The following is a 57,671-nucleotide window of genomic DNA, read 5'->3' as shown; positions in this document are numbered from 1 at the left end:
AGCGTGCGCAGGGCGTGACCATAGAAGGCTCCGGGATCGCGGGCATACGGCAGAGCATCTGTGCGAACTGTGGCTGGGATTATGAATTCACTACTTTTTATCACCTGCCCACCCGCAGCAGGGGAATGGCAAGGATCGGCATCGATCCCAACGGCGGCACCAATCCCGTCTCGGAAGACATTGTATGGGTGGAAGCCGCCGCTGTTGACGAATGGGTGCATATGTCCGTACGGGTGACCGCGTTAAAATCCAGGATCACCTGTTTTATCGCCGTGTACCAGGAAAATGGAGAAAGCGAATTGTACATAGACCGGGCCGCGCTCTTTATGATACAGGCCTGCGATCCGTACCCGCTCATTATGCGTCCGAAAGACCGGCAGGACTGCTGCCCGGTGGACGAACTGGAACGGCATGATTTTGACAAACTGGAAAAATATATGAGCGACGATATCGCGATGTATTACCCCGGCACGGCCGCCTATCGCGCCAGCATGAGCGGAGTGAGAATGGTGGATGAAAACAATCCGCCGCCCGCCTTCCGGCTGGACAAACAATCCGGCGAGCAATTAATGAATATGGCGGTGAGCGGGGCTATACAGCTTACGACGGGTATTGCGAAAACCTTGATCAAAGGGACGATAGGGAGGATATTGCCTTTTGGAAAGAGAGGCTAGGTATTGGTTTTACATTATGGTTTATTGACTGATATCCAATGGATTAATATTATTGTGTATTTAAGGATACTATTTGCTATTAGGGAATTTGGTAAATTGCATTATTGATATTACTGAAAATTGTATGCAATGTCAGCTAAGAAACAAGTTTCCCCTGAGATAACGCCGAAGGCTGAGTTATCTGCCATTAGTGAACACGAACGGTTGAAGCGTGATATTTATCGTCCGGATATTGAAAAACTGCATCTTTTTACCCAAATGCTGCGGGTAAATGCTTTATTTAAAAAGGCTAAAGTCACTCATAAATAAAAAGAATGGACCTCCTGGATGAAGAACTGATCAGGTTTTGGCGGACGTTGAATGAGAAGAAGGTCAGATATATTATGGTTGGTGGCTTTGCAACTCGTTTCCATGGATTTAACCGGAGTACGGAGGATCTTGATATGTGGTTGGAAGATACACTGGAAAATAGAAAAAGACTGAGAGCAGCTTTTGTGCAATTAGGATATGGTGATCTTGAACCTTTAGAAACAATTCCCTTTATACCTGGATTTTCAAACATTACTATCTGTAAGGGAATCGAATTGGATATTCTTGGTAATATGAAAGGCTTGGAGCAGTTATCTTTTGATGAATGTTTGCAAATGGCTTCAATTGCTGACATTGAGGGGGTTGCTATCCCATTCCTACATATTAATCACCTCATTGAGAATAAAAAGGTAGTAAATCGTCCGAAAGATCAGATTGATGTTATCGAATTAGAAAAAATCCGGAAGATCAGGGATGAAGAAGCATAATCCTGTAATGCCAGAACTACATAATCCTATACCGTTTTATCCCCGATCATCTCTCCCACAATAATCTCCGCAATATCCAGCACTTTCACGGTATCTTCCTTCCCTTGTTCTTTCACGCCGTCCGTGAGCATGGTCATGCAGAAGGGGCAGTTGGCGGCTATCACGGATGCGCCGGTGTCCACGGCTTCGCGGCCTCTTTCGAAGTTCACACGGGTAGCGCCTTTTTCTTCTTCCTTAAACATCTGCGCGCCGCCGGCGCCGCAGCAGAGGCCCTTGCTTTTGCATCGTTTCATTTCCACGAGGTCCGCATCCAGCGTTTCCAGCACCGCGCGGGGCGCTTCGTAGATATCGTTTGCCCGGCCGAGGTAACAGCTGTCGTGATAGGTGATCTTTTTGCCTTTGAATGATCCGCCTTCCTTTATTTTGATGCGGCCGCCGTCTATCAGCTGTTGCAGGAAAGTGGTGTGGTGGATCACTTCATAACTGCCGCCCAGCTCGGGATATTCATTTTTGATGGTGTTAAAGCAGTGCGGGCAGGCCGTCACGATCTTTTTTACCCCATAATTATTCAGTACCTGGATATTGTTATACGCCATCATCTGGAACAGGAATTCGTTGCCGGCCCTGCGCGCGGGATCGCCGGTGCAGGCTTCTTCCTTGCCCAGCACGGCAAACTGTATCCCCGTTTTTGTAAGTATCTCCGCAAATGCCCGGGTGATCTTCTGCGCGCGCTGGTCAAAGCTGCCTGCGCACCCCACCCAGAAGAGCACTTCCGGTGTTTCCCCATTGGCAAAATATTCGGCCATTGTTTTGATCTGCATACGTTTGTTTTTAACTGTTGATCCAGGCATCACGGTCATCCGGGCTGAATTTCCAGGGCGCCATGTTATTTTCTATGTTGGAGAACATCATGTTCCATTCCTGCGGTGCGCTGCTTTCTTCCATGATCAGGTGCCTGCGCATCTGTAAAATGATATCCAGCGGGTTGATGCTCACGGGGCATTCTTCCACGCAGGCGTTGCAACTGGTGCAGGCGCGCAGCTCTTCTTCGGTGATATAATCCCTCAAAAGGCTTTTGTTGTCTGTTTCCCCGTTCAGCTTGCCGGTCTCTTCCGCGCGGTCCCTCGTTTTCATCATGATGAGGCGGGGAGAAAGGGCTTTGCCTGTTTGTGTGGCGGGGCAGGCTGCGGAGCAGCGGCCGCATTCCGTGCAGGCAAACGCGTCCAGCAGGTTTTTCCAGGTGAGGTCGTGTACGTCTTTTGCACCGAACTTCGGCGGCGTATCGCCGGGAGCGGCGTTGGCGGCCAGCTCCGGCTGCATGGCGTACAATACTTCCTGCTGTATCTCGGGCATATTGTCCATTTTGCCTTTAGGCTTCAGGCTGGCGTAATAGGCATTCGGGAAAGCCAGTATGATATGCAGGTGTTTGGACCAGGGCAGGTAGTTCAGAAAAGCCAGTACACCGAGTATGTGCAGCCACCAGGCCGCTCTTTCCACACCGGTGAGCGCGGAATCGGAGAGGTCGTTGAAGATGCCGGCAAAGTGCTGTGTGATCCAGAAAGGATCGGTGACCGGGTAATGCGGCACGCCGCGGCTTTGCAGGATGCCGTCCGCCGTGTTCATGGTGAGGAACAGCAGCATGAGCACGATCTCGGTGACCAGGATATAATTGGCGTCGGACCGTGGCCAGCCGTCCAGGTCTTTGCTGATGAAACGTTTGAGTTTTAGGATGTTGCGGCGCACCAGGAAGATCGCGCAGGATACGGCCACCAGTACCGCCAGTATCTCGAAGCAGCCGATCAGTACGCCGTATACCGGCCCCAGTACGGGCGCGAATATACGATGGGTGCCCGCCAGGCCGTCTATGATGATCTCCAGGATCTCCAGGTTGATGATCACAAAGCCGGCGTACACAAAAAAGTGGAGCACCGCCACCAGCGGGTTGCGGAACATCTTTTTCTGGCCGAATGCAAGCAGGAAAAGATTCTTCCAGCGCAATGCGGGCTGATCGTTCAGGTCTATGTCCCTGCCCAGCAGTATGTTCCGCCGTATACCCGCCGCCCTGCGCGAGAAGAAGTAAACGGCAGCCCCTAGTGCTACCAGGAAAAGTAGTTGAGAAACAATTTGCATATCCTTGATTTGACCGGTTGTTAGTTGCAATTTATGTATTTTTACGGCTGTACAAAATTGCGATATGGAAAATAAGAACGTTATCCTGACGCAGGAGGCGATTGAAAAGAAGATTGAACGGATTGCGTATGAAATATACGAACACAATTACGACGAGCCATCCATCATACTGGCGGGCATCTGGGACCGTGGTTCCATCCTCACCCAGAAGATCGCCGCGCATCTTCACCGTATCGCGCCCTTTACCGTGGAAGTAATGGAAATAAAGCTGGATAAACAGAAACCCGCTGAAGTGGAGCTTTCCCGCCAGCTGGATTTCACCGGCAAAGTGATCGTTCTCATAGACGATGTGGCAAACTCCGGCCGCACCATGCTCTACGCCCTCAAACCTTTCCTCCAGTTCCTCCCCAAAAAGATACAAACAGCCGTATTGGTGGACAGGAGGCATAAATCCTTCCCGCTGTCCGTGGATTTTGTAGGCTACAGCCTTGCCACCACCCTGCAGGACATGGTGATGGTGGACGTTTCAGGCGAAAACATCTCTTCCGCCTATCTTACCAATTAAAAATAAAGGGCGTGCATCTTCAGCCGCCCGTTCAGGTCCAGCTCCAGCGCGGGCGCCGGTATTTTGATCATGTTCAGTACCTGGAACAGTACTTTTACGCCTTTGTGCCTTGTCCTGATCTTTGTGAGGTCGATGTCCGGGGAGAGGAACAGCTGCCGTTTGCGCAGGGTATGGGTATAGTCATGGAATACGCCTTCCGCGTCCGTCCACTGATTGGAATAATCGTCGTACATATTGTCCGCGCTGTAACCCACGGCAATGTTCAGCCACCGGGGCAGGTTGCTTTCGGGCATCACGCTTTTGAGGTTGAGGCTCAGCCAGTAGGTCTGGGAGTTGTAATCCTTGAGCGTCCTTTCCGCGAGCGAACGCCCGAACTGGTCGGTGGCCCGCGCCTTTAAAGCGGGGTCTGTATACCGTACGGGAAAGGACGAAAACTTCAGCTGGAAACGCTGCTCGTTCCAGGCCAGTTCCTGGCTCATCATAATGGCCGTTCCGAGTGTATTGGCGGCCATATCGCTCCAGGACCAGCCCCAATGCTCGGAATGCGCATCCAGCAGCTCTATTACGCTCTGGTAGGCCAGGCCGCTCATCCCCCCGATCCATATCTGCTGCCTGCGCGGCAGCCCCGTCCAGCGCCATATTTCGCGGCTGTATTTGGATAACATATAGGCGCTGAATATATGTCCCGCTTTATCCATCTGGAGCCATTCCCCGGCATCGTTGAAAGTATGGAAGCTGCGCTGTGCGTAGCCGCTGTACCAGAATTGGTTCAATACCAGCAGGGAATTTGTATATACCGCCGCGGTAACCCCGCTGAGCGCCCATATCCTGCCTTTCATCGGCGCGTCCGGGATGTCGAAGAAGCCGATGTAACGCGCGCTGTCTTGTACGATGGGAATGCTGTCACGGACAGGTACAGGATGGAAGGATGTGTCCGTGGCGGTTGTATGCCCGGCAAATGATGCGGAGGCCCTGACCGTGCCGGTATCCGGCGAATGAAGGCGCATTCCGTCTTCCGCATACGCGGACACCGGCCACCAGCAGACAGCAAAAAGGCTGTAAGCGAAGCAGATGCCTCCTACAGCCTTTTTATTAAAAACTTTGATGCCTCGGATCATCCGAGCTGCATATCGTGAATAATATTGGTCACTTTTGCGTCCAGCTGCTGCTCCACTCTTTCGAGGTCCGCAATACTCTCCAGCGGCTCATGCACGCTGAAATAGAACTTGATCTTCGGCTCCGTACCGGAAGGGCGCGCCGAAATACGGCTGCCATCCGCAGTCAGGAATTGCAGCACGTTGGATTTGGGAAGATCTATCGGTGTTTGTTCACCGGTAGCCAGCGTAGTGACATGAGACAGTTGGTAGTCAAATATTTTTACCACGGGAGAGCCGTTGATGGACGCCGGCGGGTGCTGCCGGTAGCTGCTCATCATGTCCGCGATCTCTTCCGCTCCTTTCATGCCTTTTTTGGTAATGGAAATGAGGGATTCCTTGTAGAAACCGTAACGCACGTAGATGTCGATCAGCTGCTCATACAGCGATCTGCCTTCGTTTTTCGCGTAAGCGGCCATCTCGCAGATCATGGCTACGGATGCAATGGCGTCTTTGTCGCGCACATTGTCCCCGATCATGTAACCGTAGGATTCCTCGCCGCCGCAGATGAATTTCTCAGTGGCTTCCTTGCGGCGTATCAGGTCCGCGATCCATTTAAAACCGGTGAGGGTATTGTAACAGGTGATATTGTTGCTGGCGGCGAACACGTCTATCAGGTCGCTCGTCACCACGGTTTTGCAGATGTAATCGTTCGGCTGCGCGAGGCCTTTGCGTTTGCGCGCTTCCACGATATAGTTGAAGAGCAGCACGGCCGTCTGGTTGCCGTTCAGCAGAATCCATTTGCCGGTATGATTTTTCACGGCAATGCCTACACGGTCGGAATCGGGGTCCGTGCCGAGAAGGATGTCCGCATCCAGCGCCGCCGCCTTTTTCAACCCGATGCTCATGGCTTCGGCTTCTTCGGGGTTGGGATATACCACCGTGGGGAAGTTGCCGTCCGGTTTGGACTGTTCTTCCACCACATGCACATTGGTAAAACCAAAACGCTGCAATATTTCGGGCACCAGGGTGATGCCTGTGCCATGTATGGGTGTATATACGATCTTGAGGTCATGCTGCCGGGCCACGATCTCGGGGTACACGCTCAGGCTTTTGAGCATGGTGAGATAGGCCTCGTCCAGCTCTTTGCCGATGAGGGTGATGTTTTCTTCCCAGCCGGTCCATTTCACTTCGCCGATGCCGGCGATCTTTTCCACTTCCAGTATCACGTTTTTATCGTGCGGAGGCACCAGTTGTGCACCATCGTTCCAGTAGGCTTTGTACCCGTTGTATTCACGGGGGTTGTGGCTGGCGGTCACCACTACGCCGGCCTGGCAGCCCAGGTGACGGATGGCGAAAGACAACTCGGGGGTGGGGCGGAGGGCCTCAAAAAGGAATACTTTGATGCCGTTGGCGGCCATTACATTGGCGGTCACTTCGGCAAAAAAGCGGCTGTTGTTCCGGCTGTCGTGCGCGATGGCCATTTTGATCTCGCCCTGGAAGGATTTTTTCAGGTAATTGGCGAAGCCCTGCGTGGCTACTCCCACCGTGTATTTGTTCATCCGGTTCGTACCCACGCCCATCACACCGCGGAGGCCGCCGGTGCCGAATTCAAGGTTGCGGTAAAATGCGTCCGTGATCTCGTCAGGGTTTTCTTTCAGGAGTTTCTGCACTGTTGCTACCGTTTCAGGGTCATAGCCTCCGTTGAGCCATTGCTCTGCTTTGCTGAGAATGTTTGCGTCCATGTGTTGAATTACTTTTTACAGGGCCAGTGTTGTGATCAAATGGACTGTAAAATAATGAGAAAAAGGTTTTCAGTCAAAATGGTTTGTTATATAGTCCAGCGCTTCGGCCGGCGTTTTTACCGCAAATTGGGCGTACCGTTCGTGCACGCTCACGATTTCGTCCAGGGCTTCTTTCACCAGCGCCTTGTTTTTCCAGCCTTTCAGATGGGCAACTACCGTTTCCAGGCAGCCCTTTTTGTAGGCGATCTGGCCGATCACATGCACGAGTGTGTTGCGCACGCGGGCGGTCTTGTCCATTTCCAGGGCCTGGAGCAGCGGCAGGATGTCCTGCGGGTGCGTTCTTCCCCGGAGCTCGATGCCATGGCAAATTTCACGCCGTATTTCCTTGTCCGGATGTGTAAGATACGTTTTTGCCCAGGCCAGCACAGGCACGGGATTTTTTTCTCCCATCTTTTTCACCGAGCCGATCACCGCGTTCCGTACCATATGGTGTTCGTCCGTCAGCCCTTTGTCCATCATGGCCTGTACGGCCTCAAAGTCCTTCCGGCCAATTTCACCGGCGGCGTTGATGGCGGTCTGCCGCACTTTCGGCATGTCCGATCCCAGCATGGCGGCGATCGTTTTTAATACATTCCCCGGGTCTTGTGCATACAGCCTGCCAAGGGCGAGGTATACATTTTTGCGGATGTAAGTGTCCTCATCTCCCGCATATTGCAGCAAAAGGTTTTGTGTGCCGTTGCCGGTCTCCCGGGCTATTTCCGCTTCCATCCGCTGCGCCAGCGCCGCGCGTTCTGTTTTCGGAAGATCGTAATAAGCCATATGCCCGCTGTTTTGACTTTAAAAATCGCCTGTAATGGTTATTTTTGCGCCCATGAGGCGGTACGAAGATAATTACAAACAAAAAGGATTACGCAAACAATTGGTAGACAACATCAGGCAGAAAGGTATTACGGACGAAAACGTACTGGCAGCCATCAACAACATCCCCCGGCATTATTTCCTGGACACGGCTTTTGAAGGGATTGCTTATGAAGACAGGGCTTTCCCGATCGGGGAGGGGCAAACCATTTCGCAGCCCTATACGGTGGCATACCAAACGCAGTTGCTGGAAGTAAAACCATTTGAAAAGGTCCTTGAGATCGGCACGGGAAGCGCCTACCAGGCGTGTGTACTGGGCGAGCTGAAAGCAAATGTCTATACCATCGAACGGCAGAAAAAACTGTTCGACCTGGTAAAATTATTCCCATTCAAGGCAAAGTATCCCACCCTCCGCTTTTTTTATGGGGACGGGTATGAAGGTTTGCCTACCTATGCTCCTTTTGACAAAGTGCTGGTCACCGCGGCGGCGCCGCAGATCCCTGAAAAGCTGCTCAAACAGCTGAAAGTAGGCGGGAAAATGGTGATCCCTGTAGGCGGCGGCGATGTACAGCGGATGCTGCGCATTACCAAAACCGGCGATGAAGAATTTGAACAGGAGATCTTCGACGATTTTTCATTTGTGCCCATGCTTGCAGGCAAAAAAGGATAACAGAAAATCATTACAGGAAAAACGGCCGCCTTATTACAGGGCGGCCGTTTTTCTTTTTCCCGGAAACCTTTGTTTTTTCCCGCTCCTTTATTTTCAGTTCTTCATAACTAATTTAAAATCAATAGGTATTTGCTATTTTCTTCCCACAGGGCTACTGACATCCTACTGACATCCTCCGACCATCCTCCGACCGTGTTCGGTCGTAGCAAGGGTTTGAGGTACTTTGGTCGGAGGATAGCCGGAGGATGGTCGGAGGATCGCCGGAGGATGGGCGGTGAAAGACCGCCGGTGGGCCGAATGAAAAAAGCCGCCCCGGTATACCCGGGAACGGCTTCTTATCACTAAGATAGGGAAATGTTATGTTTAGAATCCGCCCTGTCCTTCCATCTGCATGCCTTCTGAACCGGAGCGGTTGTTCCTGCGTTTGAACAGCTGCGTGTCGAACTTGCCGAAACGGTAGCTGAGGTTCAGGCGCAGGATGCGGCTTTCACGTTTGCGCACCATGTCCTGCGAAAAGTACATGGATTCCTGCTCCATGCCGTACTCGCGGGTGTTGAACACGTCGCTGAGGCCGAGGGTGGCGGTGAGCGTTTTGCTTTTCAGGAAGTCTTTTCTCAGCGCAATGTCCACCGAGCTCATGCCCCTGATACGGCCCTGCGCGGAAGTGGGGATCATCATGCCCATGCCGCCGCCGCCACGGCCTCCTCCACCACCGCCGGTGGGGATGGTGATCGTGGGCGCCTGGTAGTTCGCTGTCAGCTGGAACGTGAGGTTCCAGGGCAGTTTGGTTTCAGAGTTGATCTTGGCCAGCCAGCTGAAACCGCGGTTTGTATAATTCTCTTTTTCGTTGCGCACCTGCAGTTCCTGCTGGTACAGGTTCACGTTGGTGGTGATGTCCCATCCCTGGATGATCTGGTTCTTCATCGTAAGCTCGGCTCCGTAAGAGAAACTTTTGTTCGCATTGATGAAGGTGGTGAGCAGGGTATCGCTGCCGGGGGCTATAGGCTCGTTCAGCGTGCTGATCAGGTTGTTTGTATTACGGTAGTACAATGAACCGAGGAAGTTGTGTTTTTTCCAGGTCTTCATGTAGGAGAACTCAAGGCTGTTCGTGTATTCCGGCTTCAGGTTGGGGTTACCTTCGCGGTGGTTCAGCGGGTCGCTGAAGTCGCGGTAGGGTACCAGCTGGAAGAAGTTCGGGCGGTTCACACGGCGGGAGTAGTTCAGTTGCAGCTCCTGCTCTTTTTGCAGCTTGTAGCTCAGGTATACGCTGGGGAACAGCCCGGGCACGGCCTTGGTAGGCTTGAAGGTTTTGCCTTCGCTTGGGATCTCGCCGGAGTAGATGTATTGCTCCGCGCGTAAGCCCAGCTGGTAACCGAAGTTTTTGATGGCGTTCGAATAATTGGCGTATACCGCGTATATCTGTTCGTTGTATTTATAATCGTTGCTGAGGCTGTCTATGGGTACATTCACGTTCGGGCCTTCGCCTACTTCGTAAGTGCTGCCGAATTTACGGATGGTGCCTTTGATACCGGTTTCAAATTTTCCGGTCTTGCCCATCGGGTCCACGTAATCCGCCTGGAAGGAATAGAAGTCCGTATTGCCGTCGCCACGGTTGCTTTGCATGTAAGGATCGCCCACGGGCGCGCCTGCCAGCGACTGCTGCTGTGTGCTGAAGCCGCCGCTGCGGTCGTTGCTGTTTAAGTTGATAGACGCATCCGCTGTCAGTTCTTTATTCGGTTCTGCAAACAGGTGTTTGAAGCCCAGCGTGGTGGAGTAGTTCCGGAAGCCGAACTGGCTGTTCGTATACCGGGTGTTCCTGCGGGTCATGTCCATTTTGGAATCGCTGTAAATGCTTCCCAGTTCTTCGTAGTTTTTGAACGTACCGTTCACGATGTTCTGCGAAAGAGAAATGGTATTCCGGTTGTCCATAAAATAATCCACGCCGATGCGGCCGAACTGGAAGTTGCCGCCGTTGCGGCTGTCGCTTTCCTGTTTGATATAGTTCAGGTCGGATGCGCCGGTGGCGAAGTTTGTACGATCTGTCGTACCGTTGCCCCAGTTGCGGTTTGCGTTGTAGTTATAGTTTGCGCTTACGTTCCATTTGCCCTGGCGCACGGCGATGTTGCCGCCGGCGTTGTATTTGTCGCCCGTGCCGATGCCGCCCTGGATCATACCGTTGAAGCCGGCTTTTTTATTCTTTTTCAGCACGATGTTGATGATGCCGCTCATCCCTTCCGCGTCGTATTTGGCCGAGGGGTTGGTGATCAGCTCCACGCTTTCGATTGCGTCCGCCGGTATCTGGTCGATGGTAAGGGTGCTGGGTTTGCCGTCCACAAAAATATTGGGGGAGGAGTTGCGCACTTTTACGTTCCCGTCTATATCCACGTTCACGGAGGGCACGCTTTTCAGCACGTCCGCCGCGGTACCGCCCACGCTGGTCAGGTTGCGGTCAACGTTAAACACTTTTTTATCGATGTTCATCTGGAAAGCGCTGCGCTGGCCGGTCACTTCTACTTCTGAAAGCGCTTTGGCATTGGGCTCCAGGCGGATGTTGCCAAGGTCCTGGTCCATCGCCTGCGGCGTTACCGTTACTTTTTTGAAGATGGTTTTATAACCCATGAAGTTGATACGAATGAGGAAGGGGCCGAAGGGAAGTTGTTCCAGGCTGAAGTCCCCGTTGCCTTTGCTGAGCATGCCGGTTACCACGCTGGAATCTTTCTGGCGGAGCAGCGCAACGGAAGCGTATTCCACCGGCTGGCGCGTTTGTGCGTCCACGAGTTTACCATATATATGACCGATCTGCGGCATTTGCCCGCCGCCGGGACGTTGCTGGCCTTGTTGGTTATTCGGTGCTCCCGCCGGACGGTTGCCTCCCTGGGGAGCCTGCGCTGCCACATAGGTTTGCATGACGATCAGTCCCAGGAATAATGCGTACAATTTTTTCATCTTAATGAACTTTGACTTGACTCAGATTTTAGACGTTGTTTTTGTAATTGGCATTTACGGTATCGGGAAATAAAGCCTTCGCAAAATTAACCGCAATTCGAAGCATGATCGGCGGAATGGTATGAAGGGAGGGAATTATATTACGAGTGACGGGAAAACGGTGTCGGAAGGTATTCGTCATTGCGAGGAGCAGCCGGGCTAAAGTGGGTGGGGTGACGAAGCAGGGAAAACCGTCAAGGAGGAGCAGTGGAGCTAATTCGGGAGGGGCGCGACGAAGCAATCTCCTTCATTGAAGTGAGGTATCCCAATCTTTGGAGATTGCTTCGTCGCGCCTTGCACAAAATCCCCGCTGCTCCTCGCAATGACGAATGGGCCGGAAATGAAAAATGGCTCCTGATTTACAGGAGCCATTTTCAAAACGATGGGGTGGATGAGGGGGCTCGAACCCCCGACCCTCAGAACCACAATCTGATGCTCTAACCGACTGAGCTACAACCACCATGTGTGTTTTATGGAGTGCAAAGGTAATATTTTTCATGTTCAATTTCCAAATGTTGAGGCGGAAATATTTTACAAAAATGGAAAATTGTTGTTTCCCGATAACCCCCTGATGCTGTTCATCGTAACATATAGCGAATGGAAATCTGTTTGCACCCCCTGGTTATGCACAGGATTTCCACAAAAAATCGCGTATCTTTGCCATTCGCAAATCACCCGAAACTTACTAGCCCAGCATGCGAAGTGCTGGGCTTTTCGTTTTTATGAACCAAAGAAAAATTATATAAAAAGTTGACATACAACTAACTATGCATATGGATCAGCTAAAATTGAAATTACAGGAGTATTATCAGCGTTACCGGAAGCAGGACAAACTGCCGAAGAAAGAGGCTCAGGAGGCGGGGAAAGATCCGGTTCAGGATCTCGAGAATGATATCCTCACACAGTTCGGGCTACCGGTATCCAAAAGGTTTGTACAGATATTGCACGATTTTGTCAATCACAGCCAGGTAAATGACCAGTTGCTGGACTACGTGAGCAAAAAACTGCGCACCGCCGCCCGCAAGTACCTGCTTGCCCCGGTGATGAGCGATGTGGAAACGCTCAACCAGGCCCGCGACCAGAAAAGGAATCCTTTCGATGTATTGCCGGAGCTGGGTTATCCCGCGCAGGAATACGCCGTGTTCCTCATCGGGGAACTGCTGTACCGCCGCAATATGGGCGCCCAGGACGTACTGGACGAACTGCAGCGCGCACATAAGCACAACAGTTGGGAAGACCTGCTGATGCTTAGCAAGATCAGCAACTTTTCCAGCCATGAACTGTACCAGAAACTGAAGAAATTCGACCTCCGGTTCGTGGATGATTTTGTACAGCACCAGCACCGCCAGGAAGTAACGCGCCCGAACAACAAACGCCTTACCCCCGCGGAAGAAGGGTACAAACCGAATTACAAAACCATTTCCAAAGTACAGGTGGAAGACATCGTGTTCGACGATAAGACCACGCCCAGTCTCTTTGGTAAAATCAAATCCGGCAGCCGTTACACCCGCATCACCATCAGCCTCGAATTTTCCGAGCTGAACCAGTTGCTTATGAGCAGTGGTGAACTGGGAGTGGAGATCAGCAACGCCATCAAAAAACGCCTGTCCAACCCCGCGGTAGCCAAACCGCTGGTGATAGACATCAAGGCGGAATTCGGCGAGCCGCTGAAGCTGGACAACTGCTTCCTGGAAGTATACAAGCCGCAGCACCAGGAGAACGGAAAATGGATGGAAGACAAGGACGCGTTTTATTTTGTGGATAAGATCCTGTCTAAAAAAGAATTCGAAAAACGTTCCAAGGAAGCGGAAGTAAAAACCAAGATACAGGAATGCCTGGAACTGATAGGCGGCTCATACGTATATTATCAGCGCCTCCGCAGGCTTGGTATCACGGAAGAAGAAGCGAAGCTGCGCGCCGGCCTGCAGGACGAGCTGCTGTATAAGCTGAGCTACTACCTGAACAAACTGAAGGATTAAATACAATCATAGCATAAAAAAAGCCCCGGCATATCGCCGGGGCTTTTTTGTGTCATCTGTAGTTATTTCTTTTTCGGGCGCGTCAGGGCCAATAATAATGCCCTAAAAGTTCTTTTCTATCCGGCCCACTCTTCCGAACTGGTCCATGCCTTCCACTACCACCCTGAAGTTCTTCGTGTTGTCATTGTTGTAGAAGATGAGGCGGGCCGTATGATTGGTGCTGTCCACTACCAGGTTCGGGCTCCAGAAGAGGGTGAGGCGTTTGTCCGGCAGCTCGTGTACGGCTTTGCGCACGGAATAATCAGGGCTGTAGAATTCCTTGATGATCTTGTAACCGCCTTTTTTTAGCAGCTCGAGGCCTTTCACATTCGGGTCCGGTTTATTGTCCCCGCCGCGGCGCGTCCAGATCGCAATGGCGCCGTTGCCGCCGCCGATGCCGCCCATAAACGGAGGGCGGAATACTTTGATCAGCGCTACGTCCTGCATGGGGATGCTGGACACGGTGCCGATATCCACCGGCATCTGGTCCAGGTATATGCCTGGTGCGCCGCCGCGCCATGAAAGCACGGGATTGCTGATATCCCCGGTGATCTGCAGGCCCGGTACGCGTGCCTGGAGGTATTGGAATACGTTGAAGGAGGTCGGGTTTTCGTTCGTAAGGTCAAACGTCATCGCGTTGCCGCCGGAGAACATCCCGTTCGCATACCGTTTTTCGGTGGTTTCGGCTTCGGTCGGTTTTTTCGCCGTTACGTCCACACCCTGCAACTGTATCGTGCGGTTGTTGATCCTGCGGTTCACGCTATTGCTTTCCACCACGGTGGCCAGGTAGTTTTTCAGTATCCTGTTGTCCAGCGGGGGAGGAGGCAATAAGGGAATGGGCGTTTTTACGTTGGCGTATACGTCAAAGAAGTGACGGTCGAAAGTAACGTCTACCGTTCTGCCGGCTTTACCGGCCGCGCTGCCCTGGAAGTATACGTTGGCGGTATCGTTGTAAAACAGGTTGTTCAGCTGGAACGAACCGTCCGGGCTCACGGGCGCGGACGCGAAGGCGGATGAACTGTCCACCGGTATTTTGATCAGGAAGTTCACATTGCCGTCCGTGATAAGCCTGCCGCCGGCGCCGGTGGCCTTGCCGCTGATATTGATGCCTTGTTCGTAAGGGTATTTGATCTGCGGGTATTTATCCTGTAATATCTGCTGCCAGCTGAACCTTCTCCAGCCATTGGTGAGCATCACGAGGTCCAGCGCCTGGAGGGTGCTGGCGCTGTCGTTCCTGAAATACCAGGCCGGGTTGTGCACATATCCATGAATGTCCGACGTAAGCAGGGTATTGCTCACGATATTGTTGCCCAGCGGGTCGAAGCCTACCTGGTCCGCGTCGGTTACGGAAGCGCTGATGCGGCCGCGCATGGAATCGGGCACCTGCAATACCAGCTCGGTGCGCTGGCGCGGGCCTTTGTTCAGTTCCTGCGGGTCCAGGAAATATTCTATCTGGTCGTTCTTTTGTGTTACATACACCAGGCGCTCCGACAGCGGCGTGCCTTTCTGATCGAACAGGGTGAGGGTGATAATGCCGGTGGGTATCTGTGCGGCGGGAATGAGACCGCTCACTTTACCTTCGGAAATATTCAGGTTGGCTTTGTAGATCACCTGGTTCTGCATCGTGGCGATCAGCAGCAGTTCGTTGATATCCGGGGCCAGGCCGTTGAAACCGGTGAGGTAAAATATCCTGGCGCCGCGGTTGTATACTTTCAGCGCGATGCCGGAAGATTTTACGGCGGGCAGGCCGATCGTTTTCTGCTGGCCGCCCGCGGTGGCTACTACGGCTTTATAACTTTCGCCCGCTACGGGTTTCAGTTCAAATGTGCCCATACCGTCGTGTTGGGTTTCTATCACGGCCACCTGTTCGTCTTTGCTGTTGCGCACGGCGCCGGCCACTTTGAGAGGATAACCGTTCTGGTCGATGGCTTTGAAGGCCACGAGGCTGTTCACATCAGCGATCAGATCCCCGCCTTCGGGGAAGAACTGTACGGCGTAATCTTTGGCGGCGGTGGACTCATCGCCTCCTTTGCCGGTTTTCGGGTCCAGCACCTGGATGTTTTTATAAAAAAGGAAAGTGCTGTCGTAGTTGAGCATCCATGCGGTGTAGGCCCTGATCTGGTAAAGGCCGGGCTTCATGTTTTCGGGTAGGGCAAACTGGCCGGCGGCCCCGCCTTCATTCACGAGCAGCAGTTCTTTCTGCACGATGGCGCCTTTCCCGTCCCGCAGTTCCGCATAGAGGTTGCGGGCGCCGAGGGCGGGGAGGTCGTTCAGCGTGAGGTAGGCGGAAAACCAGATGTTCTCGCCGGAAGCGTAGTAGTCTTTATCGAGATGCAGGTATACTTTTTCCTGCGGGTAGTTGTTGGTGAATTTCTCTAAAGCCTTGATGATCCTTTCGGTCCAGTCATCGGGTCGGGAAAAGCCCAGCGAACCCCAGATTGCCGTGGCCATAAGACCGGCGGTAAGCAGAATTCTCAGCTTTTTCAGGGAGTGTCGTTGCATGGAGTGCTAATCGTTTAATGATCCAAGATAGTGATTTACGAATAATTAGTAGATAAGGATATTGATATTTTAACATTTCGTTTTTAGCGCTTTATTGCGAAATTCGCCCCACCGGGCCAGCGTGGTGTCAACTGGCACTAAAGGCGCCGCCGGACCCCGGGTTATAACGTGCCGCGCCCATAAAGGATTGTTGGGCAATAATTTTTATAAAAGGGAACAGAGGAGAACATTCATGGCAAATAAACACCAGGATACAAACAGGCTGATCGTGATCGGCGGCGGCGCAGCCGGTTTCTTTTGCGCGGTGAACGCGGCCCGGCTGCATCCGGGGCTGGAGGTGACCCTATTGGAGAAAACGGGCAAACTGCTCTCCAAGGTGAAGGTTTCCGGCGGCGGGCGCTGTAATGTGACACACAATCTGGAGTCCATCGCTGAAATGACCAGGCGGTATCCCCGGGGCGAACGTTTCCTGAAAAAGTCCTTCTCCCGTTTCTTCGTGCCCGATACCATTGAATGGTACGCGGCCAGGGGCGTGGAACTGAAGGCGGAGGACGATGGCCGGATGTTTCCCGTCACCGATAATTCCCAGACTATTATAGACTGCCTGCTGCGCGAAGCGGACCGCCATCGCGTGAACGTGCGCACCCATACGGACGTGACGGCGCTGGAACGGACAGGGGATGACTGGACGGTACACCTCGCAGGCGGCGCCACCCTCAAAGCCAGGTATGTATGCGTGGCGGCCGGCGGTTTTGCCCAGGCGCAGAAGTTCGGCTGGCTCACCGCTTTAGGCCACAGCATCGAAGAGCCTGCCCCATCGTTGTTCACTTTCAACATGCCGAAAAATCCCGTTACAGAGCTGATGGGCGTATCCGTACCGCTGGCGCAGGTAAAGATTGCCGGCAGCAAACTCCTGGAAAACGGTCCCCTGCTCATTACCCACTGGGGCATGAGCGGCCCGGTGATCCTCCGGCTGTCCGCCTGGGGCGCCAGGTATCTGCAGGAACAGCAATACACGTTTACTTTGCTGGTGAACTGGCTGCCCGCTTACAACGAAAGCTCCCTCCGCGATGCCTGGCCGCAATGGCGGCTGGATATGGGGGGCCAGGTTATCTGGACTAAAAATCCTTTCGGCCTGCCGCAACGCCTCTGGCATTTCCTGCTGCAACAGGCAGGCATACACGAAAGTGCAAGGTGGGCGGAGCTACCCGCCAAAGAACAGAATAAACTCATCCGCAGCCTGACGGCCATGGAGTTTCCTGTGCAGGGCAAAACCACTTTCAAAGAGGAATTTGTGACCTGCGGCGGTATAAAATTGTCGGAGATAGACCCGCAGACCATGCAGAGCCGCATTGCACCCGGATTATATTTTGCGGGAGAGGTGATGGACGTGGACGGTATCACCGGTGGCTTCAACTTCCAGCACGCCTGGACAAGCGGATGGGTAGCTGCGCAGCTCGAGGGTTAAAAGAAACTGATCCCCGCCTGCCAGCCGAGCCAGCTGCCGTTGTTCCCTCCTGAAGAAATGGAAGGATACCCTTTCCCGGGGATCTGTTTGATCCCATTCTCATATTCCCCATAAGATACCACCGGCCCCGCCTGGATAGAAAACCATTTCGTGGCTTTGAAATGCAGCTGGGGGATGAACCGGTACACCTGGCCCATGCTTTTCCAGTCCTTGTCAAACAGGTTTTGCTGCAGGATATCCGTGGTGATGGCAAACCGGCTGTTGCGCAGCGAAAACTCCCGCCCGAAGCCCAGCCCCACGCTGTAAAGGTCGTTGCCCGCGCCGCCGGCAAGGATGGAGTAAAACTGTTTCCTGCCGCTTTTAAAGGAAAGACCGACCGGCATCAGGTCACTGGAATATATACTGAGTTTGTAATAGCCGTTTTTCCGCACGATGTTCAGCAAACCAATGCTGATGCCGCCCGAGCTGTCCGCCACATTCACGAGGCCAAACTGCACCCCGCGTACCAGCGTCTTTGCATAATTGCCGAACAAACCGATCTGTACGCCGCCTACCCTGCCGCCAGCATAGTTATACAGGCCGGCGAACTGCATGCCATGGAAGTTGTGCCCGGTAACATTGGTGATACCGGACAACTGTACGCCCGAAGCATCGTCTCCCACAAAATTGGTAATGCCCGCGATCTGTACGCCTACAGCCGTATCGATGTTCACATTGGCGATGCCGCCGATCTGGATACCGTTCACACTACCGCGGTAAAGATTGGTAATGCCCGCGATCTGCCCGCCTTTGGCGCTTCCTTTGGCCATGTTGGCGATGCCGCCGATCTGGATGCCGTTCACATTTCCTTTGCTGCCGTTATATATACCGCCGATCTGCACACCGGTCACTGAATCGCCCATCAGGTTGTAAATGCCGCCTACCTGCACTCCTTTCATCCAGCCTTCTGAGAAATTGCCGATGCCGGCTACCTGCACGCCTTCCACATTTTTCAGGTTGTGGTTGAAGATGCCGCCTACCTGCGCGCCCCTGATGTTGCCGCCCACCATATTAAAGATGCCCGCCACCTGTACGTATTGCGCGTCTTTTTTGTTGATATTAAAACCACCCGCGATCTCGAACCCGTCTGTACCGGCAGAGTAACCGCCCAGGATGTTCAGCGAAAACTTGTTCACCACCTGGCCGGACATCTTGCCATGGGAGCCGATGGAGGGTAAAATGGAAGATTGTACCGGTTTGCTGGCAAAAAAGCGGGAAATGTTATCCGTTTGCCTGCGGAGCCCTTCGGACAGCAGGCGTTTGCCCAGCCAGGTTTTTTCCACCTGGTCGCTGACGGTGAATTCCTTCAGCACCACCGTCCGGGCCGGGGCGATGGTCACCGCTACTTCGCGGTCGAAGCCGGGCATTACGTACATATTCGTGTCCGTATACAGCTCTTTGCTCACGGTGAGCTGTACGGAGGGCTGGCGGCCCTTGTCCCTGAGGCGCAGCTGAAAATACCCTTCGTGATTGGTAAAGGCGGAGGCCAGCTCCGTACGGTCGTATACGCTGGCGTTCACGATGTTCTGGCCGTTTTCACGGTCGCGCACGTATCCGCTGATCACATAATGCCGTTCCCGCACGGCGTCTGTCCGCTGGAGGATGATATGTTCCCCGCTTTCCATGTACTGGATGCGGCCCTGGAACAGCTGGTCCAGCGTCTGCCGGACGGTTTTGTTGGTCACGGAGAAGGTCACCAGGCTGTCTGCCCGGAAAGGTTTGCCGATATAAGAAAAATTGCAGTTGCCGGCTTCGCTGATGCGGGCCAGCACAGTATCCACGGGTTTACGCACCACTTTGACGGAAATGGTTTTGCCCAATTGCTGGGCTAAAAGGCCTGAGGGGAGGAGGACCAGTAGCAAAATACAAGCACGTAGCAAGGCGGAGCAGGGTTTATACATGGCGAACGCCGGGTCTTCTTTTCAGAACCCGGCGGCCAAAATTAGCGTAAATAGTACAATGGTTAAAAGGAGGAATACATAAGCGGTTAAAATACGCCCGCTTTTACGCCCAGGCGGAAGCCGGGAGCGCTCATTTTGCTGTTCTCAATGGACATACCGTCCGCACCCATGACCTGGCGCCAGGTTCCACCTGCAAAAATGCGGAGGTAGCTGGTGATATTGATCTCCGCATTGATATATGGTTCTACTACAAATACCCCGTCGGATTCATATACATGGTCTTTTTTGTCTTTGTCGTAGCTGGTGCGCTGGGATACGCCGCCACCGCCGATCAGTGCGCCCGCGCTCCAATGGAACAGTTTATCCGAGTTGTGCACGTATTCCACCACACCGCCGGTATACCAGAGGTTCCACCTGCGGTCGTCATTAAAGTTGTCTACTTTAAGGCTGTTTGTAAGGTTATAGACACCTGCCCCCAGCATGATCTTTTTGTTCAGGAATACGCCGCCGTAACCGCCGGTAAGCACGGCAAAACGGTCGTCGAAGGTGGACACAGTGCCCGCGAGTGCACCATAAGCGCTGAGTTTTTTACCGCCGCCTTTGTTTCTGAAACCGGCGGAGAGAGTTTCCATTTCTTGTGCCTGGGCAAACAGTGCCGTCAGGATCAGGGCGCATACAAGCGTAAACGTTTTCATATGTCGTTATTTTATTGTTCTGGTAATATGACCGGATAAATGCCGCCTCCCCCTATAAGCCCCTGAATTTTTTTTTGTGACGCCCTGTACGGAAGGAGTGAACAAATTGAATGGGAAGAGAATAAAATGAACAAACTGAACAGGCAGGGGATTTTTAACTTTATTGGTCACTCCATTAATCACCAAACTTTGTACTATGGAAAACAAACTTTTCGGTTGTGAAGAATTAACCCCCGTAGCCATGCAGGATATTACCGGTGGCGGTTATTTCGGCAATGTCATTATTATCGGCAAAGCCCTCTACGCCCTTACAAAAGGATTTGTAGCCACAGCTCCCCTGGCTGGCCCGCTGGTAGCCGGCCTGCTCACCTCTTTCGTCGATCCCGTAATTGACGCTGCATAGTCATACAACAAATGGAAATGAATATCGCTGAAAAAGGCGGCACATGTGTGCCGCCTTTTCTTATAAGTCCCTGTGCCGGTATTTATAACTTCAGCTTCAGGCCGCCATTTACCACAAATCCATCCAGCGGCGCGTAGATGTCGCGGAACACGGGGTTGGTGACCGTGCCGGTATAGATCGTGTCAAAACGCGTCTGCCGCGCATCCAGGAAGTTCTCGAAGTTGATGAACAGGGAGAACCGTTCCCATAACTTCTCCGCCATAAAGCCGCATATCCAGTACGGTTTACCCGTGGTACCGTCGCTCAGTTGCTGTTTGCTGTAATAATACGCTTCCAGCCCGATCTTCCATTTTTCCTCGATTTCATACATCAGCACGTTATTCAGCCGGTGGCGGGCCGTCAGCGGGTTTTCCCGTTTAATGCCGTTTTCATCCAGCTGCGCATCGGTGAAAGTATACCCCACAAATAGCTTAAAATCGCCATAACCCAGCTTCAGGTTCGTTTCCCAGCCTTTTGTACTGATGTAACCATCCACGTTTTCAAGCCTGTAAAGATTGCCGGGAGCGGTATTCATCAGCAAGGGGTCGCTGATGCGGGTGTAAAAGAACATCTGGTTGATGCTGAAGCTCACTTTATCGTCAAACAGCCCGGTCTGGTAGTTCACGTCGAAGTTTACGCCGTAAGACCGCTCCAGCTCGTTATCGTCCGGGCTGATGGGCAATACGGATCTATACTGTATACGTTCTGTCTCTTCCGTAAAGATGGTCGGGGTTTTGTATCCCAAACCGCCGCCCAGCCTTGAAGATACTTTGGGCGAAAACTTAAACAGGGCAGACAACCTTGGTAAAACAACAAACCCGTAATCAACGATATAATCCCCGCGAAGCCCTGTTTCAAGCTGCAGCCATTCGTTGGCCTTCCAGGTATTCTGCACAAACGCACCAATGGTATTCTGGTCATAGTCGCGTTTGGGAATGGTATCGGTTTGTTTTTCTTTAAAGTTATCGGTGTAGACATTAAGCCCCGCTATCCATTCCATATTCTCCCGCCGGTGGCTGTAAGCGGCTTCTGTGTAGGACGACAGTTGTTTACCGTCAAAAACATAACCCGGTATGGATATTTTTCGGTTAAAAACATTGACGGAGTTTTTAACGCTCAGGCTGCTGTTTTCATTGAATGCCTGATCGAATGCGAGCTGGGTGGAGAAACGCCTGGTATTGTTTTGCTCAAAATAACTGTGCGTATCGTCTCCCCGGCCTTTGATGTATTCGATATCTCCGCCGGTGCGGTCTTCCGTGATGTAGTTCACCCCGAAGTTCAGTTTGCTTTTTTCCGTGAAATAGAGGAACAGCTTTGGATTGATGACATATCGTTCAAACTTCGGAATTGCGGTGAAACCGGTGTTAGAAGGGTCGTAGGCCCGGTTGCTGTTGCGCGAGGCGAAAACGGTGAGGCCTGCTTTTTTAAAACGCTGGCCGTAGAATCCGCTCAGGTCAAGCCCGCCGGCGGATGTGCCGTTCACCAGGAAACGAAGGTCCCGTTCTCCCGTGGGCGTCCTCGATATGAGGTTTACCAGCCCGGCAATCGCGCCGCCGCCATACAAAGTAGAGGCAGAGCCTTTTATCACCTCCACCTGCTTCAGGTCCAGCGGTGGCGTCTGCAGCAGGCCCAGGCCGCCGGAGAAACCGGCATATAAAGGGAAGCCGTCTTTCAGGATCTGCGTATAACGCCCGTCCAGCCCCTGTATCCTGATGCTGGAATTGGCGGACGTGGCGGACACCTGTTGCGTCTGGATGCCCGTGCTTTCATTGAGCATCATGCGGATATCGCCCGGTTTCATATTGCCTTTTTCTTCCAGTTCTTCCCCGGCTATGAATTCCACACGCGTGGGTATATCGTCTATGCTGCGGTTGCTGCGCGTGGAGGAGATCACGATCTCTTCCATTTCTTCGCCCTCATGCTCCAGTAATACGACAAGCGTATCATTAAAAGGAAACGTCAGCGTGTCCGTTTTTTCCGCGTATCCTACAAACCGGAAAACGACCGCCTGTTTACCGGCGGGGATCCCTGTAATACTCACTATGCCATGTTCATCCGCCACAGCGCCTTTGCCGGTTCCGGCCAATAATGCGGACGCGCCCGCCAGCGGTTCTTTTGTTTCCGCATCTTTGATGATGGCGGTGAGTGTATGCTGCGCCATGCCCGTCTGCGCCATGCAAAGCATGAGCAGGCCGAATAAAATTTTACCCATTCTGTTTTTTGTTGTTACCTGAATAAATACAATATGCCCGCGAAACGCGGGGCATACAAACTAAAATTAATCAGGCTGCCTGGGGAGGTTGCCAGATGGCGGTGGCATATTCTGAGAGGAAATGTTCGGTATAATAAAAACGGAGGCTTTTTTCAGTGGTCAGCCCCGGTGTGACGGCGGGATCAATATCCGGTACTACCACGCCATGGCAGGTATTGCAGGAAAAAAACGGGCTGCAGGGTGCATCCGGTTTGTTGTGATCATGCTCTTCATGGCCGGCTTCGCCTGTCTCGAATGCCATCACTTCATCTTCGCAGCAGAAATCATCTCCACAGCAAGGCACCGCGGACAGTGCCAGGATATACAGTGAAAATAAGATCATCAGCCATTTCATATGGGCAAATATATAAATACCTTCCGATAAAGTTACAGGTAACTGATCCCCGGCGGATAATCCTTCTCCAGGGCGTTCAGCAGCGCCGTGAAATCCTCCGGGCGGTGCAGGAAGTCCATCCGGGTGGTGTCCACCATCAGCGTGCGCATCGGGTGCTGGCGGATGTACTGCATGTACATGTTGTGCACGTTCTGGAGATAACTGTCCTGGATCTGCTGCTCGTAAGGGCGGTTGCGTTTGCGGATGTTCTGCTGCAGTTTCGGAACGGGCGCATTCAGGAAAATGAGCAGGTCCGGCTGTGCCAGCTGGGGATTGATGATGTCGAACAGTTTCTGGTAAAGGCCGAACTCATCTGCTTTCAGGTTCATTTTGGCAAACAGCAGGCTTTTCACAAAAAGGTAGTCGCTCACCGTATATTTTGAAAAAAGATCGCGGGTGGCCAGCATTTCCTTCAGCTGTTTGTACCGTTCCGCCATAAAAAACAATTCCAGCGGGAAAGCATATTGGTCTGGCTCGGCGTAGAACTTGGGGAGGAAAGGGTTGTCCGCGAATTCTTCCAATATCAGCCGCGCCTGCAGGTGTTCTGCCAGTTTGAGCGCCAGGGTGGTCTTCCCGGCGCCGATATTGCCTTCTATGGTAATAAAACGGTATAACATGTCAATGGGTGGCGGCGATGTATTTATGCACGGGCAAGGGGTCCGGGCAAACCTCCAGCAGCTGGTTCACAGTCAGTTGCAGGATAGGATGTTCCCAATCGGGGATCACTTCCTGCAGCGGCGCCAGCACAAAACGGCGGTTCTGCATCTGCGGATGGGGTATTTTCAGGTGCGGGAGGGTGATCACTTCACGGTTAAAGAAGATAATATCGATATCTATCACCCTTGAATCCCATTTCAGCCGCCTGATGCGCCCGATCTCCCTTTCAGCCTCAAGGGTCACTTCCAGCAGCTGTACGGCGCTCAGGGGCGTCTCCAGCACCAGGGCCTGGTTCAGGTAATCCGGTTGCTGCACATCCCCCCAGGGAGCGGTTTCATACATGGCGGACTCAAGCGTTACCTTGCCGGCCCTTTCCCCCAGCAGCCTTACGGCCTCCTGGAGGTATTTCGGGCGGTCCCCCATATTGCCACCTATAAGTAATATTGCTGTATTCATGTATTTTTGACGGATCAAAAGTAGCTATATTCCCTATTTTTGAAAAAATTAATGAAGTTTTCGCAACTTGGGGCACGGCGAAGAAGGTGTTAAACAGCTTTTCTCCTATGAACCAAAGTCTAAACTAATCAAATCCTCATGCGCAGTTTCTTAAAATTTTTCCTGGCGTCCTTTGTAGCCCTGGTTGTTTTTTCCATCCTCGCTTTTTTCTTCATGATCATGTTATTCGCCAGAATGGGTACTTCCAATAAGGTAGTGACCGGGGCTAATGCCGTGGTGGTGGTGGACCTGAGCAACGCACTGCTGGAGCAGCGTATGGAAGACCCGCTCCGTGAACTGCCGTTTTTAGGCCAGGATCAGGACCAGGAGCCCGGTCTTTTCGACGCTGTAAGGCTCATCAGGAATGCCGCCAAAGATGATAACGTAAAAGGCATTTACCTGAAAGCGGACGGCAATGGCAACGGCTATGCCGCCAGCGAAGAGATACGCAGGGCTATCGTTGAATTCAAAAAGAGCAAAAAATTCGTATATGCGTACGCGGAAACGCTTACGCAAAACGCCTATTATCTTGCCTCCTCGGCGGATAAGGTTTACCTGCACCCGAAAGGTTTTATCGACTTCTCCGGCTTTTCCGTGACCACGATGTACCTGAAAGGCACGCTCGAGAAACTGGACATCGAGCCGCAGATCTTCTACAACGGCAAATTCAAAAGCGCCACCGAACCGCTGCGCGAAACAAAAATGACCGATGCGAACCGCATCCAGACCACCGCTTTCCTCGGTGAACTGTATGCCGACTTCCTGCTGCGCATCAGCGAAGCCAGGAAAATAGATACCGCCACCCTGCACCGGTATGCAAACGAAGGCCTGATCATGGAACCTTCCGATGCTGAAAAATACAAACTGGTGGATGCGCTGAAATATAACGACCAGGTGATGGACGACATCAAACGCAGTCTTGGCCTTACCGGTGATGAAAAGGTGAACTTCGTGTCGCTCAACCGTTATTTCTCCGCCAATCCTTTCTACGAATCCAGCGGGAACATCGCGCTGATATATGCGGACGGCAATATCGTAAGCGGCGGCGACGGTGAAAACCAGATATCCAGCGATGATTATGTAAAAACGATCAGGGAAGTGCGGCAGGACAAAAATATCAAAGCCATCGTATTCCGTGTGAACTCACCCGGCGGCAGCGCACTCGCTTCCGAGAGCATTTGGAGAGAGCTGACACTGGCGCGCAAAAGCAAACCTGTCGTAGTGTCCATGGGCAACTACGCGGCCTCCGGCGGTTATTATATCTCCTGCATGGCGGATTCCATTTTTGCAGAGCCTAATACGCTCACCGGTTCCATCGGCGTATTTGCGATCGTGCCCAATATGCAGGGTTTCTTCAACAACAAGCTCGGCATCACTTTCGACGGTGTGAAAACCGGTGAATTTGCGGATGCAGGCAACACGACCCGCCCGCTCACCGATAAAGAAAAAGCACTGTTCCAGCGTTCCGTGGATACGATCTACGCCACTTTCAAACAGCGCGTGGTGGAAGGCCGTAAACTGAGCCAGGGCGTGGTGGACAGTATTTCGCAGGGCCGGGTATGGACGGGTGTGCAGGCGCAGAAGATGGGCCTGGTGGACAGGCTGGGCGGCATCCAGGCAGCGGTGGATTGTGCGGCTAAAATGGCCAACATCCCGAAAGTGGAGATCTCCGCTTATCCCAAACCCAAAAACAAACTGGAATTATACCTCAAAAGCATCGGCGGAAATACCAAAGCCAATATGCTGAAGGAAGAACTGGGCAAGGATTATAAATTCTATGAAACCATCAAAAAGCTGCGCGCCCTCACCACCGGTGAAGTACAGGCGAAGCTGCCTTATGAGATGGTGATCGAATAACGAATTCCACTGCATCATATACAAACGGAAAAGTGAAAGGCCTGTGCTTTTCACTTTTTCATTTTATCTTCGTTCACAAACGTACCGTTACCTATGAAACGATGGATCTTTCCGCTCGGGTTTGTTTTAACCGCCGCCTGCCAGGGCAGCCCCTCCACACAACAATCTGCCGATTCAACCGTCCCCGCCGCTGTTACTTCAGCGGGAGCAGGCGTTGCGCCCGTTGTATTAAAGGAAAGGGATACCGTTACGATCTACGGGAAATTATACGACATCGTGGATATAGAACAGGTGGAGTTTGACGAGGTGCCGGGCTGGGTATGGGAGGCCAATAAAGAAGAAGAAAGTATAAAAAAATACGCGGATAAGGTTTCGAGGAGAGGAGATACACTGTTCCTGAAGCTGGATGATGGCAGCTACAAATCCATGGTATCCAACATGAGCGACAATGATGATAACCGTGAATATGAATTTTGCGGCTATATGCCGGCACTGAAATCGTACCTCGTGTATTGCGGGATGTATGAAGATTTTGACTACCAGCTGGTACAGACTGCCGGCGGCGGCATCACGACGGTGATCGGCGTACCGCAGCTGTCCCCGGATGAGGACGCTTTTATATGCAGCAATATGGATCTTGCCGCCGGTTTTTTCACCAACGGTTTTGAACTGTACAGCGTAACGGGCAATAAATTTGAAGAATTACAATTACGTATGCCCGAAACCTGGGGACCGGTGATCATCAAATGGAAAGACGAAAAAAGTTTCGTGGCCCATTTAAAAGAACTGGACCCGCAAATGCAGGAAATAAACCGTTACGTGAAATTTGTGCCGCGTTGATCACATTTTATATAACCCACTGATACCTATGAAGTACTATTTTCAACTGATTGGATTGGCCATCCTCTTTTCCTGTCAACAGGCCCCCGTTGCAGAACAGCCGTCTGATACCATCATTTCTCCCATGCCCGCCACCGCCGCTACACCGGTGGAACAAGCAGCTCCCGTGGTATTGGATAGCCTTGCCATCGGCGATACAATGTATAACGTCATTACCATCGGGAAAACGGAATTTGATACAGTACCCGAACAGGAATGGCGCGGGGATGAAGAACTAAAAATAAAAACCTTTGCGGGCAGGGCAGAGCGCCTGGGTGATTCTTTAGCGGTGAAACTGGATGATGGGAAGCGGCTTTTTTTTGTGAACCGCCCGCCCTTAAGTGAAGACAACCCGGAAGGGGAACGGATATACGAATTCCTTCACTACCTGCCCGGATTAAAATCCACCATGGTCATTTCCGTAGGAGACGAGATGTTCTCTTACATGCTGATACACACTGGTACCGGCAATGTGCTGGAAACGATAGGCGAGCCGCAGTTCTCGCCGGACATGCAGCGGTTCATCTGCAGCAATGCAGACCTGGACGCACATTTTAACCCAAATGGTTTTGAACTTTTCCGGGTAAAAGGGAACAAAATAATAAAGGTGCAATCGGCCTTGCCTGAAAAGTGGGGGCCGGTGATCATCAAATGGAGAGACGCACGCAGTTTCGTAGCCCATATAAAAGAACTGGACGCGGAAATGCGGGAACATGACCGGTACGTGAAGTTAGTGCCTCGTTATTGATTGCTCCGTTTGACCGCTACCGTTAGCATTACTTTTACCGTAAGTTCAAATCATACAGCTGGCTCAGCCTTCTTCCGAATACACCGGGTCCCTTTCTTCGGGGCTCAGCCTGATCACGTTGTTGTGATTGTCGTCCACTACTTTCTGCGCCTGTATGCGCAGGCGGCGCAGCCCGTCTGCCAGCGCTTCCATGCTTTTTTCGGCGGCTTCGGCGATCTCGTTGTGATGGCGTATCACGCTTGTAAGGCGTTTGATATGCTCATTGATCACATTACAAAGGATCTGCGACGCGGTGAACGGCTCGAATTCCTGGAGACCGCTCAGGATCTGATCGTAACATTCACACATTTTTTCCATGGAACCGGCCGGTTCCGCGGTGGTGGTTTGTTTTTTTAACTCTGCCATAATCAGTCGGGTTTACTGCCGGCTTTGTCCGGGCGATTGGTTGATAGATTTGGTTTAGATATGATGCTTACGCAACTTAATAAATGTTCCTAACCCCTTCAGCCTCAAATTTGTTAATGACCGGTTATTGATTTCCTGAGAAAAGTTTTGAGAACGGGGGTAACAAATCTTTCCATCCGTTTATCCTCTTCCAAACAAACAAAAACTCAAAACTTATTACTCACAAAAAATTGATATCTCATGAAAAAGCAAAGTTTAGCAGCCCTGTTCATCGCCGGTACATTATTATTTGCAGCCTGCAAAAAGAACGATTCACCGGAGCCGGCCAATCCCGTACAGGATACCCGCGACTTACTTGAAAAGCTGGGCCCCCAGACGCAGTCTTTCACCTTCAACGTATCAGAGCTTCCCAAAACGATATCCCTCAAAGGCGGCGTTAAGGTTACCTTTCCCGCCGGTTCCCTGACCAAAGGCGGTGTAGCCGTAACCGGTAATGTCACCGTGGAAGCGGTGGAACTGCTCAAACGCAGCGACATCGTGCTCTTCGGCGCCAATACCAACCACATCTCCGGCGCCCCCCTCCAGTCGGACGGTTCCTTCCTCATCGATGTAAAAGCCAATGGCGAAAAAGTGGACCAGCAGCTCAAAGTGCCCATCAGGGTAGAAGTGCCTGCTAAACGTGACGGCGGTACGCAGCTGTGGGTAGGGGTGGACAGCGTGCAGGGCAATCAGTTCGCATGGCAGCAGCCCCGCCAGCCCAATGGCGGCCAGGTGGATGTTAAAATGGAGAACAACAAATTCACTTTCGACTTCGGCCAGCTGGGCTGGGTGAACTGCGACATCTTCTGGTCATGGGCCAATCCCAAAACCACGGTGAAGGTATCCGTGCCGAACAATCCCGGCAGCATGGCCAGCTTCAGGGCTTTCAGCGGGGAAACGTTCGTATTCTTCATCGCAAAAAATGCCAACGTGGTAGCACAGCTTTACACACCGGACGGCGCGAACCGCGTAAAAAGTTATGACAACATGATGCCGGTAGGCGCGGAGGGACGCCTGATCGCCTTCTCCATCAAAGACGGCAAATATTACTTCATGAAAAAAGACATTACGATCAGCGCGAACATGGATGAAGCCATGACCCTTTCCGAAACCACGGAAAGCGCCATACAGGCAGAGATCTCCGCACTGGACGGTTTCTGATCTCCAAACCTGGTCATAAGAAATACAGGCTTTTAGTTCACTAAGGTTTACCTGGGTTTAAGAAGGGAAGTCCCGGCGCTTTGCCGGGATTTTCCGTTTTCCCCGCGTTTGGGAATGATCTGGAATAATTGGCCGGCGTTTGCTAGTTTTGCGTCCATCTAAAGCAAAACGCATGGCAGAAAAGTATAACCAGGGCCGGGCAATGTGGTCAATTACAAAGGCAAGCATCCGGGCGATGTTCAGAAGCCCTTCGGCGATCGTATTCAGCCTTGGTTTCCCGCTGATGTTCACAATGGTGTTCGGTTTCATCGGTGGTGGCGGTTCTTCCGTAAAAGTAGGGGTGGACCATGCGTCGGACACGCTCAACCCCGTTTACAAGGGGCTGAGGCTCAGCAAAAATATCCGGCTGGTAACGGACCTGTCACAGGAAAATATGGAGGATGACCTGTCCAAAGGCAGGCTCACCGCCATCCTGAAAATAGATACCGGCGGCCACGCGCCCGTGCCGCCTTATACCATACATCTCAAAACGTCCACCGCCAGCTCGCCGGATAACGTTGGCATGCTGATGAACATCATGGGCACGGGTATCAATATCGCGAACGACAGGGCGTATCCCCGCCCGTCCGTAGCGCGCATTGTACCGGAAACGGTGCCCGGGCGTATTTATAAACGCATAGACTTCATCCTGCCCGGGCAGCTCGGTTTTTCGTTGCTGAGCGCGGCGGTGTTCGGCACGGCCTTCCTGTTTTTCAGCCTGCGGCAGACGCTGGTGCTGAAGCGGTTTTTCGCCACGCCGGTGAGCAGGATGTATATCATACTGGGCGAAGCCATCAGCCGCCTGCTGTTCCAGTCTTTCGGCTCCATCATCATCATCGGGGTGGGGTATTTCCTGTTCGGGTTCACCCTGGTACACGGCTTTGCCACTTTCCTGGAAATGCTGCTCCTCTGCCTTTTCGGCCTGATCGTGTTCATGGGTTTCGGTTTTGTGGTGAGCGGGATTGCGAAGACGGAAAGCACGATCCCCCCGCTGGCGAACATCGTGACGCTGCCGCAATTCCTGCTGGCGGGCACTTTTTTCCCGATAGACGTGTTCCCCGGATGGCTGCAGCCTATCTGTAAAGTATTGCCGCTCACTTATTTGAACGATGCTTTGCGGAAGGTGGCTTTTGAAGGCCTGCACCTCTGGAACCTGGGGCCGCAGTTGCTGATCCTGACGGTTTGGGGTATTGTTGTTTATGCCGTGGCGGTGAAAGCTTTCCGCTGGGAATAATTGCTGGTTTTTTGCCGGAAAGGGCGTAACTTTTACGTTCTTCACCATCCTTAAAACACGCGTTATGCAACAAGCCTTGATGATCATCCTGGGGGCTTTGGCTGTGATTGTGTTAGGGTTATTTGTATTTGCAACCTATTTGCCTTCCCGCGTAAGAGTGGAACGATCCTTACTCATCCGCGCCCCCGCAGGCAGGATATTCAGCTTCGTGAACACGCTCCGCAACTGGCCCAAATGGAGCCCGTGGCATGGGGCGGACCCGCAGATGAAGGTGGAATATTCGCCGAAAGATTCCGGCCAGGGCGCTGCTTACTCCTGGAACAGCCGGAACCGGAACATTGGCAAAGGCAGTCTCAGGATCACCGAATCGCGGATGAATGAGTATATTGCCAACGAAATGGACTTCATGCAGCAGGGCCCCGCAAAAGGTTATTTCAGGTTCAGGTCCGCGGGAGCGGGTACACTGGTCACCTGGGGCATGGAAGCGGATATGGGGCACAATCCCATCCGCAAGCTGATGGGCAAACTGATGGACAAATGGGTGGGCAGCGACTTTGAAAAAGGGCTGAGCAACCTGAAAAGACTGAGTGAATTATAAAACCCCGCAACCGGTAATTTTGTTATAGAAAAAGGGCTGGAAAGGCCCTTTTTTATTGGGCCAAGGCCCGCATCGATACAACTATGAGATTTTTAAAAATGTTCCTGGCCGCAGTGGCCGTATTAAGCGTACTGGTATTTTTATTGTCCCTGGCTTTCCCTTCCACCGCCCGTATGGAACGCTCCGGCTCCATAGACGCGCCGCTGGAAAAAGTTTATGCGCAGATCGCCGATCTGCGGACCTGGCCCGACTGGAACCCCTGGAGCCCCGGCTACCGCGGCCGTGAGCATATCAGCCTGCAATATTCCGCCCCCTCCGCCGGCATTGGCGCCTGGTACACCTGGAGCGATACCACCGGCAATACCGCCTCCGGAAGGGTGGAAGTAGTGGCCGCGGACTCCACGAAAGGCATAGAATTTAACATGACCGATCCTTCCATGAAACCCGTAAAAGGGTATATCGAACTGAAACCGACCACAGATGGTAAAGGCACCGCTATTTTGTGGCGAATGGAAGCGAAAGTAGGGCTTACGCCCTGGTGGAAGCTGCGCGGCTTCCTGATGGACCGGATCTATGGCGCATCCATGGAAGATGGGCTGAATAAACTGCGGGATATCTGCGAAGGGCGGTGATTTTATTTGAATGGTATGGTAATTGTGAAACGAACAGCGTAAATTTCCATTTCATTCAAATCAAATCCTATTTTATGAAAAGTATGTTATTCGGCCTTGCCTTCCTGTTCACCGCCACTACCGTGCTGGCGCAGAACCCACCCAAGAGCCCGCGTGTAACAGCCACCGGCGACAACGTTGAAATTGCCTATGGCCAGCCGTCTAAAAATGGCCGTCAGATCTTCCCGGGCCTCGAAGCTTACGGAAAAGTATGGCGTGCAGGTGCCAACAAATCTACCGACATCACTTTCAAGAAAGACGCCAAATTCGGCGGTAAAGCTGTGAAAGCAGGTACCTACGCCCTCTTCATCGTTCCCGGCGAAAAGGACTTCACCTTTATCCTGAACAGCGTAGCCGGTCAGCCTGGTGCTTTCGACTACGAAAAGAACAAGGATAAAAATGTGGTGGAAGTAAAGGCTGCCCGTCAGAAAACGGCTTCCACGGTTGAAAAACTGACCTTCGCCCTGCCTAAAGGCTCCCTGGTGTTCGAATGGGACGATACCAAGGCGACAGTTCCCCTGACATTCTAAGAATACGCAAAAAATCATTCACGGTCCGGCAGCTTTTATGGCAGCCGGGCCGTTTTTTTGTCCCTTTTCCGCATGGTTACGGCCTTGGATTCGCCTTTAGACCGCCTTTAGACCCCTTCTTCACGGCCTCACAACGGCCTTGCAACGGCCTTCCTCCCGATCGCACGGCCTTTAACCCTGCCGGATCCAGGGGCTCCCGGTACTATTTTATCATTTTTTATCCTATAGCGATCCTATAGCGATCTTATACCGATCGTATACACTGGGATTTGGGGAAATATGCCGTCGTTTTTCCGGTTTCTAACCGGCCTCTAACCTACGTCTAACCTAGGTAAAAACCCGGTCTAACCTACGTCTAACCTACGTCTAACCTACGTCTAACCTAGGTCACATTTTTTTCGTACAATCCTGGGTCTTGTCATGAGCATGACAATTGATGCCGGGGTAGCAACAAAATGCCCGCTAACCTTTGTCTAACTCACTGCAACCTTTTGTCGATCCTTACCGGTGAAGTATAGATACTCCTGGAATACGCCTAGGATAGTGTATAGGGAGTGTATGGATACGCCACTTTTGTCATGAGCATGACAATCGGCTCTGTTACCCCCATTGCTCCTGGTACGCCTTCAGCATATCCAGGATGGATTGATACACTTCATCCAGCTGCTCATCGGTAATGCAATAAGGCGGCAGGATATACAGCGTATTGCCCAGCGGCCGCAGCATGATCCTCCTTTCGGTGAAAAAGCGGGAAAGGAAACCCGCCAGGTTGTTCACATACCCGTCCGCTTCCCCGGTTTCTATCTCGAATGCCAGGATGGTGCCCATGGTGCGCACGTTCCGCACATCGTCCTGGTAAGCCAGCTCCACGGCAAATTGCCGGTGCCTGGCATTGATCCGGTCCCGGTTTGCCCTGCTTTCCGGCTGGAGGAACAGCTCCAGGCTGGCCAGGGCCACCGCGCAGGTAAGGGGGTTGGCCGTGAAGGAATGCCCGTGAAAGAGGGTTTTTAGCTTATCCTGGCTCAAAAAGGCATCATAGATCTCCTCTGTGCAGGTGGTGATGCCCATGGCCATGGTGCCGCCCGTAAGGCCTTTGGAAAGGGTGATCATATCCGGGGGCGTTCTCAGCTGGTCCATGGCAAAGTTCGTACCCGTACGGCCAAAACCCGTCATGATCTCGTCCGCGATCAGCAGGATGCCCCTTTCGCGGCAGAAAGCCAGCAGGCGGTCCAGCAGTTCGGGGGCGTACATCAGCATGCCGCCCGCCCCCTGCACCAGCGGCTCGAAAATGAACGCGGCGGTATCCGGCGCCAGGATGGCCATGTCTTCCAGTAAACTGTCTATATTTTCTTCCGCGGGCCTGTCCATAAACGTGACCTCGAAGAGGTAGTCATCGAACGCGCGGGTGAACACGCTGCGGGCGCTCACGCTCATAGCCCCGAAAGTATCCCCGTGATAGGCATCTTTGAAGGCCAGTATCTTTTTGCGGGTGATCCCCTTGTTCTGCCAGTACTGGATCGTCATTTTCAGCGTCACTTCCACGGCGGTGGAGCCATTGTCCGAATAAAACACCCTTGCCTGCTGTCCCGGGAGCACCGGCAGCAGTTTTTCCGCGAGGGTCACGGCCGGTTCGTGCGTGTAGCCCGCGAAGATGGAATGGTGCAGCTTTGCGGCCTGTTCGGCCAGTTTGGCTGTGATATGCGGATGGGCGTGGCCGTGAATGTTCACCCACCAGCTGGAAGTTGCGTCCAGGTAACTGTTGCCCTGCTCGTCAAAAAGCAGGGCGCCTTCGCCCCGTACAAGCGCCACAGGAGCGGGGGCCGTTTGCATTTGCGTATAGGGGTGCCAGATCACCGCCTGGTCACGCTCGCTTAAACTTTTTTGCATCCGGCAAAAGTAATCCATTGTATGTATAACAGAAATGAGGAAATCCAAACATACATGAATATGCTAATGATTCCCGGACGGAACCATTTACGTAACTTTGTATTTTATTGTACGGCACAAGATTTGGTCATACCCCTAAAAGGACATTATGGAAACGAAGCTGTTGGAAGTTATTGATAATGTGAATGCCCGCCAGTTTGAGGCGAAGATAGACGGGCATCTGGCGAAGGTGGAATATATGTTCGGCGGGAATAAGATCTTCCTGACCCATACGGAAGTTCCCTCCGCGCTGGAAGGCAAAGGCATCGCCTCCGCCCTCGTGGAAAGAGTGCTGAATATCCTGGAAGAGCGCCGTCTTAAACTTGTACCTCTCTGCCCTTACGTGGCTACTTACATCCGTAAGCACCCGGAATGGAAAAAGCTCCTGGCGCACGGCATCAATGTTTAACCAATCCATTTTTTATTTATGCCTGTAGAAAACTACGACCAGCTCCATCGCCTGCACCAGGAATGGAAAAAAGACCTGCTATTGAATGAAAAGGAAATCAAGTCGCTCACCGAAGAGCTGACGGAGCTGGCTTCGCAGAAGCTGGACAACGACCAGCTGGCAAAGGTCGAACATTTTCAGAACGCCCTCATCCGCCAGAAGGAAGTGGTGAACGATCTGCTGCAACACGTGATAAAAGGGGACAAAATGATGTCCGAAGAAGGCGGCGACAATGCGCAGCTGCACATGCTGCACAACAAGCTGCAGGATGATATGGATACATTCGACCGGCTTTTTATAGACCTCCGCGAAGAGTTCAAAGGGTTTAAGCGGAGCCTGCTCAACGTTTAAAACTCATCTGATATGGAAGCAAAAGTGGAATATACCAATGGTGAAGTAACCGTGGTATGGCAGCCGCATATCTGCCGCCACACGGGCATTTGCGTCAGGGGCCTGCCCCAGGTGTTCCAGCCGCAGGAGCGGCCCTGGATCAAGGTGGCGAATGCCGCTACCGATGCGATCATCGCCCAGGTGCAAAAATGCCCTTCCGGCGCATTGAGCTTTTATATGAATGCGGACAAGCCGGAGCCCAAACCGGAATAGCGCCATTCCGGGATTCCCCAACTACCAGTACCATACAACCCGGAGTAATCCATGAATAAATACCGAAGCGTAAAGGATGTACTTTACGCAGACCAGAAAGACATGGACGGGATGCCGCTGCGGCAGCCGTTCCCCACCGTACATGCGGACCGCATCGATCCTTTCCTGCTGCTGCATCACATCCGCGCGCAGGTGCGCGACGACATCCCGCTGCGCCACGCCGGTGTAGGCCCGCACCCGCACAGGGGTTTTTCTCCCGTTACATTTATTTTCGAAGGCGGCGTTCACCACCGGGACAGCCGGGGGAACAACAGCGTGGTACACGCGGGCGGCACCCAGTGGATGCATGCCGGCATGGGCATCGTGCACAGCGAAAGACCGCCGGCAGACATTCATGAGACCGGCGGCGTGCAGGAGCTTATCCAGGTCTGGGTGAACTCACCCGCCGCGCATAAAATGGACCAGCCCTCTTATTTCCCGCTGCATGCCGCCGATACGCCCGTTGTAACCAGCGAAGACGGCCTTATTAAAGTACACGTAATAGCTGGTGAACTGAACGGCGTCAAAGGCCCCGTGCCTACCCTCAGCCCGGTGAACACCTTTACGGCGGAATGTAAAAAGGGCGGCAGCATGTACATCCCCATTCCCACGGACCATCATGCTTTTATTTACCTGCTGGACGGGGAGCTGAAAGTGGAAGGCGGCAGCGTGTACACCGGTTTTCATGCCGTGGTGTTCCACGAAGACGGGGAGGGCATCGGCATCATCGCGGAAGAAGACACCCGCCTGTTCATCGCCACGGGCAAACCGCTGAACGAAAAGATCGCGGCCAACGGCCCGTTTGTCATGAATACGGAAACGGAAGTACTACGGGCCATGCGTGATTACCAGATCGGCAAGATGGGTATCCTGATTGAAGATTAATCAGTAATTTTCATATAAATCTCTTTACCATGACCCTGCAGGAAACACTCAAAGCCATTGCCGCCGTGAGCACCGACAGCATTAAGCGCATACTGATGAAACACGACGCCAGAGAGCCGATCTACGGCGCTAAAGTGGCGGACCTGAAGGTGATCCTGAAAAAGATCAAAAACGACCAGCAGCTGGCGCTGCAATTGTACGACAGCGGCGTGTACGACGCGCAGTACCTGGCAGGCCTGATGGCGGACGGATCGAAGATGACCCCGGCGCAGCTGGATAAATGGGCCAGGACCGCCAACTCCCACGGCATCAGTCAAAGTACGGTGGTATGGGTGGCGGCCGAGCACCCCGATGCCTGGAAACTGGGCCTGGAATGGATAGAAGATAAAAACGAAAACGTGGCCAGCAGCGGCTGGAACCTGGTCAGCGGCCTCACTTCCCTGAAACCCGACGCGGAGCTGGACATTCCGCAACTGCGGAAGCTGCTCAAAAGGGTAGAAAAAGATATCCATAAAGCCCCGAACTGGGTGCGCTATACCATGAACAACTTCGTGATCCACCTGGGTACTTACGTGGAAGCCCTGCATGAGGAAGCCGTAGAGGTGGCCCGCAGGATAGGCCTGGTATCCGTGAATGTGGGCGATACGGCCTGTAAAGTGCCTGTTGCGGAAGAATATATCGGCGCCGCGCGCAAACGGGGGCCTAAAAAGAAAAAGACGCTGAAGTGCTGAAATACCAGGTTGCCGGGCGGCAACCTTTTTTTATCCCCACCTTTAAAAAAGAAGAGGTCACCATAAGGCAACCTCTTTTTATACGCGCTCTCTGGCGCTTACACCTATCAGGGAAAGTATTAGTTTTTCGTCAGGTACACGGCGTAAATGACGTTGCTCGAACTGGTGGGGTTAAAGCCGTTGCTTTGCTCCGCCGTAGCCACAATGCCCCCGTACATCCACCCGATCATCGTTTGCCCCGACGGTAATTTTGCAAAGTCTATCACATCTGCCGTGCCGCCGTACATGGCAATGCCCGGCGCGGGGATAAACGCCGCGTTCGCACCGATGTAACCCGGCAGGGGATTGCCTTTCTGCGGGTATTCCACGGTGCTCTTCGTGGTTTTTACCAGCGTACTCACATAGTTGAACCAGGGCATGAAGTTCGAGGCGTTACTGGGGACAGGGTCCCCGTTTTTATTAAAATAATAATCCGTAATGCCGCCGATCATGGACACATACATCTGCTGCCCGCTGGTGTTGTACAGCGGCACCACCGCGCAGTCGTACATGCAGTACATCTGCGAATAGGCCGTGTCGATGGTGGTGGTAGTGGTATGCCCGTAGTTCTGGATATAGATCGGGTTCCTGAAGGGGCCGCCCTGGCTGTTGAACACCCCGCCGAACACTCCCATGCCCACCGAGCGGTTCATGGGATTGATGTAAGTGGAAGCCACAAAATCACGCCGGTGAAATTGTGAAAGCCCCAGGTATGTCTGCTTCGTGGTGAAGGTCTGGTAATTGCTGATGGACAGCTGCCCGCCGTTGTTCGTGACCAGGAACCTGGCTATCTGCTGCGTGTATTTCCCGGTGACGCCGCCCTGGTATTTCCCATTGTAATTCTGCCCGAACACCAGGTAAAACACGCCCGCGTTTTTGGTAAGATAACCTCCTGTCACCGCCATCCTCGGATCTGAGAGGGTGGAGATATTCGCCGCTACATTACCGCCGGACTGTATCGCGCTGATGATGCCCGGCACATTGATAGCCGTGAGATTGGGGAAGGTCTGGTAACAACCGGGATTATCGCCGTCGCAGCCGTTGCCATAGCCGCCGATGCAATAGAGCGTATTCCCGTCCTGGCAATACGCCATGTTCGTACTGCGCAGCTGGTAAAGGAACTGCTGGGGGATGGGTGCGGTCCAGGATTTATTGTTCACCGGGTCTATCACATACAGCGTCTGGTTGTCAAACGCGGTAGGGAACGTGGAACTGGAATCCGCCGTGCCGTGAAAGCCGTTCGTGCGGCCGCCCACCAGCAGCCAGAGGCCATTGCCGGTGGCGATACAAAAAGATTGTAAAGCCGGTGCGGGTTGGTTTTCATACTGTTTGAGCGTAAGCGTATAAGGAGACTGACCCTGCGCGCTGAATGCGGCGCAAAGCAGGATACTGAAAAGTATATTTTTCATGCAATGGATTTTTAAGGATGAAAGAACGTTATGCATTAATGATCTTCAGGCACCAGGCATTCAGCAGCGTCCTCCGTGAATCGGAAAGGTCGCGGGTGCGGGGCATGGCAATGGACTGGCCCCATACTTCCAGGCTGATGCGCTGCATGAGCATACGCGCCATTACCGGGTCGTTCCAGGCCTTGGGATCGTTCAGCTTCACCACTTTGCTCATGGCCGGGTACATCAGGTAATAGTTGCGCAACACTTCTTCGTAGATCACTTCAAAGGTCAGCTTATCGTTGCCTACAGGTATCGCCGCGTTCGGGTCTTTATAAAACTCCGAGTAATCTTTGTAATTGGGCAGTATGCGGATATTGATATAACAGCCCGTCAGCGGGTCGAAATTGGAATAGAGGTCCGGCGGCGGGGGATCATTCTGCGGGGTGCAGGTGATGAGGAAGTTGCCGCATTTGCCTGCCGGGAACGTGATGGGCGCGCCGGCCTGGTAGTCTGTCTGGAGGATGGTAAACCGCTGCTGGCCATCGTTCTGGTTGGGCGTGGTTTCCCAGTAATAGAGCGTGAAGCGCATCGGGTCATCCGGCGGCAGGGGCAGGCCTTTTCTGTACACGGTAAAAGAAATAGGCGTGGTATCGATGCCGTCGTAGCGGAAGCGGCCGGTGGTGGGATTGAGGTTGCCAACTACCTGTTCCGCATACACGCCGGACTGTTCGGAGAAAATGAAGAGGTCTTTTTCCTGGAGGATGTATTGATTGATTGTATCGCTGTAACATTTCACGGAAACCACGCCGGTTGCCACCATGTCGCCGGTAGTGGCTGTCAGCGGAAGGTCGAATATCCAGCCGTTGGCATCGTTCTTCGCCATGTTCATATAATCGATATCCCCGAGAGACGTACGGATGCCATTGGCCACTACACTCACGCTCATGGTGCCGAAGGGATATTTGGGATTATCGTCCGTGGCCAGGGGATTGTACGCCGGGGCGCCGGCATAATAATCGGGCCATACGGCGGAGCAGTCGATAGACAGGACTTGCTGTTTCGCATCAATCGCCATCATGGCGGGCGGTACACGCATGGGCAGGCCGGGGCCTGAATTGCCTTTGAAGTCTTTGGGGGTGGGGAATGCTATTGGCTCCAGGTAACGGCCGATGGGCTGAGAAGTGGCATCACCCTCGAACCATGGAGCAATAGTGCCTTGTAAGGTCAGGTAATCCGGATTGATGCCTTGTGTGGAATAGAGTTGTATCATCGCGTTAAACCATCCCTGGCCCTGGTATTGCGGCGCGAAATAATTGATCTCCTGTAGCGGTCGGTATAACGTATACCGGCAAACGATTCCCGCCAGCGGTCTGCCCAAAGGCGATTTCTGCGGAAGGCCCGCCAGTATCGGCTGGCCTTGCAGTTCTGATAATGGAACTATCTGCTGAAAAGTGGCCGCGGCACCATTTGGCCCGGTGAGGTTTGCATTGCGCGCGAAGTTGATCCAGCGCGTCATGCCTTTGCTGGGTTTGCCGGAAAACAATACTTCGCTGCTTGTCATCAGCGACATCGTGTCTGCAAACATTTGCGTGTTGGTAGGGTCTTCGGAGTTGACGTCTATCACCATCCCCGTGTTCCGGCCGTTCGGCCCCAGCCTGTTCAGGAAAGAAAGCTGGCTGCTTTGCAGCTGCGTCAGCAGGCTGGCGGGTATCTGGCTGTTCGGGTCGTTGATGCCTGTTACGTTCACATTCATCATCGTGGCCCCCATATCGCCGTAATAATTCCATTCCGAAGGTATTACCTGGCCGTTGGAGGGCGCGCCTTCAAAACGGGGAGGCACTTTTTTCAGTTTTACATCCTGCGGCGGTTCATAAACATCCACAGTCTGCTGTACCCATTTCACCCATTCGTCGTCATCCATATTGTACATGATGGGTTGTACATTCTGGGAGTCGCAGAGGCGCATGGGCTGGCCGGCAAATTTAGAGCCGGTGGGGAACTGGTAGCCGGAATAATCGTCATTGTTTGCGGTGCCTACGTTAATGGCAATGAGGCCCTTTACGTTAATGCGGGGGTAATCAAAGATAGACATTGCAGGGGTGTATTAGATTAACAAAATAGATTTGACCGCTGCAAATAAGTCATTATGGCAATGCAAAGCTGTTAACGTGTGGTGTAACACGTACGCACAAATGAGTTTGAAATTGTTAATTTAAAAGAAGATGGCGGACCACTCTCTTTTGAAGATCTCTTCCGGCGCCAGGAGGTGGATGCCTTCCTTCTCCTCCAGTTCGCCGCTGGTATTTACCGGGTCCGCAATACCGCACCATGGCTCTATGCACACGAAGTCCGCATCCTTTGCGCTCCATATGCCCATGTAGGGGAACCCCGGGAAACTTACTTCCAGTCCATGCGGCGTCTGGGAACTGCGGATAGAGATGACGTCGGACGCGAGGTGTTTGAACACAAGCGCGTCTTTGTAAAAGAGGGACTTTTGCAGCATTAGTTCGGTCACGTCTTCCAGGTAAGGCACAGGCGCGGTTTGTATCAGCCCCGCATCGGATAGAGGCCAGACGCCGGCGGTTTCAGGTTTATTAAAATGAAGGGAATAATCGTCGAAGGCGGTCTGCTCCACGAGCGGCACTTTGAACGCCGGATGCGCGCCGATGGAAAAATACATCGGCTCGTCCCCGGTGTTCTGTACGGTATATTTTACACTCAGCGTAGCGTTCTGAATAGCGTAACGCACGGTGAGGTTAAAATGAAAAGGGTATTTAGCCAGCGTACTGTCGTCGTCGGACAGGCTGAAGGTGATGCTCGTGGGCGTGTGTTCGCTGACGTTAAACGCCATTTCGCGGGCGAAACCATGACGGCCCAGCTGGTAACTTTTCCCTTTATAACGGTAGGTATTGTCCTTCAGCCCGCCCACGATGGGGAACAGGATAGGGCTTTTTTTGCCCCAGAAGGCCGGGTCTCCGCTCCAGAGGTATTCCAGCTGGTTGTCTTTTCTTACGATGCTTTGCAGTTCCGCCCCCTGGGCACTTACCTGCACACGGATATATTCATTGGCAATTTCCATCATTCCGCAAAGTTACAGTTTCAGGCGGATACCTGCTTTAGTAAGTAACCCCGCGATCTGGATCATGAGTATGGAAAAAAGAAGGGACTTGATAATACCTGTCCAGCCCGCCAGTGCTTCCATGTCAAACACGCCGGCCATGGACAGGATCGCATACGCGAAATAGGGGATCAGGTAACAGAGCAGCGTATCCGTACCCGCCGGTTTGATGATCTTAAACCAATGAGCTTTCTGCTGAAGATCTCCCAGCCAGTAAGTGATCACAAACAGCCCGATGGTAAGCGCGCTGCATATCATTACCCAGCTGGGTGTGGCGCGGATCTTGGATATTTCCCATATCGGCCTGGTGAGCAGCCCGGCGGTAGCCAGTACCACGGCAATGCCCAGCAGCAGGGGGATAACGGATTTCCATTTCCCCGCGGCCGTATAACTTCTGAAGATCATAGACACCAGGGTGCCGCCCAATACCAGCGATGGCATGGCGCCATTGTCCAGCGGGCCCAGCAGGGTGCTGAGGAACGTATCGCGGGGCAGGATGTGCGCATGGGTGGCCATGCTCAGCCCGCAGAATACGATCCAGCCCGCCAGCACCACGGAAAATTTACCCTTGCCCAATACATAGATCACCGCGCTCGCAAAATATGCCCAGCCTATCAGGCCCAGGATGCCCCACCAGTAAGTGGAGAAACGCTGCGCATCGTCACCGCCGCGGCAGATCCAGGCCATCAGCAGCAGTACCGCGATGCCCAGGCCTTTCATAATGTTCTGGGCCGTTTTGGACCATTTGGCAGGATATTGATTCCATATGAGGATGAAACAGATGCAGCAGATAATGTTCCATACGCCCCGGTTCATACCGGTGGCCGCTTCGTTCAGGTTTTCGCCGTTCACGAGGAACAGGCCCATGACCAGCAGGCCGATGGAACGTTCTATTACATGGCGCAGCAGCTGAAGGGTATTGTCGCCCTTTTTGATGCGGTTGCTGATGGCGTAGGGAAGGCTCATGCCCACAATGAAAAGAAAAGCGGGAAAAACCGCGTCCGCCAGGCCCATGCCGTCTTCCTGCGCGGCCGTATGCTCCAGCCAGGCGGGTATGTCTTTCAGGCTCCAGAGGTCATTCACAAATATCATCAGTAACATGGTAAGCGCCCGTGTAATGTCGATGGAAGCAATGCGTTGCGTTGGCGTCATATATAGTCAGGGATTTTGGTGTATCAATATATAAATTATTTCCGCTTGTTGTATATAAAAAGGACCGGCAGAACAAGTGTTCACCGGCCCTTTATCCGACAGTGTGCTCATCCTGTATTTTTCATAAACATCAGCCGGGAAACTGTACAACCGGCTTTCAGTTATTTATTTGCTGAGCATCAGCCTGTACTGTTTTTCAATATTACCGGCCCTCAGCCTGATGATATATACACCGTTGGCTTTGCCGCCGGTGTTCCATTGTACGTTGTGTTTGCCCGCGGGCTGCTGCCCGTTCACCAGTATTTCCGGCTGCCCGTTCATGTTATATACTGCCAGCGATACCTGTGCCGCGGCGGGCAGGCTGTAGCGGATGGTAGCGGAAGGGCTTACTACCGGGTTCGGATATACGGAAACGTCCAGTGTTTCTTTTCCGGAAGTGGTTTCTTCCGGTGCTTTGGCCGCCAGCATCAGCGAGCCGGTGGGCACGCCAAATACGCGGAACTCCGGAATGCTCGTCCATGGACCGGTATAGCCGGATGCGCCGGTCACATTGATGCGTACATACCTTGCATTGATAGCGGTGAAACTATTGGTGATGGGCGCCGCGATAGTGCCCGGTGTGGTATTGGTGTTCCTGTTCACGATCTGTGTGTAGCTGCCGCCGGAGGTGGTTTTGGAGGAAACGGTGAACTGGTAAGCTCTGTCGTCCATACAGATCACTTCCGTTTTGCTGATGCTGTACTCCGCGCCCAGGTCCACTTCCAGCCATTGCGGGTAGCCGGTGGCGGACCAGCGGGTGGCGGTATTGCCATCTACGGCGCTGCTGGCGGGGTTTTCAGGCTGTGGCTCGCTGCTGGCCGTTACGGTTTTGTTCAGCGCTACGTTCTCAGGGCCGGCGGGCTCTTCCGGATCGGCTGGGCCGCCCAGCCAGGAGGGGCCAACGTCCGCGGGGAGCAACGGGCGGTTCACGGCATTTCCGGTCACGCGTTCGTCGCAGCCAACGTCTTTTGAGCTGGTGCGTGTGTGGCCGTCTATATCTTTTGATACATTCACGTCCACGCCAAGGCCGGAGATATCCAGTAATCCGCCCCATCCGCCAACGCCTGCGTCAATGGCGGGGCTGGTGGCGCCGATACGCCAGCTGCCCGCTGCTTCCAGCTCAGGATCGTCCATGGTGATGCCGCCGGGATTGGTGATACCCAGTGTGCCGAACGCAATGTTCCCCTGCCAGGTTTCGCTGCCGGTGAGGTTATTGGCGATCAGGCTCTGGTTCGCATCCACGAAAATATTGTTCGCCACTTTTACGCCGGTGGGAGAGAGCGGCCTGCTGCCGTTGTTCACGTCCAGCGCCCTGCCGCTGGTGTATTCGGACACCGTGTTGTAAGCGATCACACAGCCCACGACCTGCGGGTTAAAACGTACTTCACCCGCCGGATAGGTTTCCCCTTTCTGGAGGATGATCACCGCGTCGCCCGTGCTGTTCGCCGCGTCCAGGCCGTGGAAAAAATTGTTCACGATATAGTTCCCGGAGCCGATCACCCGCACGCCACCGGTGTTCGCCTTGCCTTCGCCGAGGAACCAGTTGCCGTAAAGGATATTCCTGTCGCCATGGCGGAAACAGAACTGCCCTACGGAGCGGCGGAAGGTGTTGAACTGGTAAAGGTTCTCACAGCTTTTGTTTGAGATGATCTCATTTTCCCCGTCGCATTCCTGGAAAAGGTTGTACTGGAAAATGGTGCGGGAGATGTTGTCCATCTGGCCGGAGTAGCCTACACGCACGGTTTCGCCGCCATTGGCGCCCAGCGGTTCCCTTTTGGCGAAGTGGTTGTACTCCACGATGTGGTAGTCCGCCGTCTTGTCCTTCACTTCGATCTGCATGGTGGGGTCCACGGTGTTTTTGCCTTCAAAATGGCAATGGTCCACCTTTCCCCTCAGCCCGTCCAGCACGATCCATTTGGAGCCGGAGTTGAAGTTGATGATCGCGCATTGGGTGATGCGGTTGTTCCCGCCCCGGATGGTCACCACGTTTCCGCTGACGGTGCCGTTGGTCCATTTAAATCCTTTCACGACGAGGTAAGTGCCGGTAACGTTCATGGTGGAGTTGCCGGTAAACGTGACGCCGCCGGGCGTCTGCGCTTTCATGGTGATGGGATTGGAAGAGCTGCCGGAGCCGCTGAAAGTAATGGCAGCATTGTTCCAGGTGCCGTTTTGAAGAATGATGTTGTCGCCCGCAACGGAGGCGCTGACAGCCGAGTTCAGCTGTGTCATGTTCGTGACTAACCGGTCTGTTGCAGATGCGGATGATAAAAGCGATAACTGGATCAGCAATGCGCCGCCCAGTTTGTAAAACTGTTTCATAACATGTGGTTTTTATAAAGAAAAAAGCAGGGCCAAACGTTGGCCCTGCTTTATACATACTGCTTATTCCTTCATCAGTTTTTTGGTGATCACTTTTCCGTTGATATTCAATTTCAGGATATAGATGCCGGAGGGCAGGTGGCCTGCCTGGAAAGACGTTCTGTGTCTTCCGGCGGGTTGCCTTGCTTCTTTCAGCACGCCGGCCTGTTTGCCGCTCATGTCCACGAGTGAGAGCTGCACGCGGGATTCCTGCTTCAGCGTATAAGCCACATTGATCGTTTCACGGAAGGGGTTGGGATAACTTTCCACTTCCGCGGCTTTGCTGTCCATATCCACTTCGTTGTTGCCTTTCACAGCCTGGCGCAGCAGGCTGGTGCTGTGCGTTACCACCAGTTGCGGCGCGTTGCTGCCGGTTTCTTTGGAGTTGAAGCTGAGGATGGGCGTGCTGATCGTGACGGGGAGCATTGCGAAGGAAACAGTGTTCCTGCCCGCGGCCCTTTCAGCGTTCACGTAGCTGGTCACATCCCAGGTATACCATCTTGGCACGGAGTCCGTCACCACGGTGGTTGCCAGTGCGCTGCCGCCCGCTGCCGGTTTGTTGTTCCAGGTGATGGTGCTTTCCGTCCAGCTGGTAGTGGCCACGGAGTTGGCGGTGATGCTCACGTTGTTGGTCCTGTTGTCCGTCAGGCTGCCGAAGATCCTGATCTTCACATTCGTTACGGTTCCGCTGATGCCGGAAGTATTGAAGGTAAGATAGGCCTGTCGGTCGTTTCCTGCTGCGGGGTTGGAGTTGAGTTTCAACACCAGTGCCGCCGCATCTGTGGTGCCGTGTGTGATGGTGGCGGATGTGCCGTTGCGCACATATGCATCGTGAATGGGCGCCAGCGCGGTTTCTGTGGAACCGCCGCCGCCCGTGTTGATCTTCACTTCGGTGTAGCTGTTCCAGAGGTTCACGGAGTTGCCGTGGCCGAGGATGCGCACGTATTTGGCGGCTGTGGTGGTGATGCTGAATGTTTCCAGCGCCAGCGATGTGCCGCTGCTGGTGCGGTTGGCGGACACGGTGGTCCAGCTGCTGCCGTTGTTGCTCACCTGTATGTCGAAGGTGGAAGAACGGACGTTGCCGCTGAAGAATGCGATCTGCACGCCGGTTACGTTCAGGGTGTCGCCGAGGCAGAAGGCGATCCACTGCCCGTCTCCCTGGGCGCTCCAGCGCGTGTTCAGGTCATTGTCCAGTACATTGGCGGCCACGTTGCCGTCGTCCGCGCTGGCGGTCACGGGGTCGCAGCCCGCCGGCGTAGTGACGGAAATGTTCACGGCGGCGGAAGTACCGGTAGCCAGGTCATCGTCCGTCGCTTTGGCGGTAAGGCTGTAAGTGCCTGCGGCCACGTTGTTCCAGGTGAAGCTGTACGGTGCGTCCAGGTCTTCCCCGATCTTGCTGCCGCCGTTGAAAAATTCAACTTTGGTCACGCTGCCGTCCGCATCGGAAGCGGTGGCATTGATGGTGATGCTGGCCGGTGCGGTAAAGCTGGCGCCACCGGCGGGTGAAGTGATGGAAGCCACCGGTGCGGCATTGCCGCCTGCGTCTGTAATGATGGAAAGCAGCGGCGGGTTGGATCCGAACTCGCTGGCGTTCCAGAATATGCGCGGGTCGTGGGCTACCTGGCTTTTCAGCGCAAAGGACACTTTGTTCCTGCCTGCCGCTTTTTCAGCCTGCACATAAGCGGTCACGTCAAAGTCGTAATACGCAAATTCGGTATTGCCTACAGTTACGGTAGCGAGCGGAGCGGAGCCCGTTGCGGGTTTATTGTTCCAGGTGATGGCATTTTCCGTCCAGGTGGTGCTGGCTACTGAATAAGCGCCTACGGCCACTGAAGGAACGGCCGTGCCATCCACTTTCCCGTACACTTTCAGCACCACGGATGCCAGGGGGCTGGTGATGGAACTGAGATCGAACTGGAGATAACTTTCCCTGGCGTTGTTCAGCTGCCCGGCCGGGGATACTTTGGTGATAAGCAGGGTAGAGTCTGTTGTACCATGCGTGATGGCCGCATTTGTACCGTCCCGTACGTACGCGTCGTGCGTTACGCCGATGGAGATGGGCGCGGACGCTACTTTGAAGTGCGCGGTATAAGTGGTGTTGTTATCACCTACGGTAATGGTTTGTTGTCTTGCGCCGCCGTGCTCCCAGAAATCAAAAATGTAAGTAGTGCCGCCGAGCGTTTGCGGGCTGGGCGCGGCCATCGGCCTTACCATGCCTGAAAGCGCGTCCTGCGTGAAGGGCGTGGTGAAGGGGATGTCGTTCAGCGTAAGCTGTAATCCCGCCGGCACGCTGGCCAGCGTAAGATCCGATGTAACGGGGAAGATCTCGATAAAGGTCGTGTCTTTTCCGCCCTGCGAATCGGTTACCTCCAGATAGAGCCTGTACCAGATATCCGTTTCAGTATGGCCTTCGGGCGAGATGGGGAAGCTGCCGGAAGTGACGCCGTCGTTGATCTCAGGGCCAGGGTGCGTATGGTTCGCATGGTGGAAGTCCACCCACCAGGTGAATGCGCCGGCGGGCAATGAACCATCTTCTGCATCACTGGCGGAGCCGCTGAAGCTGATGTTGTCCCCTGCGCGGAACTGGCTGCCGTTGGCGGGTGTAAGGATGTTCGCAACAGGTTTAGTATTGGGCGCGGTCACGGTGAGCGTGGCGTTGCTGCTGGTTACGCTGCCCGCGCTGTTCGTTACCACTACGTTGTAGCTGCCCGCGTGCGAGGACTGTACGTTGTTGATGGTGTAAGTGGCGGAGGTGGCGCCGGAAATATTCGTGGTGCCTTTTCTCCATTGGTAAGTGGGCGCGGGTGTGCCGGAAGCGCTGACGCTGAAGCTGGCGTTGCTGCCCTGGGACACGGAGAGGCTCTGCGGTTGCGCGGTGATGATGGGTGCCGCGCTGCCGCTGTAGACGATCTTATACAGGGAGTTGTTGCCCCTGCGGATAAAATACAGGTTGCCGTCTATGCCTTGTTTTACGGTGGTAAGCCCGTCGCTCAGGCCTGTGGCAAACCCGTTGCGGGTAGAAGGGGAGGATGGGTTGATATAGTCCATCCATGCGCCGCAGTAATCCACGAAAAAGTATTTGCCGTGATAGGTGGCCGGGTAGTTGCTGATGGCCCCGTGCAGGAAAGCGCCGCCGTTGATGGCGCAGCCCTGGCCGGTGGCGGGCGGGTCGTTCCGGTTGGTCTGGTATACGTAAATGGGATTGGTAAGGCCGGTGCATCCGCTGGTACACATGCCTTCTTTGGAGGGCCAGCCAAAGTTACGGCCGCCCACGCTCGCGTCGTTGATCTCTTCCCAGGTGGCCTCGCCCACATCGTTTACGTAGATCTTACCGGTGCCGGGGTCCACGTTGAGGGTAAAGGGATTACGCAGGCCGTAAGCCCAAACGCGGCTCTGCTGGGCGCCTCCGGAGAACGGGTTGCCGGTGGGCACACTGCCGTCCGTGTTGATGCGGAGCACTTTGCCGTGGTAACTGTTCAGGTTGGAGGAATTGGTGCCCACTTTGTTGTCTCCCGTGGCTACGAGCAGTTTGCCGGTATTGTCGAATGCCAGGCCCCCGCCGTTGTGATAGATAGCGCTGAGGGTCGGCATATCGAGAATGGCCTGTTCGGACTGGGCGAGGTCGCCCACCATGGTGAAGCGGCTCACGCGGTTGTGCGGGCCGGAGGAGGAAGTGTAATAGAGATAAATATGACTGTTGGTGGAGAAGCTTGGGTCCACCGCGATGCCTATCAGCCCGCGTTCACCGCTGGTGTTTACAGACAGGGATACGGCCGGTGTGCCAAGTAATGCGTTGTTTTTGAATACTCTCAGCTGGCCGTTCTGCTGGCAGATGAGTATCCTGCCGTCCGGGAGCTGGGCAAAGGAGGTAGGCCCGGTGAGCCCTCCTGTCACCAGTACCCGCTGGAAATTGGCGGGCAGGGTTTGTGCATACGATTGCATTGCGGGTAACAGTAGGCACAGTAACAGGAAAAACATGACCTGCCTGAGCCGGATGGGTACATCAGTTTTGTACATAAGGGACTGGGTTTATGTGTGTTAACAAAAAGCCTGGTGAATTTTGATAAAGCGAAGAGGGGGCATGGCGCTATCGTCCAATCCTGGCGGGTCATTCACCGGATAACGGTCATACTTTGCGATCAGATTTTGCAGATGTCAGGCAGAAAAAGTGTTGCTGTTGTGTATCAGTTTACGCGATAGTCAGGGTGTGTTACGAACAGTTTATCTAAGTTATGCAATCGTTTGCGCAATTAAGCATAGTATTTTGTCTTTTTCAGATATGATTTTGTGATAAGGGCAATAAAAAAGCGCTTCCCGGATGGCCCGCGAAGCGTTTGTATGTATGGAAAGAAGGTAATGTTAGTTCCAGATACCGTTATCCCCGGTCAGGATCACCGGCAAACCATCCGTTACTACGATCGTATGTTCATGCTGCGCCACATAGCTGCCATCACGGGCTGCCAGCGTCCAGCCGTCGCCGTTTTCGTATGCCCAGGTGGCTTTCGTGGATATAAAGGTCTCCACGGCTATCACCGCGTTTTTCCGGAATTTACCGCGGTTGTATTTGTCGTAATAATTGGCAATGGAATGCGGCTCTTCATGAAGGCTGCGGCCGATGCCATGCCCCGTGAGGTTTTTGATCACCCGGTAGCCGCGTTTGCGGGCCTCGGCTTCAATAATGCCGCCCACCTGAGCGATCTTCACCCCGTCCCGTATGTTCATGATAGCAATACGGAGAATGTCGCGGGAAGCGTCCACCAGCTGCTGGTGTTGGTTGAAGTCCCGGCCCAGTACAAAAGACCCGCCATTGTCCGCCCAGAAACCTTCCAGCTCCGCGCTTACGTCCACATTCACGAGGTCGCCTTCCTGCAGGATCGTCTTTTGGGTGGGGATGCCATGCGCAATCTCCTGGTTCACGCTGATGCAGGTCCAGCCGGGGAAACCATAGGTGAGTTTGGGAGCGGAACGGGCGCCATACGCCGCCAGCACCGATCTTCCGAATTCATCCAGCTCCGCCGTGCTCATGCCCGGTTTGGCAAAATCCCGCATCCTTTTGAGCGTGAGGGCTACTGCTTCGCTGGCTTTCTGCATACCCAGCATTTCCGCCTGTGATGATATTGACATGTCCGTTCTGATTAATTGATCATACGAAGTTACGGATTTTCAAGGGCTTTTCAGTAGGCACTATTGCCTAAATGCGATACTTTAGCGGTATGAAAAACGGACCATCTCCCGTTACGAGGGTGGTGATCATTGATGATGAACCCGCCATCCGGAAAGACCTCCAGGCGCTGATGCAACAGCAGCCCGGTTTTATCGTGACCGGCGTTTGCGGCAGCGTACAGGAAGCCCGCACCATTATCCCCGCCACGGAACCAGACCTCCTGCTGCTGGACATCTCCCTCGGAGACGGCACCGGCTTTGATATCCTGCGTGAGCCGGCCGCGGCCAACTGCAAAGTGATCTTTATTACCGCCCACCAGGACTATGCCATCAAAGCCATCAAATTCGGCGCGCTGGACTATCTCCTTAAACCGGTAGATGAAGAAGAGTTGCAGCAGGCCCTCGCCCGCGTTTCAGCAGGCAGGCCCGCCGCGCCGGAGCAGCTCACACTGGCCCAGCAGCAATTCAGGCAGGGCGGGCTGCAAAACCGTATTGTGCTGCGTTCCCAGCAATATTTACAAGTAGTCGCGTTTGAAGAGATCATCTATTGCCAGAGCGATGCCGGATATACCACCTTTTTCCTGGCGGACGGCCGGAAGATAGTCGTGTCCCGCTCTATCAAGGAATATGAGGAGCTGCTGCCGGAAACCTGGTTCATCAGGCCACACCAGTCTTACCTGGTGAATCACCGCTTTATTGACCGTTATCATAAAGACGGTTATCTCATCCTCCGCAACAATACAGAAATACCGGTGTCCACCCGCCGGAAGGACTACGTGGTGGAATACCTCACAGGAAACCGATAACATGTTATGCGCCCGATCTCATCCCTGCTGAAATGTTTTGCCGTATCATCTGTCCTCGGCGCTTTCCTGCGCTCAGTATCCGTATGGGCCGCCGTCGTCATCACCATGAACGGCTGCACCCGGCAGCAGGCCGCCCGTATCCCCGGAAACGCCGATTCGGTGCTGGCTTTTATGAAGTCGGACATCAACCCGCATTTTCATGACCATCATCCCGAAGCAGCGGGGCGTATGCTGGACAGCCTGCATCCCATCGTCCTGAAACTGGACGACGTGGGGCTTACCTGCTCTTATCTCCGCTTCCGGGGCGTGCAGTACATCATGGAGGAAAAATATGACAGCGCGCGGGCTTTTATCAATGAATCCATGCAGCTGGCAAAAGAAAAAGACAGTACGGGCAAACATATCATCGCCGCCAAAATACAGCTGGCAGACCTGCTGAAAGAACAGCACCGGTTTGACAGCGCCCTGCATTACGCCCGCGACGCGTATTACCTCGCCCATAAATCGGACACCAACGGCCTGCCCATCATCTGCCTGCGCCTCTCCGAAATTTATATGGAGATAGGCGATGAGCCCGCCATCCGTAAATATCTTTTCGAAGGTTTTGAACGGGCCACACAGCCCAAACTAAAAACCGTTTTCGCCAACAACATCGCCAAATATTACGACGATCAAAACCAACCCGATTCCGCTGTGCATTTTTTTAAAGCGATGCTGAACGATACACTTTTCTCCAACCCATATTTTGACGCGGTGAAGTATGAGAACCTGGGCATCCTGCTGGGCAAACAGGATAAACCCGCGGAGGGCCTGCCATACCAGTTGCAGGCGCTGGCGCTGAATAAAGAATTGGGCACGCTGGATGGGGAATCCGTATTCGGCGTGGCGGATACTTATTACCTGATCGGCCGTTATGCAGAGTCCGAGGCTTACCTGGATACAGCCTACACCATGGCGAAAGAATCCGGCGACCAGGAAACGATCACGTCCGTGTGGCGTAAAAGAGCGCAGAACCATGCAGCCCGTGGACAATACCAGCAGGCGTATGCCTCCATGGATTCATCGCTTGGCGCATACCGGCTGGAAGTGGATTCCTCCATCGCCATGCAGGCGCGGGAACTGGAAACGCAGTATGCCGTCAAAGCAAAGGATGAAGAGATCCAGCAGCTGGCGTTCGAAAATAAAGTGAACCGCCAGATCAGGCAGCAGCAAAGGCTCATCATCGCCTCGATGATACTGGGCGCGGTGCTGGTGGCCGCAATAGGTTTCCTGTTGTACCGCAGGCGGAAGCTGGAGCAGCAGCTCCGCGAAACCTCGCTCCGGCAGCGCCTGCTCCGCAGCCAGATGGAGCCGCATTTTATCTTCAACACGCTGAGCGTGCTGCAAAGTTTTATCCGCAACGATGACCGGGAGAAGTCCATCCGGTACCTGAACAAGTTTGCCAAACTGGTGCGTATCAGCCTGGAGAACGCACGCGAAAGTTTTGTGCCGCTGAAAGATGAGATCACCGCCCTGGAAAGTTACCTGAGCCTGCAACTCATGCGTTTTGAAGGTACATTTGATTACAGTCTTGATGTATATGATCAGTACGAAGACGATGGCCTGCTGATCCCGCCGATGCTGCTGCAGCCATTCGTTGAAAATGCCATCCAGCATGGAATGCGCCAGCTGGACCGCAAAGGGATGATCAGCATCCGCATAGAAAGAGGGCCGCATGTGCTGCATTGTGTGATAGAAGACAATGGGCGCGGCATGCAGGAGGAAAAGCAGGACAAGACCTCCCTGTCCACCGTCATCACCCAGGATAGGCTCAGTATGCTCAGCAAACAGACCAAACGCCCGGCCAGCCTCCGCGTCATCGACAAACGGACGGAGAACGGCGAAGGGATACGCGTGGAGCTGGATGTGCCGTTCCGCCGGTAACGATAGTTTTATCTTCCCACCAATACGGATAATCCCTGAAAGCGCCCGGATTTAAAACAATCCCGGGCGCTTTTGTATTCCTGCCCTTCCCGATTCCTGTTTACCGCTATGTTTGCCCCCGATCCAAATACGCTCCTGTAGTAAAACCTAAAAAAAAACGGTAACATGAAAAAACTATGCGTTGCGGCAGTTGCGGCAATGATCCTGGCTTCCTGCCAGTTTTTCGGCGGCGGCGGAAGGGCTTATGACAATGACAAAGACTTGTCCGGCCTCGTGGAAGAACTGAAAGACAAATTCGGCCAGAATGCCGGCTTTACCAGCATCACCATGAGTTATCATGACGGCATCGGTACCAGTACCGTAGCCACTGGCGGAGACATCAACTCGAACAAACTGACGGAGAGATTAAAACAGAAAGGCATCTGGCAGGACAAAGCCGAGGTGACCCTGGAGATAGACGGGGAAGCCACGCCGAAAGATTTTATGTTCACCCTGGACCAGGTGCAGGACCTGCGGAAGATCCCGGGCCTGGTGAAGTCTTCCATCGAGAAGGTGGAGAAGGAAAAAAAGATCACGGACCTGGTGTCCAACATGGTATCCGTATCCATGCCCAGCCGCATAGATACCCCGGGAGACGAGCTGAGGATCACCGTATATGTGTCGCCAAAGAACGGCGGGACGGATTTTACGCTGCTCTACAACCAGAAAGGTGAATTCTTAAAAATGATGCACTGATCCATTCAACCGGAAGGCATGCTCTTATCCCGCTTATTCCGACAAACAAACCGGCCCCGGCCTTTCATCGAACAAATGTCCCTGATCAACCGGCAGGCGGAAGAGTTTATTGCCTTCTATGAAGAAAGATTCGGACGCAGGCTGAATGGCGAGCAGAACAGCCTGTATATACTGGATATGGTGCTATCCGAAGCCCGCAACAGCGCATTGCTCCATGACAGGAGGCAGTGGCTGGCCGTTCACGCAGGGGCTTATCTTTTTAAGGTGGCCTCTGAACGGTTCCGGGAGTGGCCGTTGCAATACCGCTGGTATCACCCGCTTGAGCAGGCGGTGCTGGTAGTGGGCTTGCCCGCTTTCCGCGTATCCCTGCTGGCCGAGCAGGCCATTCAGCAGCGGTTGGAGAATACGTCCGATATCCCTGTACCTCTTCTTTTTACCCGCTTCGAAAAAGCCGTGCTGGCGGCGGAGAAAGGAAACGACGAGTTATTTATATAGTTAGTGTTGCTACCTCAATCAATAGAACCCCGGAACCATGTTTATCAACATCCCGTCATTCTAAATGGATGTAACATGTGGATCAGAAACTCTCCCCTGAGAAGGAGAGTTTCTTTATTTTTGACAGATGCAAAAGAAGATCGTACTGGCCAGTACCTCTACATTGTTCGGCCAGCAATACCTGGAATACCTGGAGCCTGTGATCGCGGAGCTGTTTGCGGGCCTGGGCGAAGTTGTGTTTATCCCCTACGCCCGCCCGGGCGGTATCAGTCACGATGATTACACCCACCGCGCGGCCGGTGCGTTTGAAAAGAAAGGGATCCGCGTAAAAGGCCTGCATACTTTCGAAGATCCACTGGAAGGCATCCGCAATGCCCAGGCATTTTTTACCGGCGGCGGCAACACATTCCTGCTGGTGAAGCAGCTGCACGACCTTGGCCTGATGGGACCGCTTGCCGGAGCTGTCAACGCGGGCAAACCCTATCTCGGTTGCAGCGCGGGCAGCAATATCGGCGGCGTGAATATGCAGACCACGAACGATATGCCCATTGTATACCCGCCCAGCTTCAGCACGATGGGGCTTGTACCCTTCAACCTCAACCCGCATTACCTCGATCCCGTGGCCGGCCTGGAACATATGGGCGAAACCAGGGAAACAAGGATAAAGGAATTCCATACGCAGAACAACATCCCCGTGATAGGGCTGCGCGAGGGTAACTGGATTGCGATGAACGGGGAGGATATTACGCTGGAAGGCGCACACAACGCCCGCATTTTCCTGGCCGGCAAAGAGCCGTATGAACTGCCGGCGGGGGAGAGGCTGTCGTTTTCCTGACCCTGCTTCCTGTGAAACAGCAGTTTATGAACGGTAAGCCCCGATGTTAATTTTCTATCGCTTTGTGTAAGAACGGAAAGCTTTGTACATCGTTTAAATTTGCGCAACCGTTTGCGCAGATGCCCGTCCCGCTTGTTTTAGCAGGTAACGGGTGTTTTTTATGTTGTCAGCCGGTAATTCTATACCTGAATCCGTACGCTCATCAAAAAATGCTGAATAAAGCTCAAAACTTTACTATTTTAACCACTTCATAAGTCCACAACTCAACCAATAAATTATGAGTGCTACTCGACGTAATTTCCTCCGCCAGCTGGCGGTAGGCTCCGGAGCCCTTGCAATGGGCATCCCTTCCTTTGCAACTCCCACGGCTCCCAGCGACCGTGAGCTGAAAACAGCATTGGAACAATCAGCTAAGCAGCAGCGTTTCAACATGAGCGGTTATGCCGCACCCAAGATCGACAAAGTGCGTATCGGCTTCATCGGCCAGGGTATGCGCGGGCCGGGCGCCGTTCAGCGCATGTCCTTCATCGACGGGGTGGAGATAGCCGCCATCTGCGACCTTCTGCCTGAGCGCGCCGCCAAATCCAACGCCACCGTGGTGAAATCCGGCCGCCCCGCCGCTAAGGAGTATTCCGGCGAAAACGGCTGGAAGGAGATGATCGATAAAGAAAAACTGGACCTGGTGTACATCACCTCCCCCTGGCACCTGCACACCCCGATGGCCCTCTACGCCATGGAGCACGGCTGCCACGCCGCTTCCGAAGTGCCCATCGCGCTTACGCTGGAAGACTGCTGGAAGCTGGTGGATACATCAGAACGGACCAAAAAGCATTGTATGATGCTGGAGAACTGCTGCTACGACTTCTTTGAACTGCTCACCCTCAACATGGCCCGCCAGGGTATGTTCGGTGAACTGGTACACGCGGAAGGCGCATATATTCACGACCTGCGTGATCTGAACTTCTCCAAAAAAGGTTACCAGAACATGTGGAGGCTCCGCCAGAACGCGGCTCACAACGCGAACCTGTATCCCACACACGGTCTCGGCCCCATCGCGCAGTGTATGAACATCAACCGCGGCGATAAAATGGACTACCTCGTATCCATGGCCAGCAACGATTTCATGATGGGAGACATGGCGAAAGAAAAAGCCGCCGCCGATCCTTTCTACAATGAATTCGTGGGCAAGAACTACCGTGGCAACATGAACACCACCACCGTTCGCACCGCCAAGGGTAAAACCCTCATGATACAGCACGACGTTACCACGCCGCGCCCGTATTCCCGCATTCACCTTATTAGCGGCACCAAAGGCATCGCATCCAAATACCCGAGCCCTGAGCGCATCGCTTTCGGCCACGGCTGGATTAAGCCCGAGGAGCTGAAAAAACTGTACGACGAATACACGCCCGAGATTATCCGCAAGATCGGTGAGCTGGCCAAACAGGTGGGCGGCCACGGCGGCATGGACTTTATGATGGACTGGCGCCTGATAGACTGCCTGCGCAACGGCCTCCCGCTGGACCAGGACGTGTACGACGGAGCCGCATGGAGCAGCATCGTGCCGCTGAGCGAAAAATCCATTTCCAAACGCTCTACCAGCATCGATATCCCGGACTTTACCCGTGGCGCCTGGAAGACCAACGCACCGGTGGAACTGACGCTGAAAGGCGGCGGCACAACCGGCGTTATCGGCGTGGAAAAGAAAACCGAGTCCAAACAACTGAGTGTACAATAGGCATTTGATATGAAAGTGTGCCCCGCATAGGGCATGTATGGCCGGAAGAAATTCCGGCCTTTTTTTTGCCGGCGGCTTTCCTATAATTATCTGACCAGCACTGCCCTTCAAAACCGCTCCTGGCCAGCAATATGTCATAGATTGCCGGATGTGCCCCGAAAACGGGTAAACCCTTCATTTGCCTGCATAAAAATGAAGATTATGCTAACCCAAATATTTTAATTTGCACAGGGTTGAAATAAATTACCGGATTTTCCTGGGTGATGGCTAGAATGGTCTGGCTCGGTATTACATCTGATACAAATAATTTTCGGAATCCCCCGAAGGTGAATAGATATCTGGGGTCGCTGATCAGTTGTGTAAGCGCTACCGGATTGTCCTGGCATATTTCCCTTTCTTCGCTTTTAATATACCTGTATATATTTTTTCGTTTTGCGCTCAATATGTTAAAGCCTCCGGCATAGGCACGGGAATGACTCATGTTGTCATTGCTCAGGCTGATTTTTATTGCCTGGCCCATCAATGGTTTATAATCATCATCGCTGTAGGTATGATCGTCGCACATCATGATCACAAACTGAGACAAAGCGATAGCAATCTCCCGGTCTGTATAGGGGAGATTGCGCATGCCGTTCCATATGAGATTGCAACCTTTTTGTATCTGGTTGTTCAGCTTTTTGTTAAAAGGAATATGGATCCGCTTAAC

Annotated in this window: 50 protein-coding genes and 1 tRNA gene (2 of these 51 cut by a window edge); 27 read left to right on the top strand and 24 right to left on the bottom strand. The window is 53.3% G+C overall.

What is annotated here, in order from left to right; all coding sequences use genetic code 11:
* The 3 genes from EG028_RS25530 to EG028_RS25520 form a co-directional block, all read left to right on the top strand.
* On the top strand, positions 1-674 hold the 3' portion of the coding sequence (locus tag EG028_RS25530) for a PKD domain-containing protein (protein ID WP_120519187.1). Its footprint begins 2,830 nt before the window's first position; the window shows 674 of its 3,504 coding nt (coding positions 2,831-3,504); its start codon lies beyond the left edge, outside the window; its stop codon occupies positions 672-674.
* Positions 675-803: 129 nt separating this feature from the next.
* Positions 804-983: a hypothetical protein gene (locus tag EG028_RS25525; protein WP_120519186.1), complete on the top strand. Its 180-nt coding sequence runs from the start codon at positions 804-806 to the stop codon at positions 981-983.
* A gap of 5 nt (positions 984-988) precedes the next feature.
* On the top strand, positions 989-1,471 hold the full coding sequence (locus EG028_RS25520; protein WP_120519185.1) for a hypothetical protein: 483 nt from the start codon (positions 989-991) through the stop codon (positions 1,469-1,471).
* Between the two features lie 26 nt (positions 1,472-1,497).
* Here the strand turns inward: EG028_RS25520 and EG028_RS25515 are convergent, their stop codons facing one another.
* Together EG028_RS25515 and EG028_RS25510 are read right to left on the bottom strand one after the other, a co-directional pair.
* Positions 1,498-2,292, bottom strand: a complete 795-nt coding sequence (locus EG028_RS25515) for a (Fe-S)-binding protein (RefSeq protein WP_120519239.1) — start codon at positions 2,290-2,292, stop codon at positions 1,498-1,500.
* 10 nt (positions 2,293-2,302) lie between these two features.
* Complete coding sequence (locus EG028_RS25510; RefSeq protein WP_120519184.1) at positions 2,303-3,601, bottom strand: (Fe-S)-binding protein; 1,299 nt, start codon at positions 3,599-3,601, stop codon at positions 2,303-2,305.
* 64 nt (positions 3,602-3,665) lie between these two features.
* Here EG028_RS25510 and EG028_RS25505 point away from each other — a divergent pair, with 64 nt between their 5' ends.
* Positions 3,666-4,166, top strand: coding sequence for a phosphoribosyltransferase family protein (locus tag EG028_RS25505; protein WP_120519183.1), 501 nt, complete (start codon positions 3,666-3,668; stop codon positions 4,164-4,166).
* On the opposite strand, the gene EG028_RS25500 is transcribed toward EG028_RS25505, so the two are convergent.
* The 3 genes from EG028_RS25500 to EG028_RS25490 form a co-directional block, all read right to left on the bottom strand.
* The gene (locus EG028_RS25500; RefSeq protein WP_120519182.1) at positions 4,163-5,284 is read right to left on the bottom strand and encodes a DUF2279 domain-containing protein; all 1,122 of its coding nucleotides are present in this window, start codon (positions 5,282-5,284) and stop codon (positions 4,163-4,165) included. The genes EG028_RS25505 and EG028_RS25500 overlap by 4 nt on opposite strands.
* Entirely contained in the window at positions 5,281-7,005 is a 1,725-nt protein-coding gene (locus EG028_RS25495) for a phospho-sugar mutase (RefSeq protein ID WP_120519181.1), read from the bottom strand. The genes EG028_RS25500 and EG028_RS25495 overlap by 4 nt, the downstream gene beginning before the upstream one ends.
* A gap of 69 nt (positions 7,006-7,074) precedes the next feature.
* Positions 7,075-7,824 (bottom strand): HEAT repeat domain-containing protein, encoded by a 750-nt coding sequence (locus EG028_RS25490; RefSeq protein ID WP_120519180.1) that lies wholly within the window; start codon positions 7,822-7,824, stop codon positions 7,075-7,077.
* Between the two features lie 34 nt (positions 7,825-7,858).
* Here EG028_RS25490 and EG028_RS25485 point away from each other — a divergent pair, with 34 nt between their 5' ends.
* Entirely contained in the window at positions 7,859-8,533 is a 675-nt protein-coding gene (locus tag EG028_RS25485) for a protein-L-isoaspartate(D-aspartate) O-methyltransferase (RefSeq protein ID WP_241559221.1), read from the top strand.
* Between the two features lie 363 nt (positions 8,534-8,896).
* Here EG028_RS25485 and EG028_RS25480 read toward each other — a convergent pair whose 3' ends face one another.
* Together EG028_RS25480 and EG028_RS25475 are read right to left on the bottom strand one after the other, a co-directional pair.
* Positions 8,897-11,479, bottom strand: a complete 2,583-nt coding sequence (locus tag EG028_RS25480) for a TonB-dependent receptor domain-containing protein (RefSeq protein WP_120519178.1) — start codon at positions 11,477-11,479, stop codon at positions 8,897-8,899.
* A gap of 422 nt (positions 11,480-11,901) precedes the next feature.
* Positions 11,902-11,978, bottom strand: a tRNA-His gene (locus EG028_RS25475).
* A gap of 313 nt (positions 11,979-12,291) precedes the next feature.
* Between EG028_RS25475 and EG028_RS25470 the strand changes: the two genes are divergently transcribed.
* Positions 12,292-13,497: a hypothetical protein gene (locus EG028_RS25470; RefSeq protein ID WP_123864797.1), complete on the top strand. Its 1,206-nt coding sequence runs from the start codon at positions 12,292-12,294 to the stop codon at positions 13,495-13,497.
* Positions 13,498-13,599: 102 nt separating this feature from the next.
* Here EG028_RS25470 and EG028_RS25465 read toward each other — a convergent pair whose 3' ends face one another.
* Positions 13,600-16,038 carry an MG2 domain-containing protein gene (locus tag EG028_RS25465; protein ID WP_120519176.1) on the bottom strand — a complete coding sequence of 813 codons (2,439 nt, stop codon included), beginning with the start codon at positions 16,036-16,038 and terminating at the stop codon, positions 13,600-13,602.
* A 232-nt stretch (positions 16,039-16,270) separates the two neighbouring features.
* Here EG028_RS25465 and EG028_RS25460 point away from each other — a divergent pair, with 232 nt between their 5' ends.
* Positions 16,271-17,506, top strand: a complete 1,236-nt coding sequence (locus EG028_RS25460) for a BaiN/RdsA family NAD(P)/FAD-dependent oxidoreductase (RefSeq protein WP_120519175.1) — start codon at positions 16,271-16,273, stop codon at positions 17,504-17,506.
* Here the strand turns inward: EG028_RS25460 and EG028_RS25455 are convergent.
* Together EG028_RS25455 and EG028_RS25450 are read right to left on the bottom strand one after the other, a co-directional pair.
* Positions 17,503-19,365, bottom strand: a complete 1,863-nt coding sequence (locus tag EG028_RS25455; protein ID WP_120519174.1) for a hypothetical protein — start codon at positions 19,363-19,365, stop codon at positions 17,503-17,505. The genes EG028_RS25460 and EG028_RS25455 overlap by 4 nt on opposite strands.
* Before the next feature lie 167 nt (positions 19,366-19,532).
* Positions 19,533-20,141: a hypothetical protein gene (locus EG028_RS25450; RefSeq protein WP_120519173.1), complete on the bottom strand. Its 609-nt coding sequence runs from the start codon at positions 20,139-20,141 to the stop codon at positions 19,533-19,535.
* A 196-nt stretch (positions 20,142-20,337) separates the two neighbouring features.
* On the opposite strand from EG028_RS25450, the gene EG028_RS25445 reads away from it, so the two are divergent.
* Entirely contained in the window at positions 20,338-20,544 is a 207-nt protein-coding gene (locus tag EG028_RS25445) for a hypothetical protein (protein WP_120519172.1), read from the top strand.
* 82 nt (positions 20,545-20,626) lie between these two features.
* Here EG028_RS25445 and EG028_RS25440 read toward each other — a convergent pair whose 3' ends face one another.
* From EG028_RS25440 to folK, 4 genes are all read right to left on the bottom strand, one after another.
* Positions 20,627-22,795: a TonB-dependent receptor gene (locus tag EG028_RS25440; RefSeq protein WP_206614517.1), complete on the bottom strand. Its 2,169-nt coding sequence runs from the start codon at positions 22,793-22,795 to the stop codon at positions 20,627-20,629.
* Between the two features lie 70 nt (positions 22,796-22,865).
* Positions 22,866-23,189 (bottom strand): DUF6660 family protein, encoded by a 324-nt coding sequence (locus EG028_RS25435; RefSeq protein ID WP_120519171.1) that lies wholly within the window; start codon positions 23,187-23,189, stop codon positions 22,866-22,868.
* A gap of 32 nt (positions 23,190-23,221) precedes the next feature.
* Positions 23,222-23,845 carry a deoxynucleoside kinase gene (locus EG028_RS25430; protein WP_120519170.1) on the bottom strand — a complete coding sequence of 208 codons (624 nt, stop codon included), beginning with the start codon at positions 23,843-23,845 and terminating at the stop codon, positions 23,222-23,224.
* A 1-nt stretch (position 23,846) separates the two neighbouring features.
* Complete coding sequence (gene folK, locus EG028_RS25425; RefSeq protein WP_120519237.1) at positions 23,847-24,341, bottom strand: 2-amino-4-hydroxy-6-hydroxymethyldihydropteridine diphosphokinase; 495 nt, start codon at positions 24,339-24,341, stop codon at positions 23,847-23,849.
* A 138-nt stretch (positions 24,342-24,479) separates the two neighbouring features.
* Here folK and sppA point away from each other — a divergent pair, with 138 nt between their 5' ends.
* The 3 genes from sppA to EG028_RS25410 all read left to right on the top strand — a co-directional run bounded on the left by sppA (position 24,480) and on the right by EG028_RS25410 (position 27,864).
* Positions 24,480-26,237, top strand: a complete 1,758-nt coding sequence (sppA, locus tag EG028_RS25420) for a signal peptide peptidase SppA (protein ID WP_120519169.1) — start codon at positions 24,480-24,482, stop codon at positions 26,235-26,237.
* 93 nt (positions 26,238-26,330) lie between these two features.
* Positions 26,331-27,077 carry a hypothetical protein gene (locus EG028_RS25415; protein ID WP_120519168.1) on the top strand — a complete coding sequence of 249 codons (747 nt, stop codon included), beginning with the start codon at positions 26,331-26,333 and terminating at the stop codon, positions 27,075-27,077.
* 28 nt (positions 27,078-27,105) lie between these two features.
* Positions 27,106-27,864, top strand: a complete 759-nt coding sequence (locus EG028_RS25410) for a hypothetical protein (protein ID WP_120519167.1) — start codon at positions 27,106-27,108, stop codon at positions 27,862-27,864.
* Between the two features lie 63 nt (positions 27,865-27,927).
* On the opposite strand, the gene EG028_RS25405 is transcribed toward EG028_RS25410, so the two are convergent.
* Complete coding sequence (locus EG028_RS25405; RefSeq protein ID WP_120519166.1) at positions 27,928-28,269, bottom strand: hypothetical protein; 342 nt, start codon at positions 28,267-28,269, stop codon at positions 27,928-27,930.
* Positions 28,270-28,509: 240 nt separating this feature from the next.
* On the opposite strand from EG028_RS25405, the gene EG028_RS25400 reads away from it, so the two are divergent.
* The 5 genes from EG028_RS25400 (at position 28,510) to EG028_RS25380 (ending at position 32,541) form a co-directional block, all read left to right on the top strand.
* On the top strand, positions 28,510-29,469 hold the full coding sequence (locus EG028_RS25400) for a hypothetical protein (RefSeq protein ID WP_120519165.1): 960 nt from the start codon (positions 28,510-28,512) through the stop codon (positions 29,467-29,469).
* Between the two features lie 172 nt (positions 29,470-29,641).
* On the top strand, positions 29,642-30,742 hold the full coding sequence (locus EG028_RS25395) for an ABC transporter permease (RefSeq protein WP_120519164.1): 1,101 nt from the start codon (positions 29,642-29,644) through the stop codon (positions 30,740-30,742).
* A gap of 64 nt (positions 30,743-30,806) precedes the next feature.
* Complete coding sequence (locus tag EG028_RS25390) at positions 30,807-31,340, top strand: SRPBCC family protein (RefSeq protein ID WP_120519163.1); 534 nt, start codon at positions 30,807-30,809, stop codon at positions 31,338-31,340.
* Between the two features lie 83 nt (positions 31,341-31,423).
* Entirely contained in the window at positions 31,424-31,972 is a 549-nt protein-coding gene (locus EG028_RS25385) for an SRPBCC family protein (protein ID WP_120519162.1), read from the top strand.
* Between the two features lie 74 nt (positions 31,973-32,046).
* Positions 32,047-32,541 (top strand): DUF2911 domain-containing protein, encoded by a 495-nt coding sequence (locus EG028_RS25380; protein ID WP_120519161.1) that lies wholly within the window; start codon positions 32,047-32,049, stop codon positions 32,539-32,541.
* 600 nt (positions 32,542-33,141) lie between these two features.
* Here the strand turns inward: EG028_RS25380 and bioA are convergent.
* Positions 33,142-34,428: an adenosylmethionine--8-amino-7-oxononanoate transaminase gene (gene bioA, locus EG028_RS25375; RefSeq protein WP_120519160.1), complete on the bottom strand. Its 1,287-nt coding sequence runs from the start codon at positions 34,426-34,428 to the stop codon at positions 33,142-33,144.
* Positions 34,429-34,576: 148 nt separating this feature from the next.
* On the opposite strand from bioA, the gene EG028_RS25370 reads away from it, so the two are divergent.
* Genes EG028_RS25370 through EG028_RS25350 form a run of 5 tightly spaced genes read left to right on the top strand, consistent with a single transcriptional unit; the run spans position 34,577 to position 37,173 of the window.
* Positions 34,577-34,876 (top strand): GNAT family N-acetyltransferase, encoded by a 300-nt coding sequence (locus tag EG028_RS25370; RefSeq protein ID WP_120519159.1) that lies wholly within the window; start codon positions 34,577-34,579, stop codon positions 34,874-34,876.
* A gap of 18 nt (positions 34,877-34,894) precedes the next feature.
* On the top strand, positions 34,895-35,266 hold the full coding sequence (locus EG028_RS25365) for a hypothetical protein (protein ID WP_120519158.1): 372 nt from the start codon (positions 34,895-34,897) through the stop codon (positions 35,264-35,266).
* Between the two features lie 12 nt (positions 35,267-35,278).
* Positions 35,279-35,518, top strand: coding sequence for a (4Fe-4S)-binding protein (locus EG028_RS25360; RefSeq protein WP_120519157.1), 240 nt, complete (start codon positions 35,279-35,281; stop codon positions 35,516-35,518).
* Positions 35,519-35,569: 51 nt separating this feature from the next.
* A complete protein-coding gene (locus EG028_RS25355; RefSeq protein WP_120519156.1) occupies positions 35,570-36,442 on the top strand; it encodes a pirin family protein in 873 nt (290 codons plus the stop codon).
* Positions 36,443-36,471: 29 nt separating this feature from the next.
* On the top strand, positions 36,472-37,173 hold the full coding sequence (locus tag EG028_RS25350; RefSeq protein WP_120519155.1) for a DNA alkylation repair protein: 702 nt from the start codon (positions 36,472-36,474) through the stop codon (positions 37,171-37,173).
* Between the two features lie 119 nt (positions 37,174-37,292).
* Here EG028_RS25350 and EG028_RS25345 read toward each other — a convergent pair whose 3' ends face one another.
* From EG028_RS25345 to map, 7 genes are all read right to left on the bottom strand, one after another.
* Positions 37,293-38,621 carry a hypothetical protein gene (locus tag EG028_RS25345; protein WP_120519154.1) on the bottom strand — a complete coding sequence of 443 codons (1,329 nt, stop codon included), beginning with the start codon at positions 38,619-38,621 and terminating at the stop codon, positions 37,293-37,295.
* A 28-nt stretch (positions 38,622-38,649) separates the two neighbouring features.
* On the bottom strand, positions 38,650-40,695 hold the full coding sequence (locus EG028_RS25340) for a hypothetical protein (RefSeq protein WP_120519153.1): 2,046 nt from the start codon (positions 40,693-40,695) through the stop codon (positions 38,650-38,652).
* Positions 40,696-40,815: 120 nt separating this feature from the next.
* Positions 40,816-41,685: an aldose 1-epimerase family protein gene (locus EG028_RS25335; RefSeq protein ID WP_120519152.1), complete on the bottom strand. Its 870-nt coding sequence runs from the start codon at positions 41,683-41,685 to the stop codon at positions 40,816-40,818.
* A 9-nt stretch (positions 41,686-41,694) separates the two neighbouring features.
* Complete coding sequence (locus EG028_RS25330; protein ID WP_120519151.1) at positions 41,695-42,873, bottom strand: DUF5009 domain-containing protein; 1,179 nt, start codon at positions 42,871-42,873, stop codon at positions 41,695-41,697.
* Positions 42,874-43,038: 165 nt separating this feature from the next.
* Positions 43,039-45,231 carry a chondroitinase-B domain-containing protein gene (locus tag EG028_RS25325; RefSeq protein ID WP_120519150.1) on the bottom strand — a complete coding sequence of 731 codons (2,193 nt, stop codon included), beginning with the start codon at positions 45,229-45,231 and terminating at the stop codon, positions 43,039-43,041.
* 63 nt (positions 45,232-45,294) lie between these two features.
* Positions 45,295-49,287 carry a CBM96 family carbohydrate-binding protein gene (locus EG028_RS25320; RefSeq protein WP_120519149.1) on the bottom strand — a complete coding sequence of 1,331 codons (3,993 nt, stop codon included), beginning with the start codon at positions 49,285-49,287 and terminating at the stop codon, positions 45,295-45,297.
* A gap of 342 nt (positions 49,288-49,629) precedes the next feature.
* Positions 49,630-50,394, bottom strand: a complete 765-nt coding sequence (gene map, locus EG028_RS25315) for a type I methionyl aminopeptidase (protein WP_120519148.1) — start codon at positions 50,392-50,394, stop codon at positions 49,630-49,632.
* A gap of 89 nt (positions 50,395-50,483) precedes the next feature.
* Between map and EG028_RS25310 the strand changes: the two genes are divergently transcribed.
* From EG028_RS25310 to EG028_RS25285, 6 genes are all read left to right on the top strand, one after another.
* Complete coding sequence (locus EG028_RS25310) at positions 50,484-51,239, top strand: LytR/AlgR family response regulator transcription factor (protein WP_120519147.1); 756 nt, start codon at positions 50,484-50,486, stop codon at positions 51,237-51,239.
* Positions 51,240-51,245: 6 nt separating this feature from the next.
* Positions 51,246-53,162 (top strand): tetratricopeptide repeat-containing sensor histidine kinase, encoded by a 1,917-nt coding sequence (locus tag EG028_RS25305; RefSeq protein WP_120519146.1) that lies wholly within the window; start codon positions 51,246-51,248, stop codon positions 53,160-53,162.
* 165 nt (positions 53,163-53,327) lie between these two features.
* Positions 53,328-53,897 (top strand): hypothetical protein, encoded by a 570-nt coding sequence (locus EG028_RS25300; RefSeq protein WP_123864796.1) that lies wholly within the window; start codon positions 53,328-53,330, stop codon positions 53,895-53,897.
* 75 nt (positions 53,898-53,972) lie between these two features.
* Complete coding sequence (locus EG028_RS25295) at positions 53,973-54,392, top strand: hypothetical protein (RefSeq protein WP_120519144.1); 420 nt, start codon at positions 53,973-53,975, stop codon at positions 54,390-54,392.
* Between the two features lie 127 nt (positions 54,393-54,519).
* Positions 54,520-55,227 carry a dipeptidase PepE gene (gene pepE / locus EG028_RS25290; RefSeq protein ID WP_120519143.1) on the top strand — a complete coding sequence of 236 codons (708 nt, stop codon included), beginning with the start codon at positions 54,520-54,522 and terminating at the stop codon, positions 55,225-55,227.
* 277 nt (positions 55,228-55,504) lie between these two features.
* On the top strand, positions 55,505-56,965 hold the full coding sequence (locus tag EG028_RS25285) for a Gfo/Idh/MocA family protein (protein ID WP_120519142.1): 1,461 nt from the start codon (positions 55,505-55,507) through the stop codon (positions 56,963-56,965).
* Between the two features lie 199 nt (positions 56,966-57,164).
* On the opposite strand, the gene EG028_RS25280 is transcribed toward EG028_RS25285, so the two are convergent.
* Positions 57,165-57,671 carry the final stretch of an FRG domain-containing protein gene (locus tag EG028_RS25280; protein ID WP_120519141.1) on the bottom strand. Its footprint extends 978 nt past the window's final position, so only the last 507 of its 1,485 coding nucleotides appear in the window; its start codon lies beyond the right edge, outside the window; its stop codon occupies positions 57,165-57,167.

It is taken from the genome of Chitinophaga barathri (assembly GCF_003807585.1).
Classification (GTDB): Bacteria; Bacteroidota; Bacteroidia; order Chitinophagales; family Chitinophagaceae; genus Chitinophaga; species Chitinophaga barathri.
This window is presented reverse-complemented; position numbering and strand designations above follow the sequence as displayed.

Bases quoted from the DNA above. Each gene is read 5' to 3' on its own strand.
- EG028_RS25525 (WP_120519186.1), top strand. From the start codon at position 804: ATGTCAGCTAAGAAACAAGTTTCCCCTGAGATAACGCCGAAGGCTGAG.
- EG028_RS25520 (WP_120519185.1), top strand. From the start codon at position 989: ATGGACCTCCTGGATGAAGAACTGATCAGGTTTTGGCGGACGTTGAAT.
- EG028_RS25515 (WP_120519239.1), bottom strand. From the start codon at position 2,292: ATGCAGATCAAAACAATGGCCGAATATTTTGCCAATGGGGAAACACCG.
- EG028_RS25510 (WP_120519184.1), bottom strand. From the start codon at position 3,601: ATGCAAATTGTTTCTCAACTACTTTTCCTGGTAGCACTAGGGGCTGCC.
- EG028_RS25505 (WP_120519183.1), top strand. From the start codon at position 3,666: ATGGAAAATAAGAACGTTATCCTGACGCAGGAGGCGATTGAAAAGAAG.
- EG028_RS25500 (WP_120519182.1), bottom strand. From the start codon at position 5,284: ATGATCCGAGGCATCAAAGTTTTTAATAAAAAGGCTGTAGGAGGCATC.
- EG028_RS25495 (WP_120519181.1), bottom strand. From the start codon at position 7,005: ATGGACGCAAACATTCTCAGCAAAGCAGAGCAATGGCTCAACGGAGGC.
- EG028_RS25490 (WP_120519180.1), bottom strand. From the start codon at position 7,824: ATGGCTTATTACGATCTTCCGAAAACAGAACGCGCGGCGCTGGCGCAG.
- EG028_RS25485 (WP_241559221.1), top strand. From the start codon at position 7,859: ATGGTTATTTTTGCGCCCATGAGGCGGTACGAAGATAATTACAAACAA.
- EG028_RS25480 (WP_120519178.1), bottom strand. From the start codon at position 11,479: ATGAAAAAATTGTACGCATTATTCCTGGGACTGATCGTCATGCAAACC.
- EG028_RS25470 (WP_123864797.1), top strand. From the start codon at position 12,292: ATGGATCAGCTAAAATTGAAATTACAGGAGTATTATCAGCGTTACCGG.
- EG028_RS25465 (WP_120519176.1), bottom strand. From the start codon at position 16,038: ATGCAACGACACTCCCTGAAAAAGCTGAGAATTCTGCTTACCGCCGGT.
- EG028_RS25460 (WP_120519175.1), top strand. From the start codon at position 16,271: ATGGCAAATAAACACCAGGATACAAACAGGCTGATCGTGATCGGCGGC.
- EG028_RS25450 (WP_120519173.1), bottom strand. From the start codon at position 20,141: ATGAAAACGTTTACGCTTGTATGCGCCCTGATCCTGACGGCACTGTTT.
- EG028_RS25445 (WP_120519172.1), top strand. From the start codon at position 20,338: ATGGAAAACAAACTTTTCGGTTGTGAAGAATTAACCCCCGTAGCCATG.
- EG028_RS25440 (WP_206614517.1), bottom strand. From the start codon at position 22,795: ATGGGTAAAATTTTATTCGGCCTGCTCATGCTTTGCATGGCGCAGACG.
- EG028_RS25435 (WP_120519171.1), bottom strand. From the start codon at position 23,189: ATGAAATGGCTGATGATCTTATTTTCACTGTATATCCTGGCACTGTCC.
- EG028_RS25430 (WP_120519170.1), bottom strand. From the start codon at position 23,845: ATGTTATACCGTTTTATTACCATAGAAGGCAATATCGGCGCCGGGAAG.
- folK (WP_120519237.1), bottom strand. From the start codon at position 24,341: ATGAATACAGCAATATTACTTATAGGTGGCAATATGGGGGACCGCCCG.
- sppA (WP_120519169.1), top strand. From the start codon at position 24,480: ATGCGCAGTTTCTTAAAATTTTTCCTGGCGTCCTTTGTAGCCCTGGTT.
- EG028_RS25415 (WP_120519168.1), top strand. From the start codon at position 26,331: ATGAAACGATGGATCTTTCCGCTCGGGTTTGTTTTAACCGCCGCCTGC.
- EG028_RS25410 (WP_120519167.1), top strand. From the start codon at position 27,106: ATGAAGTACTATTTTCAACTGATTGGATTGGCCATCCTCTTTTCCTGT.
- EG028_RS25405 (WP_120519166.1), bottom strand. From the start codon at position 28,269: ATGGCAGAGTTAAAAAAACAAACCACCACCGCGGAACCGGCCGGTTCC.
- EG028_RS25400 (WP_120519165.1), top strand. From the start codon at position 28,510: ATGAAAAAGCAAAGTTTAGCAGCCCTGTTCATCGCCGGTACATTATTA.
- EG028_RS25395 (WP_120519164.1), top strand. From the start codon at position 29,642: ATGGCAGAAAAGTATAACCAGGGCCGGGCAATGTGGTCAATTACAAAG.
- EG028_RS25390 (WP_120519163.1), top strand. From the start codon at position 30,807: ATGCAACAAGCCTTGATGATCATCCTGGGGGCTTTGGCTGTGATTGTG.
- EG028_RS25385 (WP_120519162.1), top strand. From the start codon at position 31,424: ATGAGATTTTTAAAAATGTTCCTGGCCGCAGTGGCCGTATTAAGCGTA.
- EG028_RS25380 (WP_120519161.1), top strand. From the start codon at position 32,047: ATGAAAAGTATGTTATTCGGCCTTGCCTTCCTGTTCACCGCCACTACC.
- bioA (WP_120519160.1), bottom strand. From the start codon at position 34,428: ATGCAAAAAAGTTTAAGCGAGCGTGACCAGGCGGTGATCTGGCACCCC.
- EG028_RS25370 (WP_120519159.1), top strand. From the start codon at position 34,577: ATGGAAACGAAGCTGTTGGAAGTTATTGATAATGTGAATGCCCGCCAG.
- EG028_RS25365 (WP_120519158.1), top strand. From the start codon at position 34,895: ATGCCTGTAGAAAACTACGACCAGCTCCATCGCCTGCACCAGGAATGG.
- EG028_RS25360 (WP_120519157.1), top strand. From the start codon at position 35,279: ATGGAAGCAAAAGTGGAATATACCAATGGTGAAGTAACCGTGGTATGG.
- EG028_RS25355 (WP_120519156.1), top strand. From the start codon at position 35,570: ATGAATAAATACCGAAGCGTAAAGGATGTACTTTACGCAGACCAGAAA.
- EG028_RS25350 (WP_120519155.1), top strand. From the start codon at position 36,472: ATGACCCTGCAGGAAACACTCAAAGCCATTGCCGCCGTGAGCACCGAC.
- EG028_RS25345 (WP_120519154.1), bottom strand. From the start codon at position 38,621: ATGAAAAATATACTTTTCAGTATCCTGCTTTGCGCCGCATTCAGCGCG.
- EG028_RS25340 (WP_120519153.1), bottom strand. From the start codon at position 40,695: ATGTCTATCTTTGATTACCCCCGCATTAACGTAAAGGGCCTCATTGCC.
- EG028_RS25335 (WP_120519152.1), bottom strand. From the start codon at position 41,685: ATGATGGAAATTGCCAATGAATATATCCGTGTGCAGGTAAGTGCCCAG.
- EG028_RS25330 (WP_120519151.1), bottom strand. From the start codon at position 42,873: ATGACGCCAACGCAACGCATTGCTTCCATCGACATTACACGGGCGCTT.
- EG028_RS25325 (WP_120519150.1), bottom strand. From the start codon at position 45,231: ATGAAACAGTTTTACAAACTGGGCGGCGCATTGCTGATCCAGTTATCG.
- EG028_RS25320 (WP_120519149.1), bottom strand. From the start codon at position 49,287: ATGTACAAAACTGATGTACCCATCCGGCTCAGGCAGGTCATGTTTTTC.
- map (WP_120519148.1), bottom strand. From the start codon at position 50,394: ATGTCAATATCATCACAGGCGGAAATGCTGGGTATGCAGAAAGCCAGC.
- EG028_RS25310 (WP_120519147.1), top strand. From the start codon at position 50,484: ATGAAAAACGGACCATCTCCCGTTACGAGGGTGGTGATCATTGATGAT.
- EG028_RS25305 (WP_120519146.1), top strand. From the start codon at position 51,246: ATGCGCCCGATCTCATCCCTGCTGAAATGTTTTGCCGTATCATCTGTC.
- EG028_RS25300 (WP_123864796.1), top strand. From the start codon at position 53,328: ATGAAAAAACTATGCGTTGCGGCAGTTGCGGCAATGATCCTGGCTTCC.
- EG028_RS25295 (WP_120519144.1), top strand. From the start codon at position 53,973: ATGTCCCTGATCAACCGGCAGGCGGAAGAGTTTATTGCCTTCTATGAA.
- pepE (WP_120519143.1), top strand. From the start codon at position 54,520: ATGCAAAAGAAGATCGTACTGGCCAGTACCTCTACATTGTTCGGCCAG.
- EG028_RS25285 (WP_120519142.1), top strand. From the start codon at position 55,505: ATGAGTGCTACTCGACGTAATTTCCTCCGCCAGCTGGCGGTAGGCTCC.